Source organism: Streptosporangium sp. G11, assembly GCF_051192615.1.
GTDB lineage: Bacteria > Actinomycetota > Actinomycetes > Streptosporangiales > Streptosporangiaceae > Streptosporangium.
The window spans coordinates 1-57,671 of sequence record NZ_JBPJUQ010000025.1; the positions used below are offsets into that span (position 1 = coordinate 1).

35 protein-coding genes and 3 pseudogenes (1 of these 38 running past the window's edge) are annotated in these 57,671 nt (G+C 70.9%); 23 read left to right on the forward strand and 15 right to left on the reverse strand.

Annotation, left to right across the window (positions count from 1 at the left end; all coding sequences use genetic code 11):
• Both ACSDR0_RS23025 and ACSDR0_RS23030 read right to left on the reverse strand, forming a co-directional pair.
• On the reverse strand, positions 1-260 hold a 260-nt coding region (locus tag ACSDR0_RS23025; protein WP_435290938.1), incomplete at its 3' end, for an RICIN domain-containing protein.
• A gap of 1,318 nt (positions 261-1,578) precedes the next feature.
• Positions 1,579-1,719, reverse strand: a pseudogene (locus ACSDR0_RS23030) (IS5/IS1182 family transposase); the annotation flags it as partial.
• Positions 1,720-2,143: 424 nt separating this feature from the next.
• On the opposite strand from ACSDR0_RS23030, the gene ACSDR0_RS23035 reads away from it, so the two are divergent.
• Positions 2,144-2,674 (forward strand): hypothetical protein, encoded by a 531-nt coding sequence (locus ACSDR0_RS23035; RefSeq protein ID WP_435290939.1) that lies wholly within the window; start codon positions 2,144-2,146, stop codon positions 2,672-2,674.
• A gap of 51 nt (positions 2,675-2,725) precedes the next feature.
• Here the strand turns inward: ACSDR0_RS23035 and ACSDR0_RS23040 are convergent, their stop codons facing one another.
• Complete coding sequence (locus ACSDR0_RS23040) at positions 2,726-3,535, reverse strand: PrsW family intramembrane metalloprotease (RefSeq protein ID WP_435290940.1); 810 nt, start codon at positions 3,533-3,535, stop codon at positions 2,726-2,728.
• Here ACSDR0_RS23040 and ACSDR0_RS23045 point away from each other — a divergent pair.
• Positions 3,514-3,840: a hypothetical protein gene (locus ACSDR0_RS23045; RefSeq protein WP_435290941.1), complete on the forward strand. Its 327-nt coding sequence runs from the start codon at positions 3,514-3,516 to the stop codon at positions 3,838-3,840. The two genes, ACSDR0_RS23040 and ACSDR0_RS23045, sit on opposite strands and share 22 nt — an antisense overlap.
• Before the next feature lie 194 nt (positions 3,841-4,034).
• A complete protein-coding gene (locus ACSDR0_RS23050; protein WP_435290942.1) occupies positions 4,035-5,261 on the forward strand; it encodes an MFS transporter in 1,227 nt (408 codons plus the stop codon).
• A 197-nt stretch (positions 5,262-5,458) separates the two neighbouring features.
• Here ACSDR0_RS23050 and ACSDR0_RS23055 read toward each other — a convergent pair whose 3' ends face one another.
• Positions 5,459-6,454 (reverse strand): helix-turn-helix transcriptional regulator, encoded by a 996-nt coding sequence (locus tag ACSDR0_RS23055; protein WP_435290943.1) that lies wholly within the window; start codon positions 6,452-6,454, stop codon positions 5,459-5,461.
• A gap of 180 nt (positions 6,455-6,634) precedes the next feature.
• Here ACSDR0_RS23055 and ACSDR0_RS23060 point away from each other — a divergent pair, with 180 nt between their 5' ends.
• Positions 6,635-7,096, forward strand: a complete 462-nt coding sequence (locus tag ACSDR0_RS23060) for a VOC family protein (RefSeq protein WP_435290944.1) — start codon at positions 6,635-6,637, stop codon at positions 7,094-7,096.
• 160 nt (positions 7,097-7,256) lie between these two features.
• On the opposite strand, the gene ACSDR0_RS23065 is transcribed toward ACSDR0_RS23060, so the two are convergent.
• Positions 7,257-7,628 (reverse strand): DUF4267 domain-containing protein, encoded by a 372-nt coding sequence (locus ACSDR0_RS23065; RefSeq protein ID WP_435290945.1) that lies wholly within the window; start codon positions 7,626-7,628, stop codon positions 7,257-7,259.
• Between the two features lie 169 nt (positions 7,629-7,797).
• Positions 7,798-8,067: pseudogene (locus ACSDR0_RS23070) on the reverse strand (hypothetical protein); the annotation flags it as partial.
• Between ACSDR0_RS23070 and ACSDR0_RS23075 the strand changes: the two are divergent.
• The 3 genes from ACSDR0_RS23075 (at position 8,066) to ACSDR0_RS23085 (ending at position 13,400) form a co-directional block, all read left to right on the forward strand.
• Positions 8,066-11,488, forward strand: coding sequence for an ATP-binding protein (locus ACSDR0_RS23075; RefSeq protein ID WP_435290946.1), 3,423 nt, complete (start codon positions 8,066-8,068; stop codon positions 11,486-11,488). The pseudogene ACSDR0_RS23070 and the gene ACSDR0_RS23075 overlap by 2 nt on opposite strands.
• 485 nt (positions 11,489-11,973) lie before the next feature.
• The gene (locus ACSDR0_RS23080) at positions 11,974-12,495 is read left to right on the forward strand and encodes a SigE family RNA polymerase sigma factor (protein ID WP_435290947.1); all 522 of its coding nucleotides are present in this window, start codon (positions 11,974-11,976) and stop codon (positions 12,493-12,495) included.
• 23 nt (positions 12,496-12,518) lie between these two features.
• Positions 12,519-13,400 carry a hypothetical protein gene (locus ACSDR0_RS23085; protein ID WP_435290948.1) on the forward strand — a complete coding sequence of 294 codons (882 nt, stop codon included), beginning with the start codon at positions 12,519-12,521 and terminating at the stop codon, positions 13,398-13,400.
• Positions 13,401-13,723: 323 nt separating this feature from the next.
• Here ACSDR0_RS23085 and ACSDR0_RS23090 read toward each other — a convergent pair whose 3' ends face one another.
• Positions 13,724-14,158: a MarR family winged helix-turn-helix transcriptional regulator gene (locus ACSDR0_RS23090; RefSeq protein ID WP_435290949.1), complete on the reverse strand. Its 435-nt coding sequence runs from the start codon at positions 14,156-14,158 to the stop codon at positions 13,724-13,726.
• A gap of 95 nt (positions 14,159-14,253) precedes the next feature.
• On the opposite strand from ACSDR0_RS23090, the gene ACSDR0_RS23095 reads away from it, so the two are divergent.
• The 5 genes from ACSDR0_RS23095 to ACSDR0_RS23115 all read left to right on the forward strand — a co-directional run bounded on the left by ACSDR0_RS23095 (position 14,254) and on the right by ACSDR0_RS23115 (position 18,279).
• Positions 14,254-15,135 carry an SDR family NAD(P)-dependent oxidoreductase gene (locus ACSDR0_RS23095; protein WP_435290950.1) on the forward strand — a complete coding sequence of 294 codons (882 nt, stop codon included), beginning with the start codon at positions 14,254-14,256 and terminating at the stop codon, positions 15,133-15,135.
• A 122-nt stretch (positions 15,136-15,257) separates the two neighbouring features.
• On the forward strand, positions 15,258-15,914 hold the full coding sequence (locus ACSDR0_RS23100) for a DUF4158 domain-containing protein (protein WP_435290951.1): 657 nt from the start codon (positions 15,258-15,260) through the stop codon (positions 15,912-15,914).
• Between the two features lie 59 nt (positions 15,915-15,973).
• On the forward strand, positions 15,974-17,245 hold the full coding sequence (locus ACSDR0_RS23105) for a serine hydrolase domain-containing protein (protein WP_435290952.1): 1,272 nt from the start codon (positions 15,974-15,976) through the stop codon (positions 17,243-17,245).
• Positions 17,238-17,414, forward strand: a complete 177-nt coding sequence (locus tag ACSDR0_RS23110; RefSeq protein WP_435290953.1) for a hypothetical protein — start codon at positions 17,238-17,240, stop codon at positions 17,412-17,414. Before ACSDR0_RS23105 ends, ACSDR0_RS23110 begins: the two co-directional genes overlap by 8 nt.
• Positions 17,415-17,514: 100 nt before the next feature.
• Positions 17,515-18,279, forward strand: coding sequence for a MerR family transcriptional regulator (locus ACSDR0_RS23115; RefSeq protein WP_435290954.1), 765 nt, complete (start codon positions 17,515-17,517; stop codon positions 18,277-18,279).
• 1,220 nt (positions 18,280-19,499) lie between these two features.
• Here the strand turns inward: ACSDR0_RS23115 and ACSDR0_RS23120 are convergent.
• The gene (locus ACSDR0_RS23120; protein ID WP_435290955.1) at positions 19,500-19,769 is read right to left on the reverse strand and encodes a hypothetical protein; all 270 of its coding nucleotides are present in this window, start codon (positions 19,767-19,769) and stop codon (positions 19,500-19,502) included.
• An 82-nt stretch (positions 19,770-19,851) separates the two neighbouring features.
• On the reverse strand, positions 19,852-20,961 hold the full coding sequence (locus ACSDR0_RS23125; RefSeq protein WP_435290956.1) for a tyrosine-type recombinase/integrase: 1,110 nt from the start codon (positions 20,959-20,961) through the stop codon (positions 19,852-19,854).
• A 555-nt stretch (positions 20,962-21,516) separates the two neighbouring features.
• On the opposite strand from ACSDR0_RS23125, the pseudogene ACSDR0_RS23130 reads away from it, so the two are divergent.
• From ACSDR0_RS23130 to ACSDR0_RS23140, 3 genes and pseudogenes are all read left to right on the forward strand, one after another.
• Positions 21,517-24,516 (forward strand): annotated as a pseudogene (locus tag ACSDR0_RS23130) (nSTAND1 domain-containing NTPase); the annotation flags it as partial.
• Positions 24,517-24,664: 148 nt separating this feature from the next.
• Positions 24,665-25,417, forward strand: coding sequence for a WD40 repeat domain-containing protein (locus tag ACSDR0_RS23135; RefSeq protein ID WP_435291032.1), 753 nt, complete (start codon positions 24,665-24,667; stop codon positions 25,415-25,417).
• Positions 25,418-25,715: 298 nt separating this feature from the next.
• On the forward strand, positions 25,716-26,147 hold the full coding sequence (locus tag ACSDR0_RS23140) for an HIT family protein (protein ID WP_435290957.1): 432 nt from the start codon (positions 25,716-25,718) through the stop codon (positions 26,145-26,147).
• 24 nt (positions 26,148-26,171) lie between these two features.
• Here the strand turns inward: ACSDR0_RS23140 and ACSDR0_RS23145 are convergent, their stop codons facing one another.
• On the reverse strand, positions 26,172-26,447 hold the full coding sequence (locus ACSDR0_RS23145; protein ID WP_435290958.1) for an isoamylase early set domain-containing protein: 276 nt from the start codon (positions 26,445-26,447) through the stop codon (positions 26,172-26,174).
• 397 nt (positions 26,448-26,844) lie between these two features.
• On the opposite strand from ACSDR0_RS23145, the gene ACSDR0_RS23150 reads away from it, so the two are divergent.
• Both ACSDR0_RS23150 and ACSDR0_RS23155 read left to right on the forward strand, forming a co-directional pair.
• The gene (locus ACSDR0_RS23150; RefSeq protein WP_435290959.1) at positions 26,845-27,912 is read left to right on the forward strand and encodes a tyrosine-type recombinase/integrase; all 1,068 of its coding nucleotides are present in this window, start codon (positions 26,845-26,847) and stop codon (positions 27,910-27,912) included.
• 121 nt (positions 27,913-28,033) lie between these two features.
• A complete protein-coding gene (locus ACSDR0_RS23155; RefSeq protein WP_435290960.1) occupies positions 28,034-28,852 on the forward strand; it encodes a MerR family transcriptional regulator in 819 nt (272 codons plus the stop codon).
• A 74-nt stretch (positions 28,853-28,926) separates the two neighbouring features.
• Here the strand turns inward: ACSDR0_RS23155 and ACSDR0_RS23160 are convergent, their stop codons facing one another.
• Positions 28,927-30,852 carry an ABC transporter ATP-binding protein gene (locus tag ACSDR0_RS23160; RefSeq protein ID WP_435290961.1) on the reverse strand — a complete coding sequence of 642 codons (1,926 nt, stop codon included), beginning with the start codon at positions 30,850-30,852 and terminating at the stop codon, positions 28,927-28,929.
• A gap of 393 nt (positions 30,853-31,245) precedes the next feature.
• Between ACSDR0_RS23160 and ACSDR0_RS23165 the strand changes: the two genes are divergently transcribed.
• Complete coding sequence (locus ACSDR0_RS23165) at positions 31,246-31,551, forward strand: DUF3817 domain-containing protein (protein ID WP_435290962.1); 306 nt, start codon at positions 31,246-31,248, stop codon at positions 31,549-31,551.
• 17 nt (positions 31,552-31,568) lie between these two features.
• Here ACSDR0_RS23165 and ACSDR0_RS23170 read toward each other — a convergent pair whose 3' ends face one another.
• From ACSDR0_RS23170 to ACSDR0_RS23185, 4 genes are all read right to left on the reverse strand, one after another.
• Complete coding sequence (locus ACSDR0_RS23170; RefSeq protein ID WP_435290963.1) at positions 31,569-32,591, reverse strand: DUF4037 domain-containing protein; 1,023 nt, start codon at positions 32,589-32,591, stop codon at positions 31,569-31,571.
• A gap of 132 nt (positions 32,592-32,723) precedes the next feature.
• Positions 32,724-33,473 carry a GNAT family N-acetyltransferase gene (locus ACSDR0_RS23175; RefSeq protein WP_435290964.1) on the reverse strand — a complete coding sequence of 250 codons (750 nt, stop codon included), beginning with the start codon at positions 33,471-33,473 and terminating at the stop codon, positions 32,724-32,726.
• An 11-nt stretch (positions 33,474-33,484) separates the two neighbouring features.
• The gene (gene purB, locus ACSDR0_RS23180; protein ID WP_435290965.1) at positions 33,485-34,915 is read right to left on the reverse strand and encodes an adenylosuccinate lyase; all 1,431 of its coding nucleotides are present in this window, start codon (positions 34,913-34,915) and stop codon (positions 33,485-33,487) included.
• 194 nt (positions 34,916-35,109) lie between these two features.
• Positions 35,110-38,373: an efflux RND transporter permease subunit gene (locus ACSDR0_RS23185; RefSeq protein WP_435290966.1), complete on the reverse strand. Its 3,264-nt coding sequence runs from the start codon at positions 38,371-38,373 to the stop codon at positions 35,110-35,112.
• Positions 38,374-38,491: 118 nt separating this feature from the next.
• Between ACSDR0_RS23185 and ACSDR0_RS23190 the strand changes: the two genes are divergently transcribed.
• The 5 genes from ACSDR0_RS23190 to ACSDR0_RS23210 all read left to right on the forward strand — a co-directional run.
• The gene (locus tag ACSDR0_RS23190; RefSeq protein ID WP_435290967.1) at positions 38,492-38,971 is read left to right on the forward strand and encodes a MarR family winged helix-turn-helix transcriptional regulator; all 480 of its coding nucleotides are present in this window, start codon (positions 38,492-38,494) and stop codon (positions 38,969-38,971) included.
• A 14-nt stretch (positions 38,972-38,985) separates the two neighbouring features.
• Entirely contained in the window at positions 38,986-39,759 is a 774-nt protein-coding gene (locus tag ACSDR0_RS23195; protein WP_435290968.1) for an SDR family NAD(P)-dependent oxidoreductase, read from the forward strand.
• Positions 39,760-39,852: 93 nt separating this feature from the next.
• Entirely contained in the window at positions 39,853-41,007 is a 1,155-nt protein-coding gene (locus ACSDR0_RS23200; RefSeq protein ID WP_435290969.1) for an MFS transporter, read from the forward strand.
• Between the two features lie 640 nt (positions 41,008-41,647).
• Positions 41,648-55,660 carry a hemopexin repeat-containing protein gene (locus ACSDR0_RS23205; protein WP_435290970.1) on the forward strand — a complete coding sequence of 4,671 codons (14,013 nt, stop codon included), beginning with the start codon at positions 41,648-41,650 and terminating at the stop codon, positions 55,658-55,660.
• A gap of 100 nt (positions 55,661-55,760) precedes the next feature.
• Positions 55,761-57,671, forward strand: partial view of a hypothetical protein gene (locus ACSDR0_RS23210; RefSeq protein ID WP_435290971.1) — the 5' portion only. 51 nt of this gene lie beyond the right edge of the window; only the first 1,911 of its 1,962 coding nucleotides appear in the window; it begins with the start codon at positions 55,761-55,763; its stop codon lies beyond the right edge, outside the window.

Below are 57,671 nucleotides of genomic sequence, written 5' to 3' on the forward strand. Positions count from 1 at the left end.
CCCGAGTCGACGAACTGCCACTGCTGCTGGTTGCCGTTGTTACGGGCCCACTGGGTGATGCGGGCGCCGTCGTTGGTGGCGAGGTTGTAGACGTCCAGGGCCTTGCCGCTGGTGCGGTTGACCAGGACGTACCAGGCGTTGGTGTCGACGGTCGCCGCGTTCGCGGAAGGGTTGGCGAGGGAGAGCAGGGCGCCGGTGAGCACGACCGACGTGATGACGGCGATCAACACGCGCAGGCGATTTCGCCTGGTAGGACGCATGATTCTCCTTTCAGGAACTTGTTAGCGTTAACATTTCGGTCGTCAAGCCATCCGGAAGGTGGTGTTCTGCCGGTCCGCGGCGCCTGACGAGGCACCGATCGGGTCGATGCGCGACACGTGGCCCTGCGCCGCAGCGGTGGGCCGGGAAGTTGTTACCGCTAACATTTGAGGTTCCAGATCTCCATGGCCTGCTCCTGAGGGGGGTGATGTCGCGGAGTACATCCGACTGGTCGACCGGCGTCAACGAGCCGCGATACTCGCTGACCTGAGCGTCGCCGTCGGCACGCTTCCCTGCCTGGACATTCGTCCGGGGAGAGATCGTCTGACGGCGCCTGCGCAAGTGAAAGTTTCACAGAAGTTACGACTTGGCAACCGTAAGTTTCGGACTTAATTCCACTAACTTTCGTGACCCGGCTGTCAGATGCCTTCCGATCGGCGTCCGGCACTCGTCGGATCAACGGTCGAAGCGCTGCTCGGAGGAGAGCCCTCGCGGCGGCCGCGAACAGCGAAAACGATCATGATCGGGTACCGCGGGACACCCTGACGCGCCTCCGGCACGATCGCGACCGAGAGGCCGAGGGGCCGGGGCCCCTACCACCGGCTCGGTGCCACCTGCTGATCGAGATGGGCGCCACGACGGCCGCCATGGTGATCCACCTGGTCCGGGAAACAGCTTCGGCGCAAGCGTGTCGGCTCGAGAGCCGAGCTCGTCGTCCGCGAGAGCGCGGCCGCCCCAGGAGGGGGCGAAAACTTTCCCGAATCTTACGTAAGCTTCTGGCGGAGCGATTGACACCGCCATGACACGGACCTAGCGTTGATCGCGGCAAAGTTAGCGCAAACAGTCGCGTTGAAGATGATTTTTACCGCCTTCCGGTCACCGCGCCAAGAGGTCGATCAGGGTTCGCAGGTTGAGGGCGGCGGCGCGGGTGCGGAGCCAGGCGTTGTTCTTGAGGGTGCCGATGTGGCGTGATCACCGGCTGCCGTGAGCGACGATCCAGGCGGTGGCGCGTTCGACGGGGGCCGCCGGCGCCGGTAGTTGTCTGCCAGACCGGATCGGTGGCGGCCTGCCCGCACGGTGTCGACGTCCGGCTGCCCGTGCGGAGCGTCCGCACCACCGCGGCCGCCAGGCCCCGCGGCGGCATACCCGGACGGCGGGCGGCTCTGTCGCGGTCCGGGAGCCGGGCGATGCCGAGACGATGCCGAACCTGACAACGCCCGCGCCGTGGGAGCCGATCGCGGTCCTGGTCACCGCCGGCAACATCTCCGACTGCGCCGCCGCTGGGTCGCCGAGCGCACCCTCGGCTGGTTGATGCTCCACCGCCAGCACCAGGAGCGCTTGCTGGGCCGGGTCTAACCGTCGCCATCGGCAGCGGCGTTCAATACGTCGCGTCCGGATGAGGTCGGCCAGGCGGGCCAGGGTGTGGTTGGACAGCGGAATCGAGGCACGATAAGGCAGCAACGAGGCTCCCGGTTGGGGCATCGGATCTTGATCGACTGCTGTCCCACCGGGAGCCTCCTCTCATCCGCCACTTCTCCGCGCCGCCCCATTGCGACCTGCGCCGTCAGGATGGAAAGAGCTCAGTGGCTTGGACTGGGCGGGATCGCCCGACAACCTGCCCGGCGGCGACCTGAGTGTTCGCATCTACCGATTCACACGCTTCGATCTATGACTTCAGGATGAAGGACCCATGTAGGGATAAAGTTATCGCCAGTTCAACATAAGTAACATTTCCGGCTTATCTGAAAAAGTGGTCATTTCTTCTTATTTATTAACATTTGGCACCGATGACGTGCGCCCCTGGGGAACCAAAGTCAAGGACTGTGCGTTTCTCCTTTAGGCCAGAAGCAATCCACCCATTCGCACCCAGATCCAAGGAGTAGAGATGGTCGATCCGAGCATCGCTTATCAATTGGAGATCGTCAGGTGGCATATATCGCGTAGCGACGCTCAACGGGCTGGGCTGTGGACTCGCGCGGCGGCGGTTCTGAGTGCTAATACCCTGGTGATCGCGGGTGCTGCACTGATGTTGACCCTGGGGGCCAGATCATCGAGTGGAAGCTTGATCGCCGCACTGGCAGCGCTTGCTTTTGTTCTTGTATCCACTTTTGAGGTCATGCGTCTGATCGCCGCAGCTAGAGATTGGAGCAAGAGCTTTCCGGCAGCAGACTCTCCAGTTCCCCTGATCTTCTGCCTGTCAGATACAGCAAAAGTCTCAGAGACGTTTTCCAACTTTCGTGAGATCATCGCAGGCCGGACTCCCGAAAAAGAACTATATGCAGGTATATCTGAATTATGGAGGATTAGTATTCTCCATAGAAATCGCACATATCAGCTTAGGCGAGCAGCTCGCTGGCTCATACTGAGTATAGCTTCCTTGGTGATCTCCGGGGCTCTCGCCGTACTAGTCTTATAGCCTGGCTTGTAGACCTCGCCACGGCCAAGAGTCGACTGCCTGCTTCACTCCTTAAGCTTTTTTCGTCTTGAACCCGCAGCCCATAATGGGCGAACCGACGGAGAAGAGCGTACAAATCGCCGCCGGGCAGGTCGTTGAGCACTCCCACTCGGTCCGAACAGCCCCACCCGGCCCTCTACAGGGAGGCTCACTGGGGAGGACGGAAAAGGATCCATGATCCACGTCGCCATGATCGACCTCATGCTCCGCCGCCTCACCCGCGAATTCCCCCAACATGGCGAAACGCCTGAAACCTAAGCCAGACGAAACTCTGATCATCTTCCCCTCGCGGTTGCGCAGCACGAGCGCCACGATCAGCGTCGCGAGGAACACCGGCACCATCACGGCTCCGTAGATCTTGTAGATCAGGAACGGATCGCCTCCAGCGAGTGATGACCAGTCCCACACACCGTGCAGCGTGATCGCCACGAGCAGGCCCGCGAGAGCGAGCCCCACGCGTGCGGCCCCGCCGCGCCTGCTCACGGCGGCGATGCCGAGCCCGGACACCGCGACCATGAGCGGGTGGAAGAACGGCACCATCACCACGCGCAGGAAGAGGCTGGCGCCGAGCACGGCGACCGCGTTCACGTCGGATGTGTCCGATGCGGCGAAGGTGGTGATGATGCGGCCGAAGTAGAGGATGTTCTCCGTGAAGGAGAATCCGGCGCCGGCGAGTCCCGCGTAGACGATGCCGTCGAGCAGACCGGTGATCCGCCCGCGGCGACAGATCAGCAGCCATACCAGGAACAGGCCCTTGAAGACCTCCTCGGTGACAGGGGTGATCACGAGCGGGCGAAACCATGCGCCGAAGTCGGTGCCCACGGTGGTGTCGACAAGCGCTTGGAGCCCTCCTTTTACGAGACTACGAGCCAGACGACGCGACCGACGAGTTCGACACGCTCCCGCCCGACGCCGACGAGGAGAGACGCGAACGGCTCGCGCGACGCATCGCTCCGCAGACGCTCGCGCTGATCGAAAAGCACCCGGCGCCGCCGCAGATCACCGAGCAAGCGACATCCGGGCAAAAAGCGGCAGCCGGCACCGTCATCGAAGCGTTGCTCGATCTCTACAACCCGGCACAGCTCGACGTGCTCGTACGCGTCTGGAGATCGACAGGCCTGATCTGAGCCCATCTTCACAGGGCGCCCTCTCTGCCGGTTGAGCGCCGGCGATGTCTTCCGGGGGAGCGCCACCGCCGCCTGGGTTCCCGAGGCGAGGAGCCGGCCCACGTTGCCGCCGGCGAACGCGGGCGCCCTCACATGGCGCGTAGACGCGAAAACACGTTGCCGTGGACGCTCGTGAAACGTATGGTCTTGCGCTCGTGATCACAATCGTGGAGCGAGTCCTGCCCGCCCGGCTGGGGACAGGATTCCGGTGGTTGCTGGCCTCGAGCTGGCTGACGAATCTCGGCGACGGGATCGCGGCCGCGGCGGGCCCGCTGCTGATCGCGACGTTGACCCGCGACCCGCTGATGATTTCACTGTCGGCCCTGGTGGGCTGGGCTCCGCCACTGCTGTTCAGCCTGTATGCGGGCGTGCTGTCGGATCGGTACGACCGGCGCAGGATCGTGCTCGTCGCGAACGCGGCGCGGGCCGTGGTGCTGGCGGCGCTCGTCGCGCTCATGGTGACCGGCACCGTGACCGTGGCGACGGCCCTGGTGGCGCTCACGCTCCGATCCATCGCCGAGGTGTTCGCCGACAACGCGACGGCCACGCTGACCCCCATGATGGTCGGCAAGGACGATCTCGTCATCGCCAACGCCCGCCTGGGCACGGGGTTCATCACGCTCAATCAGCTCGCCGGGCCGCCGATCGGCGCGGCACTGTTCGGCCTAGGCCTGACCTGGCCGTTCGCGGGCCAGCTGCTCCTGGTGGTGGCGGGGATCGTCCTGGTCTCCCGGATCACGCTACCGCCGCACAGCCGGCAGGGCGACGATCTCAGGCCCAACACCGTACGGGAACTGATCGCCGGGTTCAGCTGGACCGTCCAGCACGCGGCGGTCCGCACGCTGGCGCTCACCATTCTGATCTTCAACTTCACGTTCGGCGCGGCCTGGTCGGTTCTCGTCCTCTACACCCAGGAGCAGCTCGGCCTCGGCGCCCTGGGCTTCGCCCTGATGACCACCATCGGCGGGATCGGCGGCTTGATCGGCACCGGCCTGTACGGGGCCATCACCCGCAGGGTGAGCCTCGGCGCCCTGATGCGGATCGGACTCATCATCGAGACGTTCACTCACCTGGGCCTGGCCCTGACCCATTCGCCATGGGTCGCCGGAGGCATCTTCCTGGCCTTCGGCGCACACGCCTTCATCTGGGGCACGACCTCGGTCACCGTCCGCCAGCGCGCGGTCCCGCGCGAACTGCAGGGCCGAGTGGGCAGCGTCAACACCGTCTGCGTCTACGCCGGCCTGGTGGTCGGCTCGTTGATCGGCGGCCTCCTGGCCACCCGCTTCGGTGTCGCGGCGCCCTTCTGGTTCGCCTTCGCCGGTTCGGCGGTGTTCGTGGTGCTGCTGTGGCGGCAGCTCAAGCTCATCGCCCACGACGACTGAGCCAGCACCGCATCGCGCCGATCACGTTGACGGCGTGGACGCGGGCGAAGCCGGCGGTGGCCGGTTCACCGGCCGGGGAAAGCGGGGCTTCGGGGGAGCGGCGGCTGGAAGCGCTGGTCAGGGGCGGCCGCGGGGGCGCTTGCGCGCGGGTGGGATCGGCAGGGGCACGGCGCCGGGGACGACAGCGGAGGGCCGAGTCAGGATGTCGGCGATGTGATGCCGTGGCCGACTGCGATTCTGGTGAATCGGCGGGCGAGGTGTGCGAAGGCGCCGGTGAGTTCGTCGGGGCCGATGACTTCGATGTCGGCGTCGTAGCGGGCGATGGCGGCGGCGAGGCTGGGCCAGGACCAGGACCCGAGGGTGAGCCGGCAGCGGTAGGGGCTGATCTCCTCGACGAGTCCGTCGCGGGTGTAGAGGGCCACGGTGGCGGCGGGCAGGTCGAGGATCACCGTGCCCTGGCAGGGCCAGTCGCCCAAGGCGTCGCCGGAGCCGCGGAACGTGCCGGTGACGAAGGTGGCGGCGTCTCCTCCGGGCAGTACGCGTGGAGTGAACCGGGGCCCGTTGGGGGTGCGCGGGATGATCCGGTCGGCGCGGAAGATGCGCCAGTCGTCGCGGCCGAGATCCCAGGCGATGAGGTACCAGCGCCCGTCCCAGGTGATGACGTGGTGGGGTTCGACGCGGCGCGGGGATTCGTCCGTGGCCCCGGCACCGTAGTCGAAGCGCAGGATCTCGCGGGCGTGGACGGCGGCGCTGATGGTCAGGAGCACATCACCGTCGACCGGGGTGGCCGGCCGGGTGAGGGGTCGTTCGACGGCGGTGACGCGCAGCGCGTCGATGCGGTGCCGGAGCCGGGAGGGCATGACCTGCCGGATGGTGTTCAGTGCCCGTTCGGCGGGTTCGGCGAGGCCGTTGCCGGAGGTGGTGGCGGCGATCTGCAGGGCGATGGTGAGGGCGACGGCCTGTTCGTCGTCGAACAGCAGCGGAGGTAGTTCGGTGCCGGCGCCGAGCCGGTAGCCGCCGTCAGGGCCTTTGACGGCGGCGATGGGGTAGCCGAGCTCGCGGAGCCGGTCGACGTCGCGGCGCACGGTGCGCAGGCTGACGTCCAGGCGATCGGCCAGCACCGTGCCGGACCAGTCCCGGCGGGTCTGCAGCAGCGACAGCAGGGCCAGCAGGCGGGCAGAAGTCTTCGGCATGAACCTGATTCTGCCCACAGTAGGTGCCACACCCTGTCACCTACCCCTGCGAATCTTCGTCTCGAACCGGTCAGCCACCCGATTCGGCCGCCCGCCACCCTCTTCCCGGCTCTCTCGAATGAGACCTGAGGGCCCATACCAGGCGTACCGCGCCCGGAAAATCAACAAGGAGTCACCAGCATGGCCATCTCCACCACCACCCACCTGAACTTCCGCGGCGACGCCCGCGCGGCGCTGGAGTTCTACCAGACCGTGTTCGGCGGCCACCTCACCACCATCGCCTACGGCGACTTCGGCATGCCGAAGGAACTGCCCGACGCCGACAAGATCGTCTTCGGCCAGGTCACGGCCGACAACGGCTTCAGCATCATGGCCTACGACGTGCCCGGCCAGGCACCGGCCGCCACCGCGCCCGCCGCCACCACCCGCGAGCACGGCATGACACTGACCGGCGAGCGGTTCTTCGTGTCCGTCCGCGGCGAAACCGCCGATGAGGTCGGCGCGCTGTGGGACAAGCTCGCCGACGGCGCCGACCTCATCGAGAAGTACGGCCCGTCGCGGTGGGCCCCGGGCTTCGGGATGCTGACCGACCGCTTCGGCGTCACCTGGATCCTCGACGTCGCCGCCCCGTACGCCGGCTGACCACCAACGCATCCATCCGGTCCGAGGCGGCCTTCCCAGGCCGCCTCGGACCACCCGGCCCTCCGCCTTTCGAAGGAACAGATCATCCGCACCCGCCCCCCGGCCGAACCGGCATCAAGGCCGGCCCCCACCGCGTGGCCTGTTTCTTGTCGTACTCGGTTCAGATGGCGAAGAGCAGGGCGGCGCTGATGAGCACGATCACGGCGGTGGCGAAGTGGATGCCGAAGGCCGTCGCCTTGGTGCCGCCGTGACGCAGGACGATGAGGGTGTCACCGAGGGGGTTGAGGGCGACGACCAGCATGAACCATCCCGCGGCGTGGGCGCCCGCGAAGGCCAGCAGCGCGAGGCCGAGGATGCCGTAGCTGAAGTCGCGCAGGCCCTTGACGGTCAGATACGCGGCGTCCCCGTCCGGCTTGGCCGGAACGCCGTAGCCGGCGGCCGCGGCGCGGGGCACCAGCAGGAACCGCACGCCGATGAAGACGACGAAGACGTCGAGCGAAATGGCCAGGCCGTACGCGATGGGGGTGAGCATTGTCTTCTCCTTGGGTGAAAGGTGAGTTCGACGCCGGGAGGCGGTTCAGCCGCGGACGCGCCGGATGTGGCGGGCGTAGCGAGGCCGGCCGACGGCGTGCCAGATCGACCCGGGCCAGCAGGAGCGGCCAGAGAAGCTCGTCCTCGCCGTTGTGATGGTTGTGCAGCCCGAGCCGGTAGTCGCGGAAGTGGTCGGCGAGTACCCGGGCGCGGGCGGTGTCACCCGGGGCGACCGCCGCGATGAGTCCGGCGAGCAGCCGCGCCTCGCGGCGGAGGGCGCGGTGGACGACCACCATCTCGTGGGTGTTGACGGTCATGGGGGTCTGCCTTTCGTCGGTTCCCGGCGCTGTGAACAGACTCCGCCGGGGGTCTTGGAGGCCATTTGGAGTCGTCATGGAACCGGGCGGCCCCGGGCGGGTGGCTACGATGTGCGGCGTCATGGTCTTGATCAGGGTGCTCGGCTCCTTCGCGGCGGAGACCGGCGGCGTCGCGGTCCCCCTCGGAGGACCGCGGCAGCGCGGGGTCCTCGCCCTGCTGGTGGCCGCGCGCGGGCAGGTCGTGTCGGTCGACCGGCTGATCGACGACCTGTGGCGCGGCGAACCCCCCGCCAGGGCCGTGACCTCCCTGCAGGCGTACGTGTCCAACCTGCGGCGGCTGCTGGAGCCCGGACGGCCGCCGCGGGCTCCCGCCCGGCTCCTGGTCAGCGCACCTCCCGGTTATGCGCTGCGCCTCCCGCCGGAAGCGGTGGACGCCTGGCGCTTCGAGGATCTGCTGAGCGAGGCCCGCGCGGTCACGGCCGACGACCCGGTGGCCGCCAGGGCCCTGCTGGCCGAGGCGCTGGGGCTGTGGCGGGGACCGGCGTTCGCCGAGGTGGCCGACGAGCCGTGGGCCACCGACGAGACGGCTCGCCTCGGCGAGCTGCGACTGGCCGCACAGGAACTTCACGTGGCGACCGGCCTGTACGCGGGAGATGTCGCCACGGTGGTGCCCGAGGCCGGGCGCCTCACCCGCGACGAGCCGTTGCGGGAGGAGGGCTGGCGGCTGCACGCCCTGGCCCTGTGGGGCAGCGGACGGCAGGCCGACGCGCTGGCGGCGCTCCGCCGCGCGCGGGAGATCTTCGCGACGGACCTCGGCCTCGATCCCGGCCCGCAGCTGGCCGCGCTCGAAGAGGCGATCCTCACGCAGCGCATGGAGGTGCTGCGCGCCTCGGTGCCGGGTCCGGGGGAGCGGCCATCGGTTCTCATACGCGAGAGGGCGCCCGTCCGGCCGTCGCCGGCCGCGACTGCGGTGCCGCCGCGCGACCGAACCCGGGGCGCGCTCCCAGGCGCGCCCGCGGCGGAGCCGTTCGTCGGGCGTGACGCCGAACTGTCGGCGCTGGTCGCGACCGCGACCACGGCGGCCACCACCGCGGGACCTCGGGTCGCGCTGGTGACGGGAGAGGCGGGGCTGGGGAAGTCCGCACTGCTCGGGCGGCTGACCGAGCGCCTGGAGCAGGACGGTTGGCTCGTCGCCACCGGTCGCTGCCCCGACACCGAAAGCGCCCCACCGGCGTGGGCCTGGGCAGAGGTGTCGCGTGGGCTGGCCGAAAGCGTGCCCCCGTCCGGGGAATTCGCCACCGACCTCGCACCGCTGCTGACCGATACGGCGAACACAGGCGGCGCCGACGCCACCGAAGGACGGTTCCGGCTCCACCGGGCGGTGTGGTCCTGGCTCGCGGCGGTGGCCCGGGAGCGTCCGCTGGCCGTCGTCCTCGACGACCTCCACTGGGCCGACGCCCAGACCCTCGCGATGCTGAGCGGTGTCGCCGGGGTGCGTGCTCCGATTCTCCTCGTGGCCGCCTACCGCCCCGACGAGGTCGGCGGGCAGCTCACCGAGGCCCTCGCCGTCCTCGCCCGGTCCGCGCCGCTGCGACTTCCCTTGGCGGGACTGCCCGAGCAGGCCGTGGCGCAGCTCGTCCGCGAGGTGTGCGCCACCGACGACGCGACCGTGGCCGCGCTGGCCGAGCGGACCGGCGGCAATCCCTTCTACGTGCGCGAGAGCGCCCGGCTGTTGAGCAGCGAGGGCGCCCTGGTGGCACTGTCCGACGTGCCCGAAGGGGTACGGGACGTGCTGCGGCGTCGGCTTGCCCGCCTCCCCGAGCCGGCGGTCGCCGTGCTGCGGCTGGCGGCGGTCGCCGGACGGGAGGCGGAGGTGGACGTCCTCGTGGGCGCCGCCGACACCGATGAGGACGGCGTGCTGGACGCGCTCGAAGCCGGTCTCATCGCCGGGCTGCTGATCGAACCCGGTCCGGGCCGGGTTCGGTTCGTTCACGCGCTCGTCCGGGACACGCTCGTCGCCGATGTGAGCCGGCTGCGGGCCACCCGGATGCACGGGCGGATCGCCGCCGCCCTGGACCGCGCCGGCCTCGGCGACGATCCGGCCGGGCTCGCGGCACTGGCTCATCACTACAGCCGGGCGGCGTCGGCGGCGACCGCGGCGAAGGCCGTGCAGTACGGCGTGCGGGCCGCCGAACCGGCCGAGGCCCGGTACGCCCATGACGTGGCCGTCGCCCTGCTCACCGACGCGGTGGCGAGCTTCGACCGGATCCCCCGCCAGGACCGCGATCCGAGCGATCGCGTCGCCCTGCTCGGCAGGCTGCTCCGGGCCCAGGTGCGGGCCGGCGCGGTCGCGGCCGCCCGAAAGACCCGGCAGCGAGCCGTGGAGTTCGCCGAGTCGGCCCACCGCGATGACCTGATGATCGCCGCGTTCACGGCGTGGACCGAGCCGACCCCTTGGCAGACCCGCCCGTACGGTGTCGTGGACCGGCCCATGGTGACGCGGCTGAGCCGCCTGCTCGCGCGGCCCGATCTTGATCCGGCGGATCGGTGCCGGTTGCTGGTGGCCTATGCCCATGAGCTGATCGGCGAGGCCGATCCGACGGCGCGGGCCGCCGCCGAGGAGGCTCTCGCCCTCTCCGCCACCCTCGGCGACCCCCGGCTGAGGGCATCCGCGATCGCGGCCCTGGCCCGCGATCAGAACGGCCTCGAACTGCCCGGGCGGGCCGAACTGTGCCGGGAACTCACCGCGATCGGCATCGAGCACGACCTGCCCGCGTACCGCGTGACCGGGCTCCTCGTGCAGGCCAACGCGGCCGCCGCGATGAACGACGTGCCGGCGCTGCGCCGGCTGATCGGCGAGACGCTGGAGCCGGCCCGCGCCTACCGGATGGCCGAGGCGGTCGGTGCCTGCGAATGCGCGCTGGCGATGTTCGCACACGTCGAAGGGAGGTTCGACGAAGCGGAGCGGCTCTACACCGAGACGGCCGAGCGGATGGCCCGGCACGGCTCACTGCACGCCACCGGCTACCTCCAGCTCGCGCTGGCCGCCGTTCAGGCCTCGCGCGGACGCATCGCCGAGTCCGTCCCCGCCGCCCAGGCGCTGCTCGACGACCACGGCCCGTTCTTCGCCGATCTGCTCGCCGTGGCGCTGGCCGCCGGCGGCCGGACCGAGGAGGCCCGGCGGATCCGCGAGCAGGCCGTGGCGATCCGCCCCGACTTCTTCTTCGCGCTCTTCGCGACGCTCCGGGCGATGGCCGTGGTGGCGCTCGACGAACGGGACGCCGCGGCGGAGCTGTACGCGACCCTGCTGCCCCACCGAGACGGCCCGCCCGCCGGAGCCACGAGCCTGTCGCTGGCCCTGCGCCCGGTCGCGCACACACTCGGCGAGCTGGCCCTGCTGCTGGGCCGCGACGAGGAGGCGGCCGACCACTTCACCCGGTCGGCCACCATCGCCGAGCTGTGGGGGGCGGCGCACTGGGCCACCGAGGCGCGCGAGGCCCTGGCGGCACTCGAGAGCCGCCCCGCGCGACCACCTCGCCGCTAGGAGCTGTTCAGAGTTCGGATCACGTGGTTGAGGTGAGGAGCTTCAGCCACAGGATCGAGCCTCGGAGGTGGAGTCCGGCCTCGGAGCTTTCCGGGGCTTTGTCGTAGCGGGTGGCCAGAGCGCGCCAGGTCTTGATCTGCCTCGCCGGGCGGTCGGATGTTGTGACAACCTCGATCCCACCTGGTCGTCGCCGTACCGCTGGTGGTGGCCGTGCCGGGGAGCGTGTTCGCCGTACCGGGCGACAAGTCCCGATCAGGCGGCGCCGCGATCCCCACCCCACCCCGGGCCTGGCTCGGATCGCCGCGGCGGCCGAGGCTCGCCGGCGCTCGTCAGGCCACCTGTCCGGGGTGATTGTCGTGCGTAGCGGAAATTTCTCGATACTTCATGCTCTTCCGGTCAACCCGGGGTGTGGCCCAGGGAGTGTCAGGGGTGGCTTTCACCGAAGAGATTTCACCGACGAGATTTCACCGACGAGAGGAGACCGGGTGGACGCGGATTTCGTGGACTTCGTGCGGCACCGGGGCGACCACCACCTGAAAACGGCGGTCCTGCTCACCGGGGACTGGCACACGGCCGAGGATCTCCTGCAGTCCTGCCTCGGCAAGCTGTACCGGGTGTGGCATCGGCTGGACACCAGCAGTGAACCGGACGCCTACCTGCGCCGCATCCTGGTCAACACCCATCGATCCTGGTGGCGTGCCCGGTGGCGCCGTGAGATCCCGCGCGCCGACCTGCCCGACCTGCCCGGCCTCGGGGACGGGGGAGAGGCCCGGGCGGTGGCCGAGGACGTCCGGAACGCGCTGGCGAGGCTGCCGGTCAGGCAGCGGACGGCTCTGGTGCTGCGCTTCTTCGTGGACCTGCCGGAGACGGAGGTCGCCGATCTGATGGGCTGTTCGGCGGGAACGGTCAAAACCCACACGCATCGCGGCCTGCGGGCGATGCGGCGGATGATCTCGCCGGACACCGTGGTCAACCGAACCGAGGCACAGGGGAGTGGGATCCGGTGAGACACCACCACGAGGAGCCGTTCATGAACGAGAGAGAAATCCGCGCACTGCTCGTCAGGGCCACCGAGGATCGGCCGGCGGGCATCGACCTCATGCCCGCGATACCGGCACCGGCGGCCGCGACGCCGAGGCGGGGACCGGCCCGGGTCCTGGTCCCGATCGCCTCGATGGGCGTCGCGGCCGCGGTGGGGGTGGTCGCGTTGTTCCTGCCGGCGGGCCAGCCCTCGGCGCAGGCCCAGGTGGCCGCCGCGGCCGAGAACACCAGCCGGGAGAGCTACCGGATCCACAGCACCAGCGGTGCCAAGACCTTCGACGGCGCCTTCGACCCCGCCCAGCGCGTGGGCGTCATCACCAGGGCCGGGGACGGGGCCGAAACCCGGTTCATCGGCGACCTGATGTACGTCCGGCAGCAGCGCGAGGGAAAGTGGATGGTCTCCGCGCGCATCGAGGAGGAGCTGAAGAACGCTCCGCAGGTTGTCGCCCTGGTCAAGCTCGCTCCACTGGACCCTCAGGCGGCCCTGCGACGACTCCGTTCGGCCACCGACGTCCGTGAGGACGGCTCCGCCTCCGGCCAGGGCTGGACCGGCCAGAGGTTCACGTTCTCGCTGAAGGATGAGAGGGAGCCCGGCCTCAAGGAGGCCGTGGACGGGGCGGCGGAGATCACGGGAGCCGTGAACGTGGACGAGCAGGGACGGGTCCGGCGGCTGGAAGTCGTCTTCGGCGGCACCGGCCAGCGAAACGTCCTGGACTTCAAGGACTTCGGCACCCCGGTGACGGTCACGGCCCCGCCCGCCGACCAGGTGGAGCAGCCGCCGACCGGCGAGCCGAAGCACAAGGTGGACCGGATGCCGGCGGGCACGCCGGACCACAAGCCCGCCGAAACGCCGATCGTCAAGAACCCCTGACCGGCCGTCCGGCACCCGTCGGCCGCGCGCCCGGGCCGGGGCGGATGTCGCTCCGGCCCGGGCGCGAGAGGTCCGGCGGCTCACGGCCGGAGCGGTCCGGCGGGCACCGGCGGCTCGAAGACGGCGCAAGGCCGGCGCCAGGGCGCCGCTGAGCCGTACCGCGGACCGGCTACCAACCTCGACGACTTCCTCTCGGTCATCTACTCCTGGCCGACTGACAGACGTCCTTCGAAAGTGATCGTGAAGACATCGAAGGTGGCCTTCGACCGGGTGGGTTGGTAGCCGCGGCCGGGTTCTCGCTCCTTGCTTCTTGCGGCAGTGTGTCAGGCGTCGAAGGCCGCGTCGATGGCGTCGAGGAGTTTGCCCAGGTCTGCCAGTTGCTCGCTGTCCAGCGTCCCGAATATCTCGCGCAGGACGCGTTCGCCCGCCGCCGTACCGGCGGCCAGCGCTCTGGCGCCCTCGGGGGTGAGGCTGACGAGTTTGGACCGCCCGTCCCCGGGATCCGCCGCCCGTTCGATCAGTCCCTCGCGCTCCAGGGCCTCGACGGACTGGGTGACCGACCGGGGGGCGTGACCGAGTTCCCGCGCCAGTGACGACTGCCGCATGACACCGCGCCCATCGAGCACCCGCAGGACCTTCGTACGGGCCAATGACAGTCCTCCGGCCGTCATGCCGTCGTCGACGACCTTGCGCAGGCGGTATCCGAGCGACAGGTACCGCAGGCCGATCTCCGCGGGCGTCGCCATCCGGTCCTTCATGGTCGTCTCCTCTCGCCGTCACTCAATTGGTGAGGTACCTCATCGAAATGCTACCTTAATGAGGTACCTCACCATTATCGTGAAAAGGAGAACCCATGGACACCCGGCCCGTCATCGTCATGACCGGTGCGACGAACGGCCTGGGCCGCCTGGCCGCTCTCGACCTGGCCCGCACCGGCGCCCGCCTCGGCATCGTCGCCCGCAGCAGGAACAAAGCAGACGCGCTGCGCCAGGAGATCGAACAGGTCGCCCCACAGACCCCGGTCGATGTCTTCCTCGCCGACCTGTCCCTGCTCGCCGACGTCCGGCGCTCCGCGGAGCGGATCGACGCGCACTACCCGCGCATCGACGTACTGATCAACAACGCGGGTCTGCACGCCTTCTCCCAGCGGGTCACCTCCGAGGGATTCGCCGAGATGACCGCGGTCAACTACCTCGCCCCCTGGGTGCTCACCAACGCCCTGCGCGACAAGCTCACCGCCTCGGCCCCCGCCCGCATCGTCACGGTCGCCTCCCGGGCCTCACGCCGAATCCACACCATCGACCCGCTCAAGGACCTGACCGACACGGCGGACTTCACCCGCCGCGAGTCGAACCCGTTGTACGGCCGGACCAAACTGATGGACATCATGTTCACCCAGGAACTCGGTCGCCGGCTCGAGGGAACGGGCGTCGCGGTCACCTGCCTGTGCCCAGGCTTCAACACCACCGGGCTCGGGCGTGAACTCCCCCTAGCCCGAACCCTGGAGAAGATCCTCACCCGGCTGAACATCGGCAACCCCCGCCACGGCGCCGACATCATCGTGAAACTCGCGACCGACCCCGCCTTCGCCCACGTCACGGGAGGCTACTTCGCCGCCAAGACCGCCCAGCCGTTGGAGTGCCCCGAGATCGGCCGCGACGAGGCGACCCAACGCGCGCTGTGGCAGGCCACCACCGACCTCCTCCGCGACACCCACCGGCCCGACAGCACGTGAAACGCTCAGACCGTAGCCGATTCAACATGGGGTGCTGGTAAGAAACGTGTCATGAGCCCCAAACGGCGCTGATCGTGCTGTGGCTTGCCTGGTCAATGCTGGATGGTCATGAAACACCCCCGATGCACATCGATGAGCTGGCCGAGCACTGGACGATCCTGGACGAAGAGCGAGGCCTAGTCGCCGGAAAGCGCGACGCCACGCGACTTGGCTTCGCGATCTTGCTGAAGTTCTACACGCGGTACGGCCGGTTCCCGCGCGGCCGTTCAGAGCTGCCGGACGACATGATCGATCACGTGGCCAAGCAGGTCCAGGTTCCCGCGTCGGAGCTGGGCTTCTATGAGTGGTCCGGCTCCACGATCGAGTACCACCGCCATCAAATCCGCACGCACCTGGGTTTTCGCACCTGCACGACGGCGGACGCGACGAAGCCGGCGATGTGGCCGACCTGGAAGGTCGCACACGCGCAGCGGCGGCCTGACCGAGTTCGGGAGGAACTGCTCAGGCACCTGCGCGAGGAGCGGATCGAGCCGCCGACGCCCAGGCGGATCTCCCGGATCGTGGCCTCGGCCCCGCCACATCGAGCGCGGCTCCATGGTGGTGCACTCCCAGTAGAGGCGGTGCGCGCCCGCCCGGCAGGACGGCGCCGGGTTCCGGACGATCGACGTACGCAGACGAATCGAATCTGCCCTGTGGGCTTGACCTTGACGCTGCGTCAGCCCTCCATGCTTGGAACCACCTGGAGGGTCAGTGGATCAGTCCAAGGGGGAAAGGACTGACCAACGCCATCGACGGCGGTACCCGGGCGACAAACCGTAACGAGAGAATGGATATCCGAATGACAGCCGATCAGGGCCGCGACAACGCTTTCATGAGCGGTGGCGGTGACGATCTCGAACACGGTGTGGCGGAAGGCTGGGGAAAGCTCGCTGACGCGTTCCGCGCGAACTTCGAGGCCCCCGGCGAGGTCGGTGCGGCGTGCAGCGTCTACGTGGGCGGCCGCCCCGTCGCCAACCTGTGGGGCGGGCTCGCCGATCGCGAGGCGAACCGACCGTGGCGCAACGACACGATCGTCCACGTCGCATCCACGACGAAGGGCGCCACCGCGATCTGTGCCCATCTGCTGGCACAGCGCGGTGAGCTGGATCTGGACGCCCCGGTGGCCCAGTACTGGCCGGAGTTCGGCGCCAACGGCAAGGAACAGATCAAAGTGCGCTGGCTGCTGTCACACCAGGCCGGTCTCCCGCTCGTCGACGGACCGCTGACGTTCGAGCAGGCGTGCGCATGGCACCCGGTCATCCGCGCACTCGAGGCGCAGAAGCCGCTGTGGCAGCCGGGCACCGAGCACGTCTACCACGCCGTCACGTTCGGGTTCCTGGTCGGGGAGGTCGTGCGCCGGATCTGCGGCAAGTCCCTGGGCACGTTCTTCGCCGAGGAGGTGGCCGCCCCGCTCGGGCTGAGCGCCTGGATCGGGCTGCCCGAGGAACACGAGGAACGGGTGGCCCGGCTCCACTACGCCGCTCCGTTCAGCGTGGAGGAGCTGCTCGCCGGGATGATCGCGACGACCGGGCTCGATGCGGAGACGGTCACCGCATGGGTCGAATCGATGTGGAGTCCGGGCTCGATCCAGATGCGCGCCGGCGAGCTCGGCGGCGCCTTGGACAACGCGTCCGGGGAGTATGTGTTGACGCGTGCCTGGCGCGCGGCGGAGTTCCCGGCCGCGAACATGCTCGCGGACGCGCACTCGCTGGCGCGGATGTACGCCGCCACGGTCAGCGACGTCGACGGAGTGCGGCTGCTCGATCCGTCAACGGTCGAGAGGATGACAGCCGTCCAGACCGACAAGACGCGGATGTACGGACTGCCGCCGGGCCTGAACATCCCGGCCGACCGCTCCTTCTACATGTCGCTGGGGTTCTGGCGAGCATGCCCTCCGGCGCCGATGGTCGGGCCGGGGTCGTTCGGCCACCCGGGCTCCGGCGGATCGATCGCCCTCGGCGACCCCGATGCCGGTGTTGGCTTCGGCTACGTCACGAACCTCTGGAACTTCCGGCCCGACGACCCGCGGGCGTCGAACCTGGCCAAGGCCGTCCGGTCCTGCCTTGGTTGAGACAGCCCGCGTGTGGAACTCCGAGCTCTCCTACCCGCTCATCTTCCTGCCGTTCCTCAGCTCGGCCTTCGTGCCCACCGACACCATGCCCGGCCCGCTGCGCGTCTTCGCCGAGAACCAGCCGGTGGCCCCCATCGTCAACACGATCCGCGACCTGCTCACACAGTGACCGGTCGGCACCGACGTCTGGACCGCCATCTCCTACCGTTGCAGGCTCTCCTGAGCCGGCGTCGGCCGAGTCTGGGCGAGTTTGAGGGCAGGATCAGAGCATGCTGACGATTGGTCAACTGGCGGCTTATGCCGGCGTCACGGTGCGGGCGGTGCGGCACTATCACCAAATCGGACTCCTGCCCGAGCCGGAGCGGGACGCCTCGGGTTACCGGCGGTATGGCGCAACGGCGGTCGTGTCCCTCATCAAGATCTACACCCTCGCCGGCGCGGGCGTACCGCTGTCTCAGATCGGTCAGATGCTCGAAGCCGACGCGTCGACCTTTACCGAAGCGGTCCAAAGGATCGACGGTCACCTGCGCGAGGAGATCGAACGGCTTGAGGCCAGCCGCAAGCAGATCGCGCAGCTCGCTTCCGGGGACAGTCTGGCGCTCCCGCCGGAGGTGGTCGCCTTTCTCGATCGGCTTCGGGAGATCGGGGTGTCAGAGCGGGTGGTGGAGGGTGAGCGGGACGGGTGGATCCTGGTTGCGGCTCGCTGGCCCGATTACATCCGCGAGGTTATGCCCGGGAAATTCACGCAGCTCGATGACCCGCGAATCGTTCGCCTCTATCGGATCCTGTCGGAGCTGTTGGAAGGCGGCGCAGGCGACGACCCGCGTCTGGAGGAATCCGCCGACATCCTGGCCGGCCTGGCCGAGCAGGCATACACTTCCGGCGAGATGACGCACCATGATCTAGCGTTTGACCTTATCGACGCACTTGCCGCCGAGTCCGACCCGCGGTCGAAGCGGTTGCTGGATCTGATGCGCGAGCGTGGCTGGTCCGGTTGGACCCGGCCGGAGCGGCTGGCGGAGCCGCCCGGCTAAACCGGGCGTCGACCGGCGGCAGTGATCGGTGACCGGCCCGATATCTTCACGGTGTCTTGGGCCAGCAGCGCGGCCAGGTGGCTCTCCCACGCTTCGGCGAACGCGGTGGGCCTGCGCTGCTCGTTCTCGTGCGCCCTGTGCCCTTCGCCGGTACCGTCGGTAACCTTCCCGTTACGCCATGGGTCTCATCGCCACCCACCGGTCGCAGTCACCGTCGCCCGATGCCGGGTATCACGCCCGCGCCCCATCGGTGAGATCACCAACCGGGGGAGTGGTCCACCATCGGATCCAGAGCGGCTTGCCGGCCGTGAGGATCTTCAGCGGCACTGACCTGCCCACATTCGTCCACCAAGGCGAATATTTGCCCTGACGGCATGGGGGAGAGGCCACCTGGGCGCCGATTTCGTGAACGATGACAGCCGCTGCCATCAAACAGCGGAACCTCAGCCCCTTGATCATTTTGGACGGTCCGGCGGCTTGTGGATCTTGTTTGACGAAACGATCAAGCGGGGGTGATCATGCACGGAAAAGGGCTCCGGGCGCCATGGCGCACCCGGGAGAAAGCCGCACCGTTCTCCGCCTTCGCGCGGCGGGGAGCACCCTGCAGGCAAAAACCCGCACGGGCACACCGCACACCCCCTATCAGCACAAAACATCCTTAACCATACAGAAGCTCAATTCTGTATGGTTAAAGAACGCCCCATCTCAAGCCCGCAAAGCAGTGTTCTTGCCCTGTCTCGCGGAACGCGGCCCTCGTCTCATGTCCCGTCTCAGTGAATCTGCTCCGGCGAGGAGCCTGCGGCCCGGCCGTCTCGCTGAGCCTGCTCCATGAAGCGAGTTGTCTCACTTGATCTCATCCGGCGCGGACTCCGGCCGCGATACGCGACAGGACCGTTACGTGACGCAAGCGGTGGCGACATGAGCGATAGACTCCCCCGGCGCTAATGTCCGAATTTGAGATGTTTCGTGACCATCTGGCCGTTCTGCCGGTGCTCTTTCATCTGCTCCGGGGGCGACGGCCGGCGATGGCGAACTTTGGCCCCGAGTTGTTGGGGGGCGCGCAGCACGGTGCATGCCTGCGCTGGGAGCGTGACGTTGGACGAGAACGCGTCACGCGGGCTGCGGGATACAGACGCGGTGCGGCGAAGCCGAGGCGAGCAGATGGCGGTCCACTCGCCCGGTTCTTGCTGCGGGCTTGCCGGGTGGTCTGCCTGATGAGGTCATTCGGGAGGCCAGGTGGCGAGCGGGAGGCCAGGTGGCGAGAAGCACACATTGGCGCTCCTGCGGGTTCGCGACCTCGACCGGCTTCCGCTCGCTCCGGTGTAGGTGGTGTTCTTCATGTCCGGCTTGGCGGCGACCGCGTTCATCTTGCGGACGAAGGCCCGTTCCGAGTCGGCGTCCCAGCGGGCCGGCAGACGCGCGGCGTTGTTCCCCGAGGGGGGGCGGATACGTGAGCCGATCGCCGCGCCCACGCCTCGGCCATCGACCACACCATCGCCCTGCCGGGCCGCGACCGGTCGCGGCCCGAGATCGCCCACGCCGGAACAGGCGCCACTTTTCGCGATGGCGGGCTCACAGGCCGACGTTTCGCATGGCGTTGTCGCGCCAGCGGTCGACGGCGCGGATGTAGCGCAGCACGACCGGGGAGGCCGGAGCCCAGCGGCCGTGCTTGGCGATGACGGAGACCGGGACGCCCGCGGCGTAGGCGACGGTGGCGCCTCCGGCGCGCAGGCTGTGCGCGGTGAAGGTCTCGGCGCCGGCGACGGCGGCGCGGACGGCGAGGTCGCGGACGATGACGTTGACGGCATCGGCACCGAGGCGGGGTCCGAGGTTGCCGTGCCGGTCAATGCGACGCAGCAGTCGCCCGGAGGTCTGTCCTGTCTCGCTGAGTACAGCCATCCAGTCGGTCCAGACGGCGACGGGGTCGGTCAGGGGGTGGCTGCCACGGGGGATGGCGATGGTCTCGCCCCGGCTGTCCTTGTCGGTCTTGGAGGTGCGGATGGTGACCTCCAGCCCGTCGGGAACCTCGCGGACGTCGTCGCAGGTCAGGGCGACGAGTTCGGAGCGTCGGCCCATCAGGGCCAGGCCCAGCACCAGCAGGAGCCGGTCGCGCAGGCCGATGCGGGTGTTCAGGTCGCAGGCGCCGACCATGGCGCGCAGCGCGTCGATGCCCACGGGCGGGGCCTCGCGCTGGCCGCGGGCACCGGTCTCGGCGCGGGCGCGTTTGTAGGCGCGTAGCGCCAGGCGGGCGGCGTCGGTGGCGGGCTGGTTGTGGTGGCCGGCCAGGCGGTGCATGGTGCGCACGCAGGCGATGGCCTGCTCGATGCTGGCCGGGGCCCGCTCGGCGGCGCACAGCGTCTCGACGTACTCGGCCAGGGTGTGGCCGGTGGCGGGCAGCTCGACCCGGCCGCGCTCGGCGCACCAGGTGAAGAAAGCGGCCCATTGGCGTTCATAAGCGCGCCGCGTGTTGGGAGGGACGCCGTCGGCGATCCGAGCCCGAACCCGGTCGCTGAGCGCGTAGTCCGCCGCGGTGTGCCCTCCCGCACCGGCGGGCGCGACCGTCCCCTCCGGGCCCCACTCCCCCACCCGGACGATTCGCCCGGCGATCGGCTCCTCACGGTGCCCGTCATGTGTCACTCGGCGGCCTCCGGAGGCCTTGTTCGGGGGGTTATTCTGACCCATGATAAGTGATGTTATCGCGGGTCAGTATAAATCGTGCGGTATATCGCTATTCTCCCGCCAAGTGATCAATTTCCCTTTCAACCACCGAAAGCACGCACCTCCGAACGCGACACCCCGCAGGAAGTCCCGCACACCGAACACCAACAAACCAGCGCATCCCAACACCGTCGTAACAACCTCAAGACACCCAGACCCTGTCCACTCCCCCGCCGGCCATGACCGGTGTAGCGGTGCCAGGCTCGTCCGCGATAACAGACAGAGGCGGGTGCCTTCGCGGACCGACAGAGGAGACTGCGCATGGAATCGACCGCCGACGAGGCCGGCGACGAGGCCAGCGACTCCCAGACTCACGCGGCGCGGGCACGGATCGCCCTGGCGGTACGCCGAAGCGGGAACAGCCTGCTGAAGCGGTCCCCGCACGCGGTCATCGCGACATTGTGCGCCAGCGCCCTGATGCCACTCGCCCTCACCGGCACCGACGGCCTTGTCACCGCCGGAGCCCAAGTGCTCGCCGGTGTGGGCGGCAACGTGCTGGCCGATGTGATCATCAAGTCGATGGACGCGGTACGACGGCGAACCGCCGGCCGCCCACCCTCGCAAGAAGAGATCGAAGACGAGATCGGCGCCCGCCTCCTGCGAGCGCTGGAAGCCGACGACACCAACGCGCCGGACCTCCGCCAGGCTATCGCCGCAGTGCTGCACAAGATCGACGCGGCAGGAGCCGCCCTCGAAGCGGCGGTCATCAACAAAGACCAGCGACTACAGGCCCACCTCACGACCGTCTTCGCCGAGTTGAGCGGAAACTTCGCCGAGTTCCGCCAACTACTGATCGACCTGTCGGGCAAAGCCACACAACTACAGGAAACCCTGCACCGCCAAGCCGCCGAACAGTGGCACGACCGAGATCTCGCCCTCCAGCAGTCGGTACAGCTGACCCTCATACGCGAAGAGATCGCCGCCGTCCACCGGCGCACGGCCACCTCACCACGAGCAAACATCGACAACCCCAAATGGCTGGACGAAGCACCGTACCGAGGACTGTGGCCATTCGAGCGCAACCACTCCCCCATCTTCTACGGCCGCGAACGCGCCACCGCCACACTGCTGGGCAAACTCGCCGAACGACTGCCCACACCAGGGATGGCCATGATGACGGGCGCCTCCGGCGCGGGCAAGTCCTCACTGCTACGCGCAGGACTGCTGCCGGCGCTGACCCGCGGCCTGCTACCCGGCGCCCCAGATTGCGGGCACTGGCCACAGGTGGTGATGACACCGACCTCACGCCCGCTCGACACACTGGCAGTCCGGCTGAGCACCCTGGGCAGACTCGAACCAAGTGCGGTACGCCGATCACTTCAAGCCAATCCACAAGACGCGCACCTGACCGTGCAGCACGCCGTACTCGCCAACGCCGATCAGCCCGAAACCGGCCGGCTTGTACTGGTCGTCGACCAATTCGAAGAAGTCTTCCTCCTGGCCGAAAGCAAGGACCGAGAAGCGTTCCTCACCGCACTCGTCGCAGCCGCGGCCACGCCGGCACTGGTCATCCTGGCCGTACGCGGCGACTTCGCCGCCACCTGCGCCGCCCACCCCCTACTGGCCAAACCACTACAGGACGGGCAATTCATACTCGGCCCGATGACCGAATCCGACCTACGCCGCACCATCACCGGACCCGCGGCAGCAGCCGACCTGGAACTGGAACCCGGCCTGGTCGAAAGCGTACTGAGCGACCTGCGCTCACACGCCGACGAAGGCGGCTACGGCAGCGGCGCGCTACCACTGCTGTCACAGGCGATGCTGCTCACCTGGGAGAAACGACAGGGCCGCACACTGACGAACCGCGCCTACGGCCTGATGGGCGGCATCACACATGCGGTGGAATCCGCCGCGGACGAGGTTTACGACACCCTGCCCACCGAGCGGCAGCGCCTCACCCGCGAGGTCTTCCTGAACCTGGCCGACATCGGGCCCGACGGACGGCCGACACGCCGCCGACTGGCGCGAAGCGAACTGCTCGCCGGACACCCGGCCGATCGAAGCACCGACATCGAGGCGGTGCTGAAGGCGTTCACCGACCGGCGGCTACTCGTACTCGGCGGCGACGGCGGCACCCACGGCACCGTCGAGATCGCCCACGATGCGATGCTGCACGCGTGGCCCAAGCTGAGCAACTGGCTCGCCGACGGCCACAGCGACCACATCGCCTTCCGGCAGTTCCTGAACAGTGCCGCGGACTGGCAGGACAAAAACCGAGATCCGGCGTTCCTCCACCGAGGCAGCCGCCTGTCAGAACTACAGGAAGCGTTCCCCCGATGGAACACCGACCCCCTACGCGGCCCCGCACTGACCAGCGTGCACCACGAGTTCCTGCACGCCGGCCACCGGGCGGCCACGCGAGTCACGCGCACCCGCCACACCGTCATCGCCGCACTCGCGACCCTGCTGGTGACAGCCCTGACAGGCGCCGCAATCGCGTTGGACCGCGCCACCGAGGCGAACGCCCAGGAGAACGCCGCACGCTCGCGCGAGCTCGCCGGGCGCAGCGTGGACGTGAGCGAATCCGATCCGGCGCTGTCACGCCTACTGGCGGCCGCCGCACGAAAAATGAACGACACTCCCGAAGCCAGGGCTGCCATGACCGCCACACTCCTCAACCCGGCCCGAGCCGTGTTCACCGGGCACATCGCCGACGTCGAGGAGGTGGCCTTCAGCCCCGACGGCAAGACCCTGGCCTCAGCCGGACACGACAACACCGTGCGGCTGTGGAACATCACCACGGGCCGACCGATCGCACGCTTCACGATCGCACCGGACGAACGAGCACGAGCAGTGGCCTTCAGCCCCGACGGCAGACTCCTGTTCGGCGCGAGCGGCACAGAAGACTCCGACAGGGGCGCGATACACGTATGGGACGTCGCCGCTCGACGCCCCGCCGGCGACCCGCTCACCATCGCAGGCGTCCTTGACGAAGAGACCGTGCGCTTCAACGCCCTGGCGCTCAGCCCCGACGGCGAGACCCTGGCCGGCGCGGGAGACGACGGCATCCTGTACCTCTGGCATGTCGCCACCCGGCGGCGCATCGCCCAGATCACCGCCGACCAGGCCGAGGACATGGCCTTCAGCCCGGACGGACGCGCACTGGCCACCGCCGGTACGGACGGGACCGTGCTGTTCTGGGACGTGACCCGGCACCGCGAGATCACGCCCCGCCCGGCCACCCGCAAGGGCAACATCGTGACGTGGAAGGTGGCCTACACCCCAGACGGCACGAAACTGCTGAGCGCGGACAGCGACGGAACCGTGCGCTGGTGGGACACCACCACCCATCGCCAGCTAGGCACCCCCCTTCAAGGCCCCGGCACCGCGCTGGCCGTCAGCCCTGACGGCACCACGATGGCCACCGACGGCGGCGCAGGCACGATCGTCCTGTACGACCTCCCCACCCGCCGGCAAATCGGGGCTCCCCTCGTCGGCCACACCGGCACGCCGCTGGACGTGGCCTTCTCCCCGGACGGAACGACGTTGGCCAGCGCCGGCGCCGACGGGACCGTCCGCGTCTGGAACCTCATCCACGGCCGGCAAACCGGCCGCCCCATCACCCGGCCCGGCACCGGCGACATCTACGACGCAGCCATCACCCCCGACGGCCACACGCTCGCCACCTCCAACGGTCACCACCCAGCGGCAGATCGGGCCGCCCCTGCGCGGCCACACCGAGGACAACGGCAGCAGCTGGGTGCGCGGCCTCGCCTTCACCCCGGACGGGACGATGCTCGCCAGCACCGGCGCGGACGGCACGTTACGGTTCTGGGATGTGGGCACCCGCCGGCAGATCGGCCTGCCGGTGACGGGTGTCCACGGTTCCACGCTCGCTTTCGCCCCCGACGGCGCCACCCTCGCGGCGGGCATGGACGACGGGACCGTCCGGCAATGGGATCGACGCACGCGCCGCGAGAAAACCCCCCCGATGCGCGGCCACATCGACGCCGTCACACACCTCGCGTTCACCATGGACGGTTCGGTCCTGGCCAGCGCGAGCAACGACCGCACGATCCGGCTGTGGGACCTGCGCACAGGCCGGCAGAAGGACCAGCCGCTGGTGGGCCACACCCACGCGGTATGGACGGTGTCCTTCAGTCCCGACGGCCGGCTCCTCGCGAGCGCCGGCCGCGACAGCACGATCCGGCTGTGGGACGTCGCCACCAGACGGCAGCTCGGCCGTCCACTGACAGGGCACGACCAGGACGCCTCCGGGATCGCCTTCACCCCCGACGGCCGCACCCTCGTCAGCACCGGATACGACGCCACCATCCGGCTGTGGGACGTGAACCTGCCCCCCGACCTGGAGGCCGGCGTATGCGCCCTGGCCCAGCGGGCAATCACGCGCGAGGAGTGGAACCTCTACGTGCCAGGCGAGCCGTATGAACCGATCTGCGCACCATCCGTGCCCTGAACTCGTCGTGCACCTCGACCGACCTCAATCGCCGCCCCCGACGCCAGGCGCCACGACCCCTGAATGGCTGCGGCCCTCTTGTTTGTTGAGGTCTGTCTTTAGTCCATTGTAAATGATCTTGGAGTCCAGCCATCACCTTTACAATGTAGATTTATTGGATGAGTTCAACCAAGCCGAAGGCAGGAGCATGAGGTTGAATCCCTCCGGTGGTGAGCCACTCCCCCAGCGGAAAGAATCGTTTGATCTGGCTAGTTATGTCCAGCGTGTCAGGTTTGGCCCCTGTTTCGTCTGCGCTGTCGTGGCGGGTGTCCCCGGATACGACCTCGAGCGGATCGTCTTCGAGGACGAGCACCACGTCGCCTTCCTGGACCGCTACCCCACGATGTTCGGCAAGGTGCTGGTGGCGCCCAAGGCCCACGTCGAGCACGTGGTGCGGGACCTGGACGAGGAGGCCTACCTGCGGCTGATGCGGACGGTTCGCCGGGTCGCTCTGGCGGTCGAGGCCGTTGTCCCCTGCGAGCGCACCTATCTGTTGTCGCTGGGCAGCCGGCAGGGCAACGCCCACCTGCACTGGCACATCGCCCCGTTGCCCGCGGGCACTCCCTACGAGCACCAGCAGTATCACGCGCTGATGACCGAGAACGGGGTGATCCCCTGGTCTGTGCGGCAGGCTCTCGACCTCGCCGGCCGTCTGCGGGCGGCCTTGGCCGAGATCGGCGAGGGCGGGTGAGGGGGTTTCACCTGGTCGCCGGGTTCACAGGTGCATGACGCTGCTGTGGTGGTCGATGTGGTCGGCGGTGTCGTCGTCGAACCAGAGGCCGCCGGTGGCCAGATAGCGGAATCGGTGGATTCCGGGGGGCAGGATGACCGAGACGGTGCGGGTGCCGTTGCGGCGGCGGCGCATCTCGTGGAGGCCGGGCCTCCAGTCGTTGAAGTCGCCGACGACGCTGACGGTGCCGGTGGGGTGGTCGGCGGGCAGGGCGAAGGTGACGCGGGTTTTGCGGCCGAACAGCTGGGTGCGCCTGAGCATGTACGTCCTTTCCGGGGCTTGCCGGGGGCGGGGAACGAGGTCAGCTTCCCGGTTGGCGCGGTGGTTCGGTAGGGGGGTGTGCAGGCCGTAACACACTGTTCACGCTGGTTTCGTGTTGTTTGCGGTCTGGGACATTCGCGGGGATTTATGCTTCCAGCCGGGACGGGGCGGCGGGACTTTTCCGGTGGCCCCTGCGGGTGCGGGCGTTCGTCTACCGTGGGGGGATGAACATGATCGGTACTGCGCGGGGCGGGCCACTCCCCCGCGGTCGTGGCCGGCCACGGCGTCCGGGTGGGTGACGGCGGTGGCGGTGTTTCGGCGGGTGGGAATGTGGCACTGGTGCGAGGTGAGCGGCCGTTGACGGCCGCCCGGATGCGGGAGGGGTGTCGCCGGGATCATGCGGCCAGCTGATCTGAATCGTCTCAGCGTGGGCGAGTCGGCCGATCGTTACGTGGAGCTGGTGCGGGCCAAGACCCTGACCGGTGCGCTGTCGATGTCGACGGCGGAGGTGTACGCGCGCGATGTGGCCACCTTCGTGGATCTGGCGGGCGAGGAGGTGGTCCTGGACGATCTGACCGGGGAGGATGTGGACGCCGTCCTGCTGGCCTTCGCCCGCAAGCCCGACGGGCGGCGGCGCTCGCAGCCCGACGACAGGGCGGGCGCGTTGCAGTCGGCCTCCTCCCAGGCGCGGTTTCGGCGGTCGATCTCGGCGTTGTTCAAGCACGCGGTGCTGGCGGGGTGGGTGCAGGTCAATCCGATGGCGATGGCGACGGTGACGGCCAGGGAGCGCGGGGGGTTGCGGCCGGAGCGGCGGGCGCTGACGCGTGAGCAGGCGCGGGGGCTGATCGGTGCGGCGCGTGAGCTGGGTGGCGGGCCGGACGGTGGTGCGGCGGTGGCCGAGGCGCCTGTGGCGGGTGCGGGGCGGGCGCGCCGGCGTGACCAGCACACCGAGCTGCGTGACGGGCTGATCGTGTTGATGTTGTCGACGATGGGGCCGCGGGTGTCGGAGCTGGTCCGGGCCAATGTGGAGGATTTCTACACCAACGACGGGGTGCGGTACTGGCGGATCTTCGGTAAGGGTGGCAAGACGCGGGACGTGCCGCTGCCCGGGGATGTCGCGCTGGTGCTGGAGGCCTATCTGCTGCACGGGCGGACGGCCTCCACCGACAAGGCGTTGCTGCTGTCGTGGCGGGGGCGGCGTCTGGCGCGGGGGGATGTGCAGGCGGTGATCGACCGGGTGCAGCGCAAGGTGGATCCCGATCGTCGCCGTTCGGTGACGCCGCACGGGTTGCGGCACACCACGGCCACCCATCTGCTGGCCGATGCGGTGGACATGGACGCGGTGCGGCGGGTGCTGGGGCACAGCGACCTGGCGACGCTGGGCCGCTACCGTGATGAGCTGCCCGGGGAGCTGGAGGTGGCGATGCGGTCGCATCCGTTGCTGCGGGGTCCCGCGTCGGGCTGAGTGCCGGCTCCCCCGCTCCCCCGGTGGCCCCTCTGACCCTGCCATGACGGCGCACCCCCAAGCACCCTCAAGCATCCCCGAAACCCGGCGGGCGGACGTGAGGGCTTGACCCTGCCGTAACGTGAGGGTGCAGGCTGGCACGGTGAACGAGGGGACCACCATGAGGTACGCGGCGGACTACGCCGTCGGGCAGGTGGCGCGTATCGCCGGGGTCAGCGTGCGCGCGCTGCACCACTACGACGAGATCGGGCTGGTCTCGCCGGGGCGGCGCACCGCGGCGGGATACCGCCGCTATACCGAGGCCGACCTGCAGCGCCTGCAGCACGTGCTGTTCTATCGCGAGCTCGGTTTCGCGCTGGAGGAGATCACCGCCATCCTCGACGACCCCGCGACCGACACCCTGACGCATCTGCGGCGCCAGCACGAACTCCTCACCCGGCGCATCGGCCGGTTGCAGGTGATGGCGGCCGCGGTCGAGCACGCCATGGAGGCGAACATCTTGAACATCTCCCTGACCCCCCAGGAACGTTTTGAGATCTTCGGGGACTTCGTTCCCGAGGACCACGACGAGGAGGCGCGCCGGCGCTGGGGGCACACCGACGCCTGGCGGCAGTCGCGTGCCCGGACGGCCGCGATGACCAAGGCCGACTGGACGCACTTCACCGAGGAGGCCGCCCAGACGGTGCGCGACTTCGCGGAGGCCTACCTCGCGGGGCTGCCGGCCGATGGGCAGCGGGCGATGGAGCTGGCCGAACACCACCGGGCGCACATCACCCGCTGGTGTTATGACTGTTCCTACGACATCCATCGTGGCCTGGGCGACATGTATGTCGCCGACCCGCGTTTCGCCGCCGTTTACGAGGCCGCGGCCACCGGCCTGACCGCCTACATCCGCGACGCCATCCACGCCAACGCCGACCGCGCCGGGCATTCCGCCTGACCCTTGGCCCCGCTCCCCCGGCACCGGTGGCGCGGGCGAAGAGGGCCGGGGGCTCGGTGGCGGCGTTCGGATGTTCAGCGGGCGGCCACGGCGGTGCCGGCGATCTCCTTGCCCTCCTCAAGGGTGGCCGGTGCGGTGGCCTGCCGGTCGAACTGGGTGCGGTGCAGCTGCGCGTAGCGGCCTTCGGCGGCCAGCAGCTCGGCGTGCGTGCCCCGCTCGACGATCCGCCCGTCCTCGACCACCAGGATCAGGTCGGCGGCGCGGATGGTCGACAACCGGTGGGCGATGACCAGCGCGGTCCGCCCGGCCAGCGCCTCCCCCAGTGCCTCCTGGACCGCGGCCTCGGAGGTGGAGTCCAGGTGCGCGGTGGCCTCGTCCAGTACCACCAGGCGGGGGCGGGCCAGCAGCAGCCGGGCGATGGTCAGCCGCTGGCGCTCCCCGCCCGAGAGCCGGTAGCCGCGCTCGCCGACCACGGTGTCCAGCCCGTCGGGCAGCGCCGCGACCAGGTCGGCCAGCCGGGCGCGCCGCAATACCTGCCACAGCTCCTCGGTTTCGGCCTCGGGGCGGGCCAGCAGCAGGTTGGCGCGGATCGAGTCGTGAAACAGGTGCCCGTCCTGGGTCACCACGCCCAGCGTCTGGCGGATCGAGGTGGCCGACAGCTCGCGGACGTCGACCCCCGACAGGCGTACCGCGCCGCTGTCGACGTCGTACAGGCGTGCCACCAGCTGCGCGATCGTCGACTTGCCCGCCCCCGAGGAGCCCACCAGTGCGATCATCTGGCCGGCCTCGGCGCGGAAGGACACCTCGTGCAGCACCGTCGCACCGCCGCGCGCGTCCAGGGTGGCGACCTCCTCCAGGGAGGCCAGTGACACCTTGTCGGCCGAGGGGTAGGCGAAGCCGACGTGGTCGAACTCCACCGTCACCGGCCCCTCGGGCACCGTCCGGGCGTCGGCCCTGTCGGTGATCAGCGGTCGCAGGTCGAGGATCTCGAAGACCCGCTCGAAGCTGACCAGGGCGCTCATCACCTCCACCCGCGCCCCGGCCAGTGCTGTCAGCGGCGCGTACAGGCGGGTCAGCAGCAGTGCCAGTGCCACCAGTGCGCCCGGCTCCAGCTGCCCGTTCAGCGCGTAGAAGCCGCCGACCCCGTACACCAGGGCCAGTGCCAGCGCCGAGACCAGGGTGAGGGCGGTGACGAACACCGACTGCACCATCGCGGTGCGGACCCCGATGTCGCGTACCCGCTGCGCCCGCGCCAGGAACTCGGCCGACTCCTGGGCGGGGCGGCCGAACAGCTTGACGAGGGTGGCGCCGGGGGCGGAGAAACGTTCGGTCATCTGGGTGCTCATCGCCGCGTTGTGGTCGGCGGCCTCGCGTTCCATCCGGGCCAGGCGGGCGCCGATCCGCCGGGCGGGCAGGACGAACACCGGTAGCAGCACCAGTGCCAGCGCGGTCAGCTGCCAGGAGATGCCGATCATCACCACGAGGGTCAGGGTGAGCGTCACCAGGTTGCCGGCCACCCCTGAGAGGGTGTCGCTGAAGGCGCGCTGGGCGCCGATGACGTCGTTGTTCAACCGGCTGACCAGCGCGCCGGTACGGGTGCGGGTGAAGAAGGCGATCGGCATGCGCTGCACGTGGTCGAAGACGGCGCCGCGCAACCGCAGGATCAGTCCTTCGCCGATGCTCGCCGACATCCAGCGCGTCAGCAGGCCCAGTGCCGCCTCGGCCAGTGCGATCACCGCGATCAGCGCGGCCAGCCTGACCACGACGCCTACCGCGGCGCCGCCGATGATCGCGTCGACCACCTGCCCGGCCAGTACGGGGGTGGCCACCGCCAGTACCGCCGACACCACGCTCAGCACCAGGAACCACACCAGCAGGGTGCGGTGCGGGCGGGCGAAGGCGGCGATGCGCCGCAGCGCGGCCGCCGAGAAGGGCCTTCGGTCGTCTCGGGCGTGCATCGCGTTGTACAGCGAATGCCAGGCCGCCATTTCCATGCTCATCACGCGTCACCACGTTTCCTGTGCTCGTTATGCGGGGGGGGCGCCGACGGCCGTTCAGGGCCCGGCGGTATCCGGGGTGAGGGGGTGGCGGCGCCACGCCACGACCCTAGAAGCTGAAGTTAACTTCAGGTCAAGGGGGGCCGCAACCGCATGCCCCTTTCCTCCCCTTCGTCGCGCCTGTCGTGTGGCCGCGCCGCCCGCCTCGCGCGGCCACCGTCGCGGCCACCGTTTCGGGCGTTGTTCCGGGCGCTGTTCCGGGCGCTGTTCCGGGCGCTGTCATGGGCGGGCCCGGCGGGGCGGGCGGTGCCCCGCCCCCCTAGGCTGGAGGCCGATTCCCCTCGCCCGGACACCCCGTTCTCCGGGCGCCTTCCCCTCTGGAGAGGTGTACTCGCCGTGCCGACCGCACTCCGCCTGTTTCGTTACGTGGCGATCGCCGAAGCGTGCTCGTGGGCCGGGCTGCTCATCGGCATGTACTTCAAGTACGTCGCCGCCACCGGGGAGCTCGGCGTGAAGATCTTCGGCCCGGTGCACGGCGCCCTGTTCGTCCTCTACCTGGCCGCGGTGCTGTACGCGGCCCGCCAGGCCGGCTGGAGCCGGGGCACGGTCGTCATCGGCCTGGTGTGCTCGGTGCCGCCGCTGGCCACCTTGTGGTTCGAGCGGCGCATGCTCGCCCGCCACCGGGAACCGGCCGCCGCCTGAGCTCACCTCACCTCACCTCACAGTTCCAGGACGGCGCGGGTGGCGGCCCGGCAGCGCCGCGGATCGGTCAGCAGGTCGGTGCTGTCGCCGAACTGGTCGATCGATCCCAGCGCGGGCAGCGCCCGCACACGGGGGTCGGTGATGGCGGCGCCGAGGGCGTCGGCGAACCGGCCGGCGTCCAGGACCTGGAAGGGCCGCCGGTGGTAGGGCCGCAGGCTCGCCTCCAGCGCCGGGGCCGCTCCCATCCGGTTGTGCAGGGCCGCCACCCGCCGGTACACCACCCCCAGGTGTTCCTCGCGCTCGCGCCACCCGGTGGCCGCCACCGCCGCCGACAACGCGTCCCCCAGCTCCGCCGTGCCCGGCAGGCGGGCAAAGGCGCTGCCCAGCCACTTGGCGTAGGGCGGGTAGCGGCGGCGCATCAAGATGACCAGCCGCATCAGGTCGCGGGCCTGGCCCGCGGTGGCCAGTGCCGAGCCCAGGTCGTCGCCGACCTCCCCGCACCGCCCGGGGAAGGCCTCCTGCTGGGCCAGGCGTCTCCACTGCCCGGCCAGCACGTAGCGCTCCAGGTCGGGCGGATACCAGCGCAGCGCGGCACGGGCCCGTTCCAGGACCTCCAGGCCGTCGTGGAAGACCTCCCCGCTGGTGACCTCGGCCAGCCGCTGCCAGGGGGTCGACAGCCAGTCCAGCACGCTCACCCCCCGCAGCGGGTCGAAGCCGAGCCGCCCGGTGAACCAGGCCGCCGGATCGCTCACCTGCACGCCGTGGCCGGCGCCGGCCACGGCGGTGCGGTAGCCGCCGAAGTCGGCGGGCAGGCCGTCGCCGACGGCGCGCCTGACCTGATCGGCCCGGTGCTCCGCCACGAACACCACCACCCGGGGCCCCCAGTCATGGTCGGTGGAGCGTTCGGTGTCGAACGCCAGGACCTCCGACCCGGCACCGATCAGCGCGGCACTGTGCGGCACGTCGGCCACGATCGGCCGCACGACCTGGGCGTAGAAAGCACGCGAAAGCTCCAGGCCAGGTATGAAACTGGACATCATTTCGTCCACTCTGCCTGCCGTGACCGCGCCTCGCACCCGGTTTTCCCTCCGGGGCCCGTGGGCCTGCGGGGCCGCGACGGGACCGGTGTCCCGTCGCGGCCCGGCGCCCTCCGGTCCCCTTGCCGTGCGGGGTCAGGCGCCGTCCAGGCCCGCGGCGGCCAGCGGGCGTCCGCGTAGCCCCAGCCGCTCGTACAGGGCGATGGCGGCGTGGTTTCCGGTGTCGACCATCAGTGCCACCCGCTCGTGCGCGGCCGCCAGCTCGCCGAGCGCGAACCGGCACACCCGCTCGCCGTATCCGCGGCCGCGCACCGCCGGCGCGGTGGCCACACCGGCGACGAATCCCACCGGCGGGCAGGACCAGGCGTCGGCGGCCACCGCCACCAGGTGCCCGTCGTCGCCGCGCACCCCGGCCCAGCGCCGCACCCCGGCCACGCCCGGCACCGCCCAGGAGGTGGGGGCCGCCCGGGCCAGCAGGGCGCTCACCTCCCCCTCCTCGGCGCCTTCCAGCCACTCCACCCGCCCCGAAGCGGTGTCCTCGCCCGGCCGGGTGAGCGCGCCGGCCGGGGTGTCCATCCACTCGAACGAGCCCAGCACCCGCATCCGCGGGGACCGGGCGACCACCTCCCGCACCAGCGCCCGCGTCCCCACCACCCGGTAGGACGGGCCGACCTCCGCCAGCACCCGCTCCACCAGGGCGCTCACCGCGCCGGGCTCCCCGCACACCGTGAGGCGGTCGCGGCGGTTGAGGTCGGGGCAGGCCACCGCCACCGCCTCCCCCAGTGCCCATGCCCGCACGTGCGGTCCCATCCCCTGGGCTCCCCACAGCACGAGCGCGTCTCCCGCGCACGCCGCCGCCACCTCGGCAGCGTCCCTCAGCCGCACCGGTGCGCCGTTCAGAGGATCGCTCCGGGCCGGTAGGCGGCCGCCTGCGGGTAGCGGGCCACGACCTGTGCCACGCGCGCCACGACCGCCTCCACCTGCGCCGGGGCCGCACCGGTGAAGGAGATCGGCTCGCCCAGCAGGGCCTCCAGCTCTGCCCGGTCCAGCGGGAAGCGCTCGTCGGCTCCCAGGCGGGCGATCAGCTCGTTGGCGGCCGATCCCTCGCGCATCGCCAGCGCCGACGCCACCGCGTGCTCCTTGATCAGCTCATGGGCGCTCTCGCGGCCCACCCCGGCGCGCACCGCGGCCATCAGCATCTTCGTCGTGGCCAGGAACGGCAGGTAGCGGTCCAGCTCGGCGGCGATCACCGCGGGGAAGGCGCCGAACTCCTCCAGCACCGTCAGCATGGTCTCCACCAGGCCGTCGAACGCGAAGAACGCGTCCGGCAGCGCCACCCTGCGCACCACCGAACACGACACGTCCCCCTCGTTCCACTGGTCACCGGCCAGCTCCCCCGTCATCGAGGCGTACCCCCGCACGATGACCGCCAGCCCGTTGACCCGCTCGCACGAGCGGGTGTTCATCTTGTGCGGCATGGCCGAGGAGCCGACCTGTCCCTCGGCGAACCCCTCGGTGACCAGCTCGTGGCCGGCCATCAGCCGGATCGTCTTGGCCAGCGAGGAGGGGGCCGCGCTCAGCTGCACCAGCGCCGTGACCACCTCGTAGTCCAGCGAACGCGGATACACCTGCCCCACGCTGGTCAGCCGGTGGGCGAACCCCAGGTGCGCGGCCACCTCGTCCTCCAGCGCCGCCAGCTTGGCCGCGTCGCCGCCCAGCAGGTCCAGCATGTCCTGGGCGGTGCCCACCGGCCCCTTGACGCCGCGCAGCGGGTAGCGGTCGATCAGCTCCTCCAGCCGGGCGAACGCCACCAGCAGCTCGTCGGCGGCCGAGGCGAACCGCTTGCCCAGCGTCGTCGACTGCGCGGCCACGTTGTGCGAGCGCCCGGCCATCACCAGGTGCGAGTGGCGCACCGCCAGGCCCGCCAGCGCGGCCAGCAGCGCCACGCACCGATCGCGCACCAGCACCAGGCTGTCGCGGATCTGCAGCTGCTCGACGTTCTCGGTCAGGTCCCGCGACGTCATGCCCTTGTGCACCTGCTCGTGGCCGGCCAGCGCGTTGAACTCCTCGATGCGGGCCTTGACGTCGTGGCGGGTGACGCGCTCGCGGGCGGCGATCGACTCCAGGTCGACCTGCTCGACCACCTTCTCGTAGTCCGCCGGCGCCGAGGGGGGTACGTCTACCCCCAGGCGGGCCTGCGCGGCCAGCACGGCCAGCCACAGGCGCCGCTCGGCCACCACCTTGTACTCGGAGGACCACAGGCGGGCCAGCTGCGCGGAGGCGTAGCGGGCGGCAAGGACATTGGGGATACGCGGCTTGGCAGTCACGTTGCGTCAGTATATTCCGCCTGCCCCGCCCGCCCCGACCAGGGGCACCGGACCCGCCGGGAGACCGGGAGAACCCCGGGGAAACCGAAGGGAGCCAGGAGGGGGCGGGAGAGGGCGGGGAAGCCGGGCGAAAAGGAGGAGCCGGTCGCCACCCGGGCGACCGGCTCCTCCCCTTGCGATGATCCGCCGGTTCCCTACCGGGCCGGCGCCAGCTCGTCCTTGTCGTAGACCTTCAGCTGCGGCCGCTCGCCGCCGTCCTTGGGCGTGCGCCGCAGCCGCTCCTTGAGCCGCTCCACCATCACGTACAGGGTCGGCACCAGCACCAGCGTCAGCAGCGTCGACGACAGCAGCCCGCCGATCACCACGATCGCCAGCGGCTGGGAGATGAACCCGCCCGAGCCGGTCAGCCCCAGCGCCATCGGGACCAACGCGAAGATCGTCGCCACCGCGGTCATCAGAATCGGCCGCAGCCTGCGCCGGCCGCCCTCGATCACCGCCTCCACGATGCCCATGCCCTGCTCGCGATACTGGTTGATCAGGTCGATCAGCACGATCGCGTTGGTCACCACGATGCCGATCAGCATCAGCATGCCGATCAGGGCCGGAACCCCCATCGGCGTGCCCGTCGCCAGCAGCAGGCCGATCGCGCCGGTCGCCGCGAACGGCACCGACACCAGCAGGATCAGCGGCTGCACGAAACTCCGGAACGCCGCCACCATGATCATGAAGACGATCGCGATCGCCGCCAGCATCGCCAGTCCCAGCTGCCCGAACGCCTCGGCCTGGTCCGCGCTGACCCCGCCCACGGCGAAGCTCGCCCCCGCCGGCAACGTCAGGGCGTCCAGCTTCGAGGTCAGCTCCGTCGTCACACTGCCCAGGTCGCTGCCGGTCGCCGTACCCGACACCGTCGCGCTGCGCTCACCGTCGATCCGCGTCACCTGCGTGGGGCCGTCCACCTTGGCCACGTCCGCCACCTGCGACAGCTTCACCAGGCCCGTCGCCGTGGGCAGCTTCAGCGCACCCACCGCCTTGACGTCCTCGGGCGCGTCCGCGGTCCGCAGCACCACCGCACCCGAACGGCCGTCCAGCGTCAGCTCACCCAGCGGCGCCCCCCGGAACTGCTGAGCCACCAGCTGCCCGATCTGCGTCTCCGTCAGCCCCTTGGCCGCCGCCTTCTCCCGGTCGACCCGCACCTCGACCCGCTCGGCGCCGTCCTCCAGGTTCGAGGCCACGTCCCGCAGCCCGCCCAGACCGGCCATCGCCGTGCGAACCGTCTCGGTCGCCGTGCGCAGCGTCGCCACATCCGGCGCCTGCACGATCACCTGCAGCTGGTCGGTCGAGCCACCGCCGGGACCGCCCTGGCCGCCGCCCACCGTGACCTTGCCGACCTCCGCCTCGGGCAGCCGCTTCAGCCGCCCGCGCAGCTCCTCCTCCAGCACCGCGCTGTCGGCCTCCTCGGCGACCGTCATCGAGTACGACGCCCGATCGCCGCCACCGCCGCCACCGCCCAGGAAGCCGCCGCCACCGCCCACGTTCACCTGGTAGTCCCGTACGCCCTTGAGCGACGCCAGGACCTCCTCGACCTTCTTGGCCGCCGCGTCCGTCGTCGCCAGGTCGGTGCCCGCCGGCATCCGCTGGCTGATCGACACCGTGTCCTGCCCGGAGGAGTCGATGAAGTTGGTCTCCAGCCGCCCCGCCAGCCCCATCGTCGCGGCGAACACCACCACACCGACCAGCACCGTCGCCAGCCGCCGCCGCGTCGCGAAACGCAGCACCGGCAGGTACGCCCGCTGCAGCGGGCTGCGCATCTCCTTGGCCTCGGCCTCCTCACGCACCGCCCGAGCCTGCTCCGGCGACAACACCGGCGCCTTCAGGAACCAGTACGCCAGCACCGGCACCACCGTCAGCGACACCAGCAGCGACGCCAGCAGCGCCACCGTCACCGTGATCGCGAACGGCGCGAACAGCTGCCCCACCATGCCGCCCACCACGGCGATCGGCAGGAACACCGCCACCGTCGTCAGCGTCGAGGCCGTCACCGCGCCGCTGACCTCACGCACCCCGGCCAGCACCGCCTTGCGCTTGGCCTCCCCGTAGCCGAGATGACGCTTGATGTTCTCCAGGACCACGATCGAGTCGTCGACCACCCGGCCCACCGCGATCGTCAGCGCCCCCAGCGTCAGCAGGTTCAGCGAGTAGTCACCCACCCACAGCGCGATCAGCGCGATGACCACCGACAGCGGGATCGACGCCGCCGTCACCAGCGTCGAGCGCACCGACAGCAGGAAGACGAGGATGACCAGCACCGCGAACGCCAGGCCCAGCAGCCCCTCGGTCGTCAGGTCCTCGATCGAGCGCTCCACGTACGGCGCCTGATCGAAGATCACCGTCATCTCCGAGGAGTCCCCGATGGCCCGCACCATCTCCGGGAGCTTCTCGCGCACCGCGTGCGAGATCGCCACCGCGTTGCCGTCCGGCGTCATCGTCACCGACAGGCCCAGGCTCGGCTGCCCGTTGGTGCGCGTCAGCGACGTGCCGTCGGCCAGCGTCCGCTCCACCGTGGCCACATCACCCAGCCGCACCGGCTTGGGAGCCGCGGCCGGACGCCGCTGCGCCGCCTGCTGCTGCGCGGCCTGCTGCGCCTGCTGCTGGGCCTGCTGGGGTCCGCCGCCCGGCACCTGCCGCGCCTGCGCCGGCGCCTGCTGCGCCGCGGGCGCCGCCGGCGTCAGATACAGATCCTTCAGCTCCTCCAGCGTCGAGACCCGCGCCCCCACCTGAACCGTCAGCGACATCTTGTCCTCGGTCAGGCTGCCCGCCGGGACCGGCTGCCCGTTGGCCCGCAGCAGGTCGGCCACCGCCGTCGGCGACAGGCCCAGCAACGCCAGCTTGCGAACATCCGGAGTGATCGTCACCACCTCGTCGCGGGTGCCCGTCACCGTCGCCTCGCGCACCCCCTCGATGGCCTGCAGCTCCGGCACCACCAGCCGCTCAAGCCGATCGGCCATCGCCCGCTGATCGCCGCCGTCGCCCACCGCCAGCTGCATCACCGGAATGTCGTCGGTTCCGCCCGACAGGACCTGCGGATCGACCCCGGCGGGCAGCTGCGCCTCGATGCGCGAGATCGCCTGCTGCATCTCCGCGACCGCCGCGTCGATGTCGGTGCCGTACTCGAACGCCACCTGGACCTGCGCCATCCCCTCCCGGGACGTCGAGGTCACCTCGGAGACCCCCTCCAGACCCTGGAAGCTGTTCTCGATCGGCTCGGTCACCTGCTCCTCGACGATCTCAGGAGAGGCACCCGGGTAGGAGGCCGCCACGAACGCCCCGGGAAACGACAGCGAGGGCAACAGCTGTTGCTTCAGGGAGGGGATCGCGAAGAGGCCGAACGCGCTCAGCACCAGCGCGATCATTATGACGAGGCTGCGGTTGGCGAGGCTCAACCTGGCCAAGGAGGTCATCGGAGCGGGCTCCTCAAGGAGGGACATCACAACAAGATTCGCCCCAGACTAACACTTCGCCTCATACGAATATTTAACGATGCTTACCAATCCTGATAACCTTCTCAGGAAGCGAGAGGTGAGCGTGAACGACGACCGCGAACAACTGATCGACCAAATCGGCGCCATCCAGCGCGACCTGGGCCGGCTCCTCGCCCAGCAACGCCCCCCCTCCCCCCTCTTCGACTCCAACCTGACCATGCGCCAGCTCAAAGTCGTCATGATCCTCTCCGGCCAGGACTCCGCCTCAGGCCAAGACCTCGCCACCCACCTCGACGTCGGCCTCGGCACCGTCACCGGCATCGTCGACCGCCTCGTCGCCCACGGCCTCGTCACCCGCCGCGAAGACCCCCACGACCGCCGCATCCGCCGCGTCGAACTCACCCCCGCCGGACGCGCCCTCATCGAACAGATCGCCGACGCCGGCCTCACCGAGTTCCGGCGCCTCCTGCAACACCTCGACACCCCCACCCTGCGCGACCTGTCCACCGTCATGGACAAGCTCCAACACGCCGCCCTCACCCTCCAGGACCACGCCCCTCACAAAAAGGTGGGATGATAGGTTCTGTCGCTGTGACAGCACCCACCGACACCCTCTTCTCCCTCACCGGCCGCACCGCCCTCGTCACCGGCGGCAGCTCCGGCATCGGACACACCATCGCCCACGCCCTCGGCCACGCCGGCGCCGCCATCGTCATCGTCGCCCGCCGCACCGCCCACCTCACCACGACCCTCACCGAACTCCACGACCAGGGCATCAGCGCCGCCGCCATCACCGCCGACCTCGCCGACCCCGACGACATCACCCGCATCTGCCAGCAGGCCCCCACCTTCTTCGGCGACATCGACATCCTCGTCAACAACGCCGCCAACAACATCCGCCACCCCATGGCAGAACTCACCACCGACGACTACCAGCAGACGATGGCCGTCAACCTCACCGCCCCCTACCTCCTCGGCCAGCACTTCGGCCCCCGAATGGCCCAACGCGGCTGGGGCCGCATCATCAACATCGGCTCCCAGCAATCCCACAAAGCCTTCGGCGACAGCGGCGCCTACGGCATCTCCAAAGCCGCCATCACCGGCCTCACCCGCTCCCAGGCAGAAGCCTGGTCCCCCCACGGAGTCTGCGCCAACACCATCATCCCCGGCTTCGTCCTCACCCCCCTCACCCAACCCGCCCAAGCCATCCCCGGCCGCGTCGAAGCACTCGCCGCCCGCACCATGACCGGCCGCAACGGCCACCCCGCCGACTTCGCCGGCATCGCCGTCCTCCTCGCAAGCAACGCCAGCGCCTACATCACCGGCCAGGCCATCTGCGTCGACGGCGGCTTCTCCGTCCACTGACACCAACACGCGGCTGCCCGCACCAGCCGCCCCCCACAACACAAAACCCACCATGATTGAATACGCCCCGGATCCAACACACCCGGGGAGCTCATGACCACCACCCAGCACCCCGCAGGAGCCCGCAAAGCCGTCTCCTACTTCTTCATCCTCCTCGGCATCACCTCCGGAGCCTGGGCCGCCCGCATCCCCGCCGTCAAACACACCCTCGACCTCAGCGACGGCCAGCTCAGCTACGGCCTCCTGGCCACCGCCATCGGACTCGTCACCGGCATGCGCTTCGCCGGACACCTCACCGACCGCCTCGGCAGCGCCCGCCTCATCACCCCCGCCGCCATCGCCACCGCACTGTCCGTCATCCCCCCCGGCTACGCCACCACCCTGCCCATCCTCATCGCCACCCTCTTCCTCTTCGGCTTCACCAACGCCTTCCTCGACGTCTCCATGAACGCCCACGGCGTCGAAGTCGAACGCGCCTACGGCCGCCCCATCATGTCCTCCTTCCACGGCATGTTCAGCATCGGCTGCCTCACCGGCGCCGGCATCGGCGGCCTCTTCGCCTGGCTCGACCTCAGCGCCGCCGCCACCCTCACCACCGCAGGCATCCCCCTCGCCCTCCTGTCCCTGTACGCCCGCCGCCACCTCCTCCCCACCCCGCCGCCGCCCACCACCCACCACACCCGCGTCCGCGCCCCATGGACCAGCTGGATCATCCTCATGGGAATCGTCGCCTTCGCGGGCCTCGTCGGAGAAGGCGCCGCCAACGACTGGACCGCCGTCTACCTCTTCCAGAACCTCGGCGCCAGCCAGGCCGTCGCCGCCGCCGGATTCGCCGTCTTCTCCACCGCCATGACCATCGGCCGCTTCGCCGGAGACCACCTCGCCCAGCGCTTCGGACCCACGCGCCTGGTCCGCTACTCCGGCCTCGTCGCCGCCGCCGGTCTCGGCGCCACCCTGCTCACCGGCCAGATCCCCATCGCCTTCGCCGGATTCACCCTGTTCGGCCTTGGCCTGTCCACCATCGTCCCCCAGGTCTTCTCCGCCGCCGGTAACCACGACCCCGCCCGCGCCGGGCGGGCCATCGCCCAGGTCGCCACCGTCGGCTACGCCGGCCTCGTCGCGGGCCCCGCCATCATCGGCGGCGCCGCCGAGCTCGTCGGCCTGCCCGCGGCCCTGGGCATCCCCGCCCTGCTCGCCGTCTTCATGGCCGCCTCCGCCGGAGCACTGCGTCCCTCAAGAACACCGTGACCGGCCAACGGCCCGGCCCTGCTTTTTGCCGAGGAGTCTTCAGTCCGCTGTAAACGATCTTGGACCTGCCGAGCGCCTTTACAATGTAGATTAATAAGACCTCGGGGCCGTACGACCCGGTCACGGTTCCCATCGGCGACCCGGAACCGGCCGCTCCCGCGCCCAGGCCGCCCCGCACACCTCGGCCCTCCGATTCCCCGGCCGCCGGGAAAACGTCCGCCTTTTCGGACGCGGCGGGTGTGACTCCCGATGCGCGGGCTACGGATGCGCCTCACCTCCCACCGGAACGCGGCCCCCCGGGTATCCGCCCGACCAAAAGGACCTACCCGAAAAACGGCATTTCCCCCAAAGACGCAATCTCGGTCATTAGTCGCCCCGAATGGACCACCCAGGTGAAAGGCTATGGCCATCCCCGTATGAGATTGATACTATTCGTCCGCTTAGCTTCGGGGGCCTGAGGTCGGCTGCGGTTTTTCTCACCATGGGGAACCTACGAAACAACCACAAGAACGGCGCGCCGATACGTCCTGCCCGGAAATACCAGGCAATTCCCCTGCTCGTTCGCATGCCCATTCGACATTCACGCCCATTCGGAATTGTGCGCGCCCGCGGTCCCGTCGCGGCCCATCCAGGAGGATCCATGCAGCCGGCCGACTCCCTCCCGAGCTACGAGCAGCTGTTCGGCGATCTCGACTTCCGCGAGCGAGACGAGTCCCGCTCGGTGTACTCCCCCGCCGCCTACCTCGCCGAACTGATCCAGCTCCTCGGTGACGACGCCCCGGCCGGGCTGCTCGGCGACCTCCTCTCCCGCCGCCCCGCCATTGGGAACGTTCCACTCGACGGCGCCAACACCTACACCGAGCTGCCCTATCTCGACGTGGTCAACGAGGTTTTGGAGCAGGAGCTGAGCCGGGGCCGCGGGATCGGCGCCGACCAGGTGCTGCGGGCGCTGCGACACCCGTTCACCATGCCGTTCTCGCTGCGGCACGAACGGCTGCGCCGGCTGCTGCACCACCTGAAGGTCGAGCCCGCCGAGCTCTACCGCCACCTCGCCGACGTCCCCGCCCCCGACGTCGTCGCCCGGGAGTACCTGGGGCTCACCCCGGACGACGTCGGCGTGCTCACCACCCCGCTCGCCGACGGCCCCGCACTGCGCGAGCACTGGGGGCTGGACCCCGAGGCCGGGGAGACCCTGCGCACCCTGGAGGCGGTCCCCCGGTTCCGGCAGGCCGCGTCGATCACCGGTGCCGAGCTGCGGGAACTGCTGTACGGCGGCCTCGGCGCGGCCTCGAGTGGCGGGGCGCCCCCGGAGCGCTCGGCCGCCTCGGCGTTCTTCGTCCACCACGGCGGCCCGGTGGTCGGCCTGGACGCCGAGGAGAAGCGGCTCGTCTGCGTCGACGACCCCGCCAACCCCTACGACGACAACGAGCCGATCCCCGCGGCCTGGTTCGACCGGGTCTCCCGCTTCGTCCGGCTGGCCCGCCGCACCGGGCTGACCTTCACCGACCTCGACCTGGTGCTGCGCGACTGCTGCGGCAACCTGATCGACGCCAGGGCGCTGCGGCACCTGGCCGTGCTGCTGCACCTGCACCGCGGCCTGGAGGTGCCGATCGACGTCGCCGTCAGCCTGGTCGCCCCGGTCAACACGCTCGGCGCGGGCGACGGCCAGGCGCCGCGGGACCTGTTCGACCGGGTGTTCAACGTGCCCTTCGCCACGGCGGGCGCCCCGGTGATCCTCGGATCGGCGCGGGTGCCGCACGGCTACGCCGACCGGCCGGTGCTCACCTGCGCCGGCGACATCCTCGCCACCCGCAACAAGGACTACCGCCGGCGGGTCACCGCGGCGCTGTCCTTGACCGAGGACGAGCTGGCCACCCTCGTCACCCGCTTCCGGGAACGTTCCACCACCGGCGGCACGGCGCAGCCGCCCCCGTTCGACCGCGCGACCGGCCCGGCCGAGCTGTCGCTGCTGCACCGCGTCCACCGGCTCTGCGCGGCGCTCGGCGTCTCGGCCGAGGAACTGCTCGACGTGCTCGACGCGCTGGAGGGCGACCCGGCGCTGCGACGGCACACCACCTTCCCGCTGCTGATCGACACCGGGGTGGCCACCGGCGACTACCACGCGGTACTGGCCGGCGGGGACGTCGCCTCCGGCCTGTGGCTGGTACAGACCCTGTCGGCCGTGGTGGCGTGGATGCGCTCCGCCGACCTGAACGGCCGGGAACTGGCCACGGTGCTGGGCGCCGCGGCGGCGCGGGCCGGGAGCGGCGGGCGGGCCGGCCTGAACGGGCAGGCAGGGCAGGCCGCCCCGGGCGGGCAGGAGGAGCCGGACGCCGACGCGGTCCTGCTGGCGGAGCTGCGCCGGCGGTTCGAGGAGCTCGCCCCCTCCCCCGAGCTGTTCGCCTCCCGCCGGTTCGGCCCGCGCGCCGCCGCGGTGATCCACGACGTCGTCGTCGCCCACCCGGCCGGTGTGGTGTCCGGCCGGGACGCCCGGCTGCTGCGTGCCGACCCGGCCCGCGCCGCGACCGCCGCCTACGGCGCCCTCACCGAGCTGGGCATGGTGGTGGGCGGCGACCTGGAGGGGATCGGGCTCGGCGACCGCCTGGCCGTCAAGATCTACACCAACCTGGTCATCGCCGGCCGTCTGGAGCCGGGCGGCGCCCTGGTCACGGACCGGCTGCCGCAGACGCCCGCGGGACTGCGGCTGACCCGTGACTTCGGCAGGCACCGCGACGCGTTGTTCGACCTGATCCACAGCCTGTGCCCGGCGCCGTCCCCCGGCAGGCCACTGCCGGCGCCGGCCGCCTTCTTCCCCTCCGACCTGGCGAAGCCGGCCGGCCTGGGCGACTTGAGCGACCTGGGCGACGCGGAGCGCGCCGAGCTCTACGACAACCTGGTCTTCAACGGCTACCTCGACGACGAGGGGACCGTGCTGCGGCCCGATTTCTTCGCCCTCGTGAGCAACCGCGCCGCGTTCGCGGTGAACGCCGACCTGAGCGCCGTCACGGCCGGCGTGCACGCCCGGCTGCGCGAGCTGGCCGCCCGGTTCACCGGCGGCGCCGTCGTCTTCGACCCGGCGGTCCTGGCCGCGCTGCCGCTGTCGCCTCAGCAGGTCACCGCCCTGGTCGAGAGCCTGCGCCTCAACGGCCACATCGACGCCGACGGCTTCTTCGCCGACCCGGCGGCGCTGCTCGACCCCGATCTGAGCGAGCCGGCGCTGGCCCTGGAGTTCTACCCGTACCGCCGGTACGTCCTGGAGGCTCTGCGCGGGCCGCTCACCAGGGCCCGGGCCGAGCTGCTCGCCGTCACCCCGGCGGACTTCCTGGACATCGCCGACCCGGCCGCCGCGCAGCGGGCGGCCGACCTGCTGGACGGCGTCCACCTGGCCGACGACCGCGTCCCGCAGGAGGGCCGGGCGTTCTTCGCCGACCCGGCGGGACGGCTGGAGCTGGCCGGGTTCACCGCGGCCGAGAACTCCGCGATCTTCCGGCGGATCGCCACCGCCGTGGCCGACCACCACCCCTACCGGGTCGACCCCGCGGCGTCGGCCGAGTTCGGCTTCGACCCGGGCGAGCGCGACCGGCTCGTGGCCAGGCTGGTCGACGCCGGGCACCTCGCCCCGGATCTGGGCATCCCCGAGCACCGGCTCGGCTACTTCGCCGAGGTGTACAACGCGCTGGACTTCGTCCTGCCCGGCCTGGAGGACTTCGCCAAGGACGTCTTCTTCCTGCTGCACGCCGTCGCGGTGCGGACGAACGCGGCGATCGCCGAGATCGTCGCCAGGCTGGAGGCATTGGCCGCCCGGCAGCGCGCCACGCTGCTCGCCGTGCTCCAGGACGAGCTGGGGGTGAGCGCGCCGATCACCGCCGCGGCCTGCGCGGCGGTCGCCGGCGGCCCGGCCGGGGCGGTGGAGCTGCTGGCCGCGCCCGCGCTGGCCGGCGCCGAACGCGGCGCCGACCTGCCCCCGGACTCGCGCGCCGCCCTGCGGCGGATCCGCGCCGTCGCCCTGCTGGCCGGGAAGTTCGGCCTCGACGCGAACCAGATCGCCCTCGCCTTCCGCGACCAGGACCTGGCCGGCAAGTTCCCCGAGCCGCTGACCGCGCCGCGCGGCCTCGACCGGATCGACGCCCTGCTGGAGAGCTCCGACGGCAACGTCTACCTGTTTCGGGGCCAGGAGTGCTGGGTGTACGGGCCAGGCTACGTCCGCACCGGCGACGAGCCGGTGCCGCTGAGCGACCTGTCCGCCCGACTCGGCGTCCTCACCGGCGTCGACGCCGCGTTCAGCGACGTCAACGGCACCGACTGGATCATCGGCCGGGACACCGGCGGCCTCCCGCGTACCTTCACCCGCCAGCGCGGCGGCGCCCGGTGGGCCCCGAGCCCGCAGGAGTGGGGCGTGGTCGAGAACGCCTTCGACGCCCCCGCGGCGATCGACGCGGCGTTCACCGACGAGGAGGGCCGGGTCTACCTGTTCTGCGGCGACCAGTACGTCCGCTACTCCGGGGCCGGGCGCGATCACGTCGACCCCGGCCACCCCCGCCGGATCGGCGAGTGGTGGGAGGACGGGCAGCGCGGCGCCGAGTTGCCCGACCGGTTCCGCCGCTCGCTGGACGCGGCCTTCCGCGGCACCGACAACACCACCTACCTGTTCTCCGGCGACCGGTTCGTGGCCGTGGACGGCACCGCCGCCGAGCGGCCGGTCGCCGAGGTCTGGGGGCGGATCCGCAACGTGTTCGCCGAGACCGACCACATCGACGCCGCCTGCGCCGACGGGGCCGCCTACCTGCTGTTCTCCGGCGACCAGGTGTTCCGCTACCTCGGCGACGTCGAAAGCGGCGAGCTGCGGGCGGACGCGGGCTTCCCGCAGCTGATCGAGGCGTTCCTGCCGGGCGTCCCCGCCGAGTTCGCCGGCGGGGTGGAGGCCGCGTTCCGCGACCCCGGCGGGGTGTTGCACCTGTTCAGGAACGGCAGGACCGTCGCGCTGCGCCCGAGCGGGCCCGACGTCGCGCCCACCGCGCAGCGCTGGGGGACCATCGGCGCCGCCCTGCCCGGCGGCACGGTCGACGCGGCCTTCGTCGGCCTGGACGGCCGCACCTACCTGTTCTCCGGCGACCGTTACCTGCGCTACTCCGGCGCCGACTACTCGACGGTGGACCCCGGCTACCCGCGGCGCGTCGCCGACGACTGGGGCGGGCTGCTGCGGGTCGACGCCGCGTTCACCCTGGACGGCGCCACCCACCTGTTCGGCACGGCCGGGCTGATCACCTGCCTTTCGCTGGAGCACGCCGGCGACCTGGACGCCGGCCGGCTGCCGCACCCGGTGCGCCGGCTGCTGCTGGAGCACGGCATCGCCGCCGCCGAGGACGCGCCCGTGTCCGGCACCGGCCCCCAATGGCAGGTCGTCGCCGACCACGGGATCCGGCTGGCGCTGCGCCGCGCGGTGGACCCGGCCGCCGTGGATCCGATCACCGGCAAGCGGGTCTTCGGGGAGCGGATCGAGGTGCACTGCGCCGAGGACTCCGACGCCTCCTTCCACGTCCGCTACTCGACCAGGGACTACACCGCCCCCGACGCCGCCCACCCGCAGGCGCTCGCCGCCAACCGGTGGAACCTGCCGGACGCGCTGGCCGAGGCCCCGTTCACCCGGGTGGACGCCGCGTTCACCGGCCGAGACGGCCTGGTGTACCTGTTCTCCGGCGACCACTACGCCACCTTCGACAACAAGCGCCGCTGGTGGTCGGAGCCACAACCGCTGCGCCGTCACTGGGACGACCTGCCGTTCGGCCGGGTCGACGCCGCCCTGCTCGGCAAGGACGGCCGCACCTACCTGTTCTCCGGCGACCGGTACGTCCGGTACTCGAGTGGCGACCACACCCGGATCGACGACCGCTACCCGGCGACGATCACCCGCTTCTGGGGGAACGTCGTCAGCGCCATCGCCCGCACCGGGCGGGTCGACGCGACGCTCGTGGCCGACGACACCGACGCGGGCGGCGTCGTGCGCACCCGCACCTACCTGTTCTCCGGCAACCAGTACGTCCGCTACAGCGGCACCGACCTGTCCACGCCCGACCTCGGCTACCCGCAGGTCCTGGCCGCGCTGGCGCGCGAGCCGCGACTGGGCCCCCTGAAGGAGGCGCCGGCGGGCGTGGACGCCGCGTTCGCCGACCGGGGCACCGTGTACCTGTTCGGCGGCGGGCGCTGTCAGGCGGTCTCCCACAGCGCCTACCGCCGCTACGAGGACGCCCTCACCGAGCCGGTCGGCTGCGCGTTCGACCAGGACGGCGCGCTGCTGGCCGAGCGGGGCGGCCACTGGTACCGGCACGGCCAGCCGGAGCGAAAGGCCGTCGCGCCGCAGCGGGCCCGGCCGCGGTTCCCGCGCGCGGTGCCGCCGGAGTTCCGCAGCGACCTGGACGCCGTGCTGCACGGCGCCGACGGCAACACCTACCTGTTCAAGGGCGCGTCCTGCTTCGACACCCGCCTGGGGCGGGCCTACCCGCTGGCCGAGGAGTGGGGACGGCCACGCAACAACGTCTACCACGACAACGCGGTGGACGCCGCGTTCGTCGGCACCGACGGCAGGACCTACCTGTTCAGCGGCGACCAGTTCGTGGCGTACGCCGGCGCCTCCGCCATGGACGCCGACGTCGACGGCGCGCCGCTGCCGATCGCGGCGCACTGGGGCGGGCTGACCCGGGTGACGCTCGCCTACGTGCAGGACGCCACCACGTACCTGTTCGAGCCGCCCCGGCCCGACGGCACGATGCGCTACGTCACCTACACCGGCCGCGACTACACCCGGGCACCGGAGGGCGGGGTGCCGCGGGTCGCCGCCGCCGGGTTCTGGGGCGTTCCCGAGGAGTACCTCCCCGCCGGGTTCACCGTGCCGGACGCCGTACTGTCCGTCGGCGAGACCACGCTGCTGCTGTTCGACGGCCAGTACGTGCGTAAAGACCCGGCCGACCCGGCCGGTGCGACGGCCGGCGGGCCGGTGGGCGGGGCGTGGTCGCAGCCGCGGCCGCTGGAGCGCGTCTGGCGCGGGCTGGCCAAGGCCGACGGCCTCACCAGCGCGTTCGTCGGCCGCGACGGCGCCACGTACTTCTTCTTTCCCGGCGAGTTCGCCCGCCACGACGGCACCCTGGCGGCGCGGCGGCCGATCCGGGAGGCCTGGGGCCGCACCCGCAACAACTTCCTGGGCGCCGGCGAGGACGTGGTCGACGCCGCGTTCGCCGACACCTCCGCCGACGGCAGCCGGGTCACCTACCTGTTCTCCGGCGACCAGTACGTCCGCTACACCGGCACCTCCTACCGGCACGCCGACCCCGGCTATCCCCGGCCGATCGCCGGCAACCTGCGCGCCGAGGAGGCGTTCACCGGCCTGCCGGTGTCGTTCGAGGAGGACCTGGCCGACCGGCTGGAGGCCGACGGGCGCCGCATGGTCGACGCCGTGGTCGGCGGCGGGCGCACCGTGCGGATCCTGTCCGGCCGCCTCTGCCACGTGCTGTCGCGCGGCCTGACCGCGAACTTCGACCAGACGGCGCTGGCCCGGGTCCGCAACACCGTCGCCGAGCGGCGGCGGGTCGACGCCGCCCTGGTGATCGGCGAGACGGCCGGCGGGCAGACCGGCCCGCGCACCCTGCTGTTCTCCGGCGACCAGTACGTCCGCTACACCGGCGCCGGCGGCTACGACCAGGTCGACGAGGGCTACCCCCGGGTCATCGCCGAGGCGCTGCCCGCCGAGCTGGGCGTCGCCGAGCTGCCCGAGGCCTTCCGCGACGCGATCGACGCGGCGTTCCAGGACGCCGACGGCGTCGTGTACCTGTTCGCCGGATCCCGCTACCTGCGCGTCGCCGCGGGCCAGGTGTCCGAGGCGCCGATCGCCGGTGCCTGGGGCGTGGTGGACAACGCCTTCCGCGTCCCCGGGGCGAGCGTGGAGGCGGCGTTCACCTCCCGCGACGGCGACCTGTACGTGTTCTGCGGCGGCCAGTACGCCCGCTACCGGATGACCCGCCTGAAGGCCGTCGAGGACGGCTACCCGCGGCCGGTGGCCGGCGACTGGGGCAACCTGCCCGAGGCGTTCGACGCCGGGCCCGACGCCGCGTTCTCCTTCGAGGGCCGCGCCTACCTGTGCCGGGGCGGCGAGCACGTCCGCTACTCCGGCGACCGCTACGACACCCCCGACCGGACCTACCCGCAGCCGTTCGGGCACCGCTGGTCCGGCACGGCCGACTTCCGGCTGAGCGACGTGCGGACGATCGCCCGGTTCGCCGAGCTGGCGCGGGCCCACTCCGGTGACCTGGCCGCCTTCCTGCTGCCCGGCGAGGCCGCCGTCGAGGACCCCTACCGCTACCTGGCCGACCTGTTCGGCTGGGACGCCGACGAGATCCGGTGGTGCCGGCGGCGGATCGGCCTGCTGACCGACGGCGCGGCCGACGAGTCGCTGTTCGAGCTGGAGTTCCTGATCCGGATCGCCGGCCTGTTCGCGTTCGCCGGCCGGCTGGGCACCGTGCCGTCCGCGCTGCACGCCGACGTGTGGTCCCGGCTGCACGGCGACGGCGGCGGCGACACTGCGCTGGAGGCCGCCGCCGAGGCGCTGCAGGAGCTGTTGATCCGCCGCGAGGACCCGGCGGACCGGCCGGCGCTGAGGCGCGTCCTGCACGACGAGCTGAACGTGCTGCGGCGCGACGCGCTGGTCGCGGCGGTCCTCGCCCGCGGCCCCGGCGACGGGCTGAGCACCCCCAGGGACCTGTTCGACCGGTTCCTGATCGACGTCGAGATGGGCCCCCGCGGCAACACCTCCCGGGTCCGGGAGGCCATCGCCGCCGTCCAGCTCTACGTGCACCGCTACCTGCTCGGCCTGGAGCCCCCCGCGGCCACGGGGGTCCTCGCGATCGCCGGGCCCGGCGGGCCCGCGTCGGACGGCGCCGCGCCGGACGGGCCCGGCGGGCCGGCCGGGGTCGTCGAGTCCGCCCAGGACGCCCGCCGCCGGATCCGCGAGTGGTGGCGGTGGATGCGCGGCTACCGGCTGTGGGAGGCCAACCGCAAGGTCTTCCTCTACCCGGAGAACTACATCCGGCCGGAGCTGCGCGCCGACCGCACCCCCGCCTTCCGCGCGCTGGAGGGCGACCTGCTGCAGAACGAGATCACACCCGCGGCGGTGGAGCAGGCCTACAAGCGCTACCTCGACGAGTACACCGAGGTCTCCCGGCTCACCATCGCCGGCGGGTACGTCTACACCAAGGACCGCACGACCGGCGGCCCCTACCGGCTGGCGCTGTTCGGGCGCACCAAGACCGACCCGCGGCGCTACTACCACCGCCGGGCGGAGTTCACCAGCCGAGACCGGCTGTCGGCGTCCTGGGAGCCGTGGCAGAAGGTCAACCTGCAGATCGACGCCGACGAGGTGCACCCGGTGCACGCCTTCGGCCGGATGTTCGTGTTCTGGGCGGCCGTGGAACCGGTCGCCGACGACGGGGCGACGACCACCGTGGTGGCCGAGTCCAAGGGCGACGGGCAGCAGGTCAGCGGCAAGCCGCCGACCCGGCAGATCAAGATCTTCTACTCGTTCGAGAACCTGAACAAGGAGTGGGTGACGGCGCAGACGCTCGGCGTGGGCGTCCCGCGCAGCGGCACGATCGACGGCATCACCCTGTTCATCCAGCCGGTGGCCGCCGGCCAGGACCGCACCTCCATCGTGGTCGCCTGCGCCTACACGGTGACCACCCCGAACCCGCCGGCCGAGGACGGCACGCCGCAGGAACCGACCGTGCGACGCGTCGGCCTGATGTTCTCGCTCGGCCCCGAACTCGTCGCCGAGGACCTCACCGAGCGGGCCCTGGCCGACGTCCCCGGCATCTCCGAGCTGCCCTTCGGCATCTTCCACGGCTCCGTCCTGAAGGTGCTGGCCGGGGCGTGGGTGGCCGGCGAGACCGACGACAAGGTCGCCCAGGTCCTCGCCGCGGCGGCCGAGCGGGTCGCCGAGGTCTTCGTCGACCCGGTGAGGCCGGCCGACGTCGTCCGGTTCGACACCCCGGTCGCGGCCGAGTCCGGTTCCTGGTTCAGCGTGGACGTCAAGGGCGGCAGCTTCCTGTGCCGCCCGACCGACCCGGGCCCGGACGACTCGGCGGGCCTGCTGCCGCTGGAGGGCAACGACGACGGGCTGCCGGCGTGGGGACAGGTGGACGCCGCGGTCGAGCTGCCCGGCGGCGCCCGCTACTTCTTCGACAACACCGCCGGCCAGTACGCGGAGTCGGTGCCGGGGAAGGTCCCGGACGGGGCCGCGGCCGGGACGCCCGCGGGTGCGCTGAGCGGGCGGCTGACCACCGCCTCCCGGTGGGGCCTGGTCCCCACGGTCCTGCCCAAGGCCGACAAGGTCGACACGGTGCTCACCCGCGGCCAATACACGTTCGTCTTCTCCGGCCAGCGCTACGTCCGCTTCACCGGCGTCCCGTTCCAGGTCATCGACGAGGGCTACCCGAAGAACATCAGGACCAGCAGGGAGGACCTCCCGCCGTGGTCGAAGGTGGACGTCGCCTTCACCACCCCCGACGGCGTCGAGTACTTCCTCTCCCACGGCCTGGGGCGCTACACGACGTCCGAGGACATCGCCGCCGCGGCGGCCCGGAACCCTCCGGAGCCCCCGGCCGACCACCGGCTGGAGGACCTGTGGATCTTCAAGGATCTGCCGGGCACCTTCAGGCCGCTGGACGCGGTGCTGGTCAACGACCGCTTCGCCTTCGCCTTCGCCGCAGGCTCCTACGCCCGCTTCGTCTGGAGGGCCGACTCCAACGGGAACGGGAGGGGACACGGCGGGCAGCGCCGGAGCCGGTTCGTCCTCGACGAGCTGGAGGGGCAGAACAGGTACCCGCTCCCCCTCGACGGCAACCGGATGGGCCTGCCGCAGACCCGGGTCAACGCCGCGGCGTGGCGCGACGACGTCACCTACTTCTTCGACAACGGCGACAACGGCACCGTCGGCGGCACCGGCAGCGGCTCCTACCGCAAGATCGTCGCCAACGGGACCACCACCCAGCACAAGATCAGCGCCACCACCCGGCTGGCCTCGACCGGGAAGGTGGGCGCGGCCTACGTCGGCGACGACGAGCTCTACCTGACCAGCGGCACCGAATACGTCCGCTACACCCTGGGCGGTGACGGCCTGCCCGGCCGCCTCGTCGACGAGGGCTACCCCAAGCCGCTGACCAGGGAGATCAACACCGCCTTCACCCGCGGCGGCCGGGTCTACCTGTTCTCCGGCGCCGTCTACGCCCGCGGCGAGACCGGCCGCGGGCCCGACGAGGCCGGTGAGTACCTGCCGGTCGCCGGCTCCTGGGGCGGGCTGCCCCGCGAGGCCCCCACCCCGTTCGACGCCGCGATGGACTCCGACGAGGGCCTGTTCCTGTTCGCCGGCGGCTCCTACGCGCGCCGCACCAGGACCGCGGCCGTGCCCCGCCCGTACGAGCGCACCGCCCTGCCCTTCGAGATCATCCGGCTGACCACGGGCACCGCGGCCGTGCTCAACCAGCGGCTGCTGTCGGGCGGGGTGGCCGCGCTGCTGGACACCGCCACCCAGGAGACCGACGAGGTGGCGGTCACCACCGACCCCGAGGCCACCACGGCGGTCCGGGTCCAAAAGGACGCGGTCGACGAGGGGCGGCTGCCCACCGGCGCGCACCTGGACTTCCAGAGCGCCAACGGCATCTACTACTGGGAGATCTTCTTCCACGCGCCGCTGCTCATCGCGCAGGCGCTCAACGAGGCGCAGCGCTTCGAGGACGCCAAGCGGTGGTACGAGTACGTCTTCGACCCGACGAACCCGCACGGGCACTGGCGGTTCCTGCCGTTCCTCGGCGCCGACCTGCGGGCGCTCACCGACGGCTGCGCGCGCGACCTGGAGGTGCTGCGCGAGGTCGGCCTCACCGTCACCACGCTCGAGGAGGCCGGGCTGCCGGACGTGCTGGCCGCGCTGCGCCGGCTGGCCGCCGCCGAGGCCGGCGACGGCCGGCCCCGCGAGAGCGACCTGCTCACCGTCACCGCCGACGACACCCACCGGGCCATCGCCGCCGCCGTCACCGCGCTGGCCGCCACCGCGGACCTGACCCCCGGGCAGGCCGCCGCCGTGGCCGCGCTGGGTGAGCGCACCGCCGTCCTCGCCGATCTGGAAAAACAGCTTCGCGCCCTGGGCGGCCGGGCCGACCTGCTGCGGGCCTACCGTGACGACCCGTTCGACCCGCACGCCATCGCCCGGCTGCGCCCGGTCGCCTACCGCCGCGCCGTGGTGATGGGCTACATCGACAACCTGCTCGACTGGGGCGACATGCTGTTCCGGCAGTACACGCCGGAAAGCGTCGACGAGGCGCGGATGCTGTACATCCTCGCCTTCGACCTGCTCGGCGACGCCCCGGAGCGGCTGGGCACCGAGCTGCCACCGGCGACGCGGACCTTCACCGAGCTGGAGGGGGAGGAGGGCGACCTCGACCTGCTCGGCTACCTGACCGGCGGCGGCTCCCTGCTGGAGCAGGCGGGCGAGGTGCACGCGGGCGTGGCCGGCTCCTACTTCCACATCCCCGGCAACAGGGTGTTCGACGAGTACTGGGAGCGGGTCGCCGACCGGCTGCGCAAGATCCGCGAGTCGCTGAACATCCTGGGCGTCAGCCAGCCGCTGCCGCTGTTCGAGCCGCCGCTGGACCCGATGCGGCTGGTGCGCGCCGCCGCCGCGGGCACCCCGCTCGGCGAGGCCGCCGCGGCCGCGACGGCCGCGGCCGTACCCCCGCAGCGGTTCTCGGTGGCCTTCCGCCGGGCCCAGGAACTGGTCGACCGGGTCCGTCAGTTCGGCGCCGACCTGCTGGGCGTGCTGGAGCGGCGCGACGCCGAGGAGCTGAGCCTGCTGCAGGTCAAGCAGGAGGGGACGATCCTCGGCCTGACGCTCGCCGTCCGGCAGGCGCAGGTACGGATCGCCGAGGAGGACCTGGCCGAGCTGCGGGAGAGCCTGTCGTCGGCGCAGGGGCGCTCCGACCACTACGGCGACCTCATCGAGGCCGGGCTGTCGCCGCTGGAGCACGGCCAGCTCGCGATGATGTCCACCGGCGCGTCCCTGCACGTCGTCGCCGCCATCCTCAAGACCGGTGCGGCGTTCGCCTACCCTGCGCCGCAGGTCAAGGCCGGTCCGTTCATCCTGGGCACCGAGTGGGGCGGCGAGCAGGTCGGCCGGGGCCTGGACAAGGCCGGCGAGGTGCTGGAGTCCTCCGCCGAGGGCGTCAGCATGATCGGCGAGGCGCTGGGCGTGCGCGCCCAGCACGAGCGCTCCGTCGAGGACTGGAGGCTGCAGCTGGCCATCGCCGGCAGCGACGTGCTCCAGATCGGGTACCAGATCACCGCCGCGCAGCACCGGCTGGAGTCCGCCCGGCAGGAGCTGAGGATCCTGGAGCAGGAGATCGCGCACAACGCCTCGACGGCGGCGTTCATGCGGGACAAGTTCACCGGCGCCGAGCTGTACGGCTGGCTGTCGGCGCGGCTGTCGGGCCTGTGCCTGCAGGCCTACGAGCTGGCCTACGACGCGGCCCGGGCGGCCGAGGCGGCGTACCGGTTCGAGCGCGGCACGCGCGACGGCGAGCCCGAGCTGATCCGGCCGGCGTACTGGGACAGCCGGCGCGGCGGCCTGCAGGCGGCCGAGAGCCTCGGCATGGACCTGGAGCGGCTCGGCCAGGCCTACGCCACCGGCAACGCCCGCGGCCTGGAGATCACGAAGAAGGTGTCCCTGCTGGAACTGGACCCGGTGGCGCTGCTGCGGCTGCGCTCGGGCGGCCGGTGCGAGTTCACCCTGGGCGAGGACCTGTTCGGCCGGGACTTCCCCGGCCACTTCCTGCGCCAGATCCGCACCGTGTCGGTCACCTTCGCCGACGCCGCGGGCGAGCAGCTCGGGCTGAACGCGACGCTGACCCAGCTGGGCAGCAAGACCGTGCTGGAGGCCGACCCGAAGGCGGTCAAGTACCTGCTCGACCCGCAGGGCGACGCCCCCGCCACCCTGCGCGGCGACTGGCGCCCCAGCCAGCGGATCGCGCTGTCGCAGGTCGAGTACCCGCTGGAGAACAACGGCCTGTTCGAGCTGCGCTACGACGACGAGCGTTACCTGCCGTTCGAGGGCACCGGCGCGGTGTCCACCTGGCGGCTGGAGCTCGGCGGCGGGCCGCGGGGCGTCGCCGCGGCCGGCGCCCTGACCGACGTGGTGCTCACCGTGCGCTACACCGCCGAGCACGGCGGCGACGTGTTCACCGAGTCGGTCAAGGGCATGCTGCGCCCCTACCCGGCGGCCCACCTGGTCGACGTGGCCCGCGACTTCCCGAAGGAGTGGGCGGCGTTCCTCGACGGCGGCGACCGCCTGGTGCTGCCGCTCTCCCCCGACCGGTTCCCCGGGATGAGCAGCCGGCGGATCACCGGCCTGTACCCGAGGTACGAGTACGCCGGCGAGGGCACGGCACGGCTGGTGCTGGAGACCGGGCGGCGCCTCCCGCTCGCCGACGGCGTCCCGCTGACCACCCCCGGCCTGAGCCTCAACGGCACCGGCCCGTCCAGCTGGGCCTTCACCGTCGAAGGCGACCGCGGCGCCCTGAGCAACGTCACCCTGGTGCTCATGTACCAGGCCGCCGTCCGATGACCGCCCCGCGCCGAGGCCCCGGGCGGAAGGCGGCCACCTTCCGCCCGGCCGCCCTGGCCGTCGAGAGCATGACGAGGCCGACCCCCCAGGAAGAGGCACGATGAGCAGCGGAAGCCCGAAGAGAAAATCGTCACGGCGCAAGTCCACCCGCGCCACCCACCCCGGCGTGTCCTCCGGCGACTCGTCCCCGAACTCCTCCGGGGACGAGGGCGGCGCCGAGGGCACCGACGGCGAGGACCTCTGGGCCGGGCTGCAGCGCCAGATGGCCACGCTGCGGGACTTCGGGATCGACGATGACGAGACGACGACCGAGACGACCAACCCGAATGAACAAGATAATTCGGACGACTCGGACATGGATGCGATTCTGAAGCAGCTGGACGCGCTCAGCCGGGGGGAGACCTGGACGCCCCGGCGGGAAACCCCGCCGGAGACGTCCGTGCCCGGGAGCCCGCAGGACACCGGGGAGGCCGGCGAGCTGACCATGAGCAAACGGGGTCTCCTGCCGGACCCCGACTTCTCGTTCGACCTCTCGACGGCCTTCGACTTCGGAGCGCTTCTCGGCGTTCCCGCCTCGAAGGTCAATCTGGTGCTGCACCCGAGGTTCCAGACCTCAGCCGACACCAGCACCCCCCTCTACCGCCGGAGGGAGGACGGCGGCCTCGGCGAGGCCGAGGAGACTCCGCTGAAATTCTCCACCTCCTACTGGTACACGATCGGCCGGCCGGTGTCCGTCCGCGACGCCAAGGGCACACCGATGGTCGCCTGCAGCGGGACGATCGAGGGCGAGTACCTCGTCAGCCGGAACGCCCTCGTCGAGGAGACGTACCAGGAGACGGTGAAGGCGATAGACGAGATCGACAAGGGGTACGACACGCAGCTCGTGGAGTTCTGGACGGAGATGCTCAAACCACTCCGGGAGCTGACGGAGGTGACGCTCCCCTTCCAGCTGCTCGCGATCCCCAAGATCGCGGTGGACCAGCGCAGGGTCAGGTACGCGAAGCCCGTCGCCGTCCCTCCGGGAACCTATCGGAAGGTCGGGCTCGTGGACCGGAGGCTGGAACCCGACCAGCGCTCCCCGCTCAGCCTGGTCATCGAGGTGGGCGGACAGGAACTGGTGGTCGTTCCCGACACGATCATCAGCAGCCTGCTCACGCCGCAGGACTCGGACACGCCCGAGGAGAAGGCGGACACGCCCGGCGAGAACCCGCTGCAGGCCGTCGAGGCGCCGCCGCAGATCGTCGAGGCACTGCAGCAGGCCGTGCCGGAGTCCGGGAGGGGGCGGGCGGCACGGTTGACCGCGGAGCAGATCGTGGCCTTCTTCGTCGGCAACGCCGAATTCAGGAGCTACGTGGAACTGCCCCAGCAGGCCGACTGGCTCCGAGACGAGCACGTCCACTACGTCACCGAGGACCAGCTGGGCGTGCTCCTCGCGCTCGGCAGGCTGCCGGAGAACCAGGAGGAGGTCGAGACCGCGCGCGCGAACGACACGTTCGCCGAGGCGAAGACCACGAACGGCGTCCAGATCGACGGCCACATCTACATCCGGGAGGACCGCACCGGCGCCGGCACCGAGTACCACGAGACGGTCCACAAGCTCTCCCACCCGGCGGTGCTGGAGGTCTTCGGCTTCTGGTTCAACGAAGGCCTCACCGAGCACTTCACCCAGCTGCTCATGAAGGGCGGGGAGATCGTCCGGAACAAGGACCAGTACGGTCAGCAGCAGCAGGCGATCACCGCGCTCATGGAGTACGCGGGGGTGACCGAGGCCGAACTGGTCGGCGCCTACTTCCGGGGTGAGCTCCAACCGCTCTACGACCGGGTCGCCCACGTGGCCGTCCACCCCCCGTTCGGCCCGGACAACCCGTTCAGCCTCGACGGCTACGCGGCGCGCGTCGACGACAAGCGCTCCTTCGCGGCGCGGCAGACGCTCATGGACGCCTGCGGCCTCGCCGCCCTCCCGGACGACGACACCACCACAACGACGACGACGACCACCACCACCACCACC

What these genes read in the sequence shown, in the direction of transcription:
- ACSDR0_RS23145 (WP_435290958.1), bottom strand. Translation starts at nt 26,447, where the DNA reads ATGCTCAGGCGCACCCAGCTGTTCGGCCGCAAAACCCGCGTCACCTTC.
- ACSDR0_RS23035 (WP_435290939.1), top strand. Translation starts at nt 2,144, where the DNA reads ATGGTCGATCCGAGCATCGCTTATCAATTGGAGATCGTCAGGTGGCAT.
- ACSDR0_RS23160 (WP_435290961.1), bottom strand. Translation starts at nt 30,852, where the DNA reads ATGAGCATGGAAATGGCGGCCTGGCATTCGCTGTACAACGCGATGCAC.
- ACSDR0_RS23095 (WP_435290950.1), top strand. Translation starts at nt 14,254, where the DNA reads ATGGACACCCGGCCCGTCATCGTCATGACCGGTGCGACGAACGGCCTG.
- ACSDR0_RS23125 (WP_435290956.1), bottom strand. Translation starts at nt 20,961, where the DNA reads ATGGGTCAGAATAACCCCCCGAACAAGGCCTCCGGAGGCCGCCGAGTG.
- ACSDR0_RS23150 (WP_435290959.1), top strand. Translation starts at nt 26,845, where the DNA reads ATGCGGCCAGCTGATCTGAATCGTCTCAGCGTGGGCGAGTCGGCCGAT.
- ACSDR0_RS23170 (WP_435290963.1), bottom strand. Translation starts at nt 32,591, where the DNA reads ATGATGTCCAGTTTCATACCTGGCCTGGAGCTTTCGCGTGCTTTCTAC.
- ACSDR0_RS23055 (WP_435290943.1), bottom strand. Translation starts at nt 6,454, where the DNA reads ATGCCGAAGACTTCTGCCCGCCTGCTGGCCCTGCTGTCGCTGCTGCAG.
- ACSDR0_RS23200 (WP_435290969.1), top strand. Translation starts at nt 39,853, where the DNA reads ATGACCACCACCCAGCACCCCGCAGGAGCCCGCAAAGCCGTCTCCTAC.
- ACSDR0_RS23060 (WP_435290944.1), top strand. Translation starts at nt 6,635, where the DNA reads ATGGCCATCTCCACCACCACCCACCTGAACTTCCGCGGCGACGCCCGC.
- ACSDR0_RS23045 (WP_435290941.1), top strand. Translation starts at nt 3,514, where the DNA reads ATGCGCCGAAGTCGGTGCCCACGGTGGTGTCGACAAGCGCTTGGAGCC.
- ACSDR0_RS23205 (WP_435290970.1), top strand. Translation starts at nt 41,648, where the DNA reads ATGCAGCCGGCCGACTCCCTCCCGAGCTACGAGCAGCTGTTCGGCGAT.
- ACSDR0_RS23100 (WP_435290951.1), top strand. Translation starts at nt 15,258, where the DNA reads ATGCACATCGATGAGCTGGCCGAGCACTGGACGATCCTGGACGAAGAG.
- ACSDR0_RS23185 (WP_435290966.1), bottom strand. Translation starts at nt 38,373, where the DNA reads ATGACCTCCTTGGCCAGGTTGAGCCTCGCCAACCGCAGCCTCGTCATA.
- ACSDR0_RS23075 (WP_435290946.1), top strand. Translation starts at nt 8,066, where the DNA reads ATGGTCTTGATCAGGGTGCTCGGCTCCTTCGCGGCGGAGACCGGCGGC.
- ACSDR0_RS23065 (WP_435290945.1), bottom strand. Translation starts at nt 7,628, where the DNA reads ATGCTCACCCCCATCGCGTACGGCCTGGCCATTTCGCTCGACGTCTTC.
- ACSDR0_RS23090 (WP_435290949.1), bottom strand. Translation starts at nt 14,158, where the DNA reads ATGAAGGACCGGATGGCGACGCCCGCGGAGATCGGCCTGCGGTACCTG.
- ACSDR0_RS23115 (WP_435290954.1), top strand. Translation starts at nt 17,515, where the DNA reads ATGCTGACGATTGGTCAACTGGCGGCTTATGCCGGCGTCACGGTGCGG.
- ACSDR0_RS23105 (WP_435290952.1), top strand. Translation starts at nt 15,974, where the DNA reads ATGACAGCCGATCAGGGCCGCGACAACGCTTTCATGAGCGGTGGCGGT.
- ACSDR0_RS23085 (WP_435290948.1), top strand. Translation starts at nt 12,519, where the DNA reads ATGAACGAGAGAGAAATCCGCGCACTGCTCGTCAGGGCCACCGAGGAT.